52 protein-coding genes (2 of these 52 cut by a window edge) are annotated in these 55,972 nt (G+C 70.9%); 28 read left to right on the top strand and 24 right to left on the bottom strand.

What is annotated here, in order from left to right:
• A protein-coding gene (locus ABT170_RS01220) for an MFS transporter (RefSeq protein WP_329943276.1) crosses the window boundary here: on the bottom strand, nt 1-678 show its 5' portion. It extends 960 nt beyond the left edge of the window; the window shows 678 of its 1,638 coding nt (coding positions 1-678); its start codon is at nt 676-678; its stop codon lies off the left edge, out of view.
• 172 nt (nt 679-850) lie between these two features.
• Between ABT170_RS01220 and panB the strand changes: the two genes are divergently transcribed.
• The 3 genes from panB to ABT170_RS01205 all read left to right on the top strand — a co-directional run bounded on the left by panB (nt 851) and on the right by ABT170_RS01205 (nt 3,744).
• Entirely contained in the window at nt 851-1,738 is an 888-nt protein-coding gene (gene panB, locus ABT170_RS01215; protein WP_329943277.1) for a 3-methyl-2-oxobutanoate hydroxymethyltransferase, read from the top strand.
• 147 nt (nt 1,739-1,885) lie between these two features.
• Complete coding sequence (locus ABT170_RS01210) at nt 1,886-2,899, top strand: ATP-binding cassette domain-containing protein (RefSeq protein ID WP_329943278.1); 1,014 nt, start codon at nt 1,886-1,888, stop codon at nt 2,897-2,899.
• Nucleotides 2,896-3,744, top strand: coding sequence for an ABC transporter permease (locus ABT170_RS01205; protein ID WP_351863320.1), 849 nt, complete (start codon nt 2,896-2,898; stop codon nt 3,742-3,744). Before ABT170_RS01210 ends, ABT170_RS01205 begins: the two co-directional genes overlap by 4 nt.
• A gap of 72 nt (nt 3,745-3,816) precedes the next feature.
• Here the strand turns inward: ABT170_RS01205 and ABT170_RS01200 are convergent, their stop codons facing one another.
• A complete protein-coding gene (locus ABT170_RS01200) occupies nt 3,817-7,338 on the bottom strand; it encodes an AfsR/SARP family transcriptional regulator (protein WP_351863318.1) in 3,522 nt (1,173 codons plus the stop codon).
• Nucleotides 7,339-7,465: 127 nt separating this feature from the next.
• Between ABT170_RS01200 and ABT170_RS01195 the strand changes: the two genes are divergently transcribed.
• Nucleotides 7,466-8,266 carry a site-2 protease family protein gene (locus ABT170_RS01195; protein WP_329943281.1) on the top strand — a complete coding sequence of 267 codons (801 nt, stop codon included), beginning with the start codon at nt 7,466-7,468 and terminating at the stop codon, nt 8,264-8,266.
• 22 nt (nt 8,267-8,288) lie between these two features.
• Here ABT170_RS01195 and ABT170_RS01190 read toward each other — a convergent pair whose 3' ends face one another.
• Together ABT170_RS01190 and npdG are read right to left on the bottom strand one after the other, a co-directional pair.
• Nucleotides 8,289-8,471, bottom strand: coding sequence for a hypothetical protein (locus ABT170_RS01190; RefSeq protein WP_351863316.1), 183 nt, complete (start codon nt 8,469-8,471; stop codon nt 8,289-8,291).
• A 147-nt stretch (nt 8,472-8,618) separates the two neighbouring features.
• Nucleotides 8,619-9,329 (bottom strand): NADPH-dependent F420 reductase, encoded by a 711-nt coding sequence (gene npdG, locus ABT170_RS01185; protein WP_329943283.1) that lies wholly within the window; start codon nt 9,327-9,329, stop codon nt 8,619-8,621.
• A gap of 316 nt (nt 9,330-9,645) precedes the next feature.
• Here npdG and ABT170_RS01180 point away from each other — a divergent pair, with 316 nt between their 5' ends.
• Complete coding sequence (locus ABT170_RS01180; RefSeq protein ID WP_329943465.1) at nt 9,646-10,893, top strand: MFS transporter; 1,248 nt, start codon at nt 9,646-9,648, stop codon at nt 10,891-10,893.
• A 29-nt stretch (nt 10,894-10,922) separates the two neighbouring features.
• Here the strand turns inward: ABT170_RS01180 and ABT170_RS01175 are convergent, their stop codons facing one another.
• Nucleotides 10,923-11,183 (bottom strand): hypothetical protein, encoded by a 261-nt coding sequence (locus ABT170_RS01175; protein WP_329943284.1) that lies wholly within the window; start codon nt 11,181-11,183, stop codon nt 10,923-10,925.
• A gap of 58 nt (nt 11,184-11,241) precedes the next feature.
• On the opposite strand from ABT170_RS01175, the gene map reads away from it, so the two are divergent.
• Both map and ABT170_RS01165 read left to right on the top strand, forming a co-directional pair.
• Nucleotides 11,242-12,099: a type I methionyl aminopeptidase gene (map, locus tag ABT170_RS01170; protein WP_329943285.1), complete on the top strand. Its 858-nt coding sequence runs from the start codon at nt 11,242-11,244 to the stop codon at nt 12,097-12,099.
• Nucleotides 12,100-12,285: 186 nt separating this feature from the next.
• On the top strand, nt 12,286-12,951 hold the full coding sequence (locus tag ABT170_RS01165) for a biliverdin-producing heme oxygenase (RefSeq protein ID WP_329943286.1): 666 nt from the start codon (nt 12,286-12,288) through the stop codon (nt 12,949-12,951).
• 120 nt (nt 12,952-13,071) lie between these two features.
• On the opposite strand, the gene ABT170_RS01160 is transcribed toward ABT170_RS01165, so the two are convergent.
• From ABT170_RS01160 to ABT170_RS01150, 3 genes are all read right to left on the bottom strand, one after another.
• Nucleotides 13,072-13,743 carry a PhzF family phenazine biosynthesis protein gene (locus tag ABT170_RS01160; RefSeq protein ID WP_329943287.1) on the bottom strand — a complete coding sequence of 224 codons (672 nt, stop codon included), beginning with the start codon at nt 13,741-13,743 and terminating at the stop codon, nt 13,072-13,074.
• 141 nt (nt 13,744-13,884) lie between these two features.
• Entirely contained in the window at nt 13,885-15,456 is a 1,572-nt protein-coding gene (locus tag ABT170_RS01155; RefSeq protein WP_351863312.1) for an HtaA domain-containing protein, read from the bottom strand.
• 225 nt (nt 15,457-15,681) lie between these two features.
• Nucleotides 15,682-17,082 (bottom strand): HtaA domain-containing protein, encoded by a 1,401-nt coding sequence (locus ABT170_RS01150; RefSeq protein WP_351863310.1) that lies wholly within the window; start codon nt 17,080-17,082, stop codon nt 15,682-15,684.
• 143 nt (nt 17,083-17,225) lie between these two features.
• Between ABT170_RS01150 and ABT170_RS01145 the strand changes: the two genes are divergently transcribed.
• The 7 genes from ABT170_RS01145 (at nt 17,226) to ABT170_RS01115 (ending at nt 24,824) form a co-directional block, all read left to right on the top strand.
• Nucleotides 17,226-18,317, top strand: a complete 1,092-nt coding sequence (locus ABT170_RS01145; RefSeq protein ID WP_329943290.1) for a heme/hemin ABC transporter substrate-binding protein — start codon at nt 17,226-17,228, stop codon at nt 18,315-18,317.
• On the top strand, nt 18,314-19,498 hold the full coding sequence (locus ABT170_RS01140; protein ID WP_351863307.1) for a FecCD family ABC transporter permease: 1,185 nt from the start codon (nt 18,314-18,316) through the stop codon (nt 19,496-19,498). The genes ABT170_RS01145 and ABT170_RS01140 overlap by 4 nt, the downstream gene beginning before the upstream one ends.
• Nucleotides 19,495-20,334, top strand: a complete 840-nt coding sequence (locus tag ABT170_RS01135) for a heme ABC transporter ATP-binding protein (RefSeq protein WP_329943292.1) — start codon at nt 19,495-19,497, stop codon at nt 20,332-20,334. The genes ABT170_RS01140 and ABT170_RS01135 overlap by 4 nt, the downstream gene beginning before the upstream one ends.
• A 189-nt stretch (nt 20,335-20,523) precedes the next feature.
• Entirely contained in the window at nt 20,524-21,660 is a 1,137-nt protein-coding gene (gene efeO / locus ABT170_RS01130; RefSeq protein ID WP_351863305.1) for an iron uptake system protein EfeO, read from the top strand.
• Nucleotides 21,661-21,685: 25 nt separating this feature from the next.
• Nucleotides 21,686-22,951, top strand: a complete 1,266-nt coding sequence (gene efeB, locus ABT170_RS01125; RefSeq protein ID WP_329943294.1) for an iron uptake transporter deferrochelatase/peroxidase subunit — start codon at nt 21,686-21,688, stop codon at nt 22,949-22,951.
• 33 nt (nt 22,952-22,984) lie between these two features.
• Complete coding sequence (gene efeU, locus ABT170_RS01120; protein ID WP_351863302.1) at nt 22,985-23,953, top strand: iron uptake transporter permease EfeU; 969 nt, start codon at nt 22,985-22,987, stop codon at nt 23,951-23,953.
• Nucleotides 23,841-24,824 (top strand): SCO2278 family lipoprotein, encoded by a 984-nt coding sequence (locus ABT170_RS01115; protein ID WP_329943466.1) that lies wholly within the window; start codon nt 23,841-23,843, stop codon nt 24,822-24,824. The genes efeU and ABT170_RS01115 overlap by 113 nt, the downstream gene beginning before the upstream one ends.
• 126 nt (nt 24,825-24,950) lie before the next feature.
• On the opposite strand, the gene ABT170_RS01110 is transcribed toward ABT170_RS01115, so the two are convergent.
• The gene (locus ABT170_RS01110) at nt 24,951-25,697 is read right to left on the bottom strand and encodes a bifunctional DNA primase/polymerase (protein WP_329943296.1); all 747 of its coding nucleotides are present in this window, start codon (nt 25,695-25,697) and stop codon (nt 24,951-24,953) included.
• A 139-nt stretch (nt 25,698-25,836) separates the two neighbouring features.
• Nucleotides 25,837-26,541 carry a TetR/AcrR family transcriptional regulator gene (locus tag ABT170_RS01105; protein ID WP_351863300.1) on the bottom strand — a complete coding sequence of 235 codons (705 nt, stop codon included), beginning with the start codon at nt 26,539-26,541 and terminating at the stop codon, nt 25,837-25,839.
• Nucleotides 26,542-26,701: 160 nt separating this feature from the next.
• On the opposite strand from ABT170_RS01105, the gene ddaH reads away from it, so the two are divergent.
• Entirely contained in the window at nt 26,702-27,562 is an 861-nt protein-coding gene (gene ddaH / locus ABT170_RS01100; RefSeq protein ID WP_502970463.1) for a dimethylargininase, read from the top strand.
• A 175-nt stretch (nt 27,563-27,737) separates the two neighbouring features.
• Here ddaH and ABT170_RS01095 read toward each other — a convergent pair whose 3' ends face one another.
• The gene (locus ABT170_RS01095) at nt 27,738-28,727 is read right to left on the bottom strand and encodes a small ribosomal subunit Rsm22 family protein (RefSeq protein WP_329943299.1); all 990 of its coding nucleotides are present in this window, start codon (nt 28,725-28,727) and stop codon (nt 27,738-27,740) included.
• A gap of 152 nt (nt 28,728-28,879) precedes the next feature.
• Between ABT170_RS01095 and ABT170_RS01090 the strand changes: the two genes are divergently transcribed.
• Nucleotides 28,880-30,199, top strand: a complete 1,320-nt coding sequence (locus tag ABT170_RS01090) for a hypothetical protein (RefSeq protein ID WP_329943300.1) — start codon at nt 28,880-28,882, stop codon at nt 30,197-30,199.
• Nucleotides 30,200-30,334: 135 nt separating this feature from the next.
• Here ABT170_RS01090 and ABT170_RS01085 read toward each other — a convergent pair whose 3' ends face one another.
• A complete protein-coding gene (locus tag ABT170_RS01085) occupies nt 30,335-31,666 on the bottom strand; it encodes a multidrug effflux MFS transporter (RefSeq protein ID WP_351863295.1) in 1,332 nt (443 codons plus the stop codon).
• 80 nt (nt 31,667-31,746) lie between these two features.
• Between ABT170_RS01085 and ABT170_RS01080 the strand changes: the two genes are divergently transcribed.
• On the top strand, nt 31,747-32,748 hold the full coding sequence (locus ABT170_RS01080) for a Gfo/Idh/MocA family protein (RefSeq protein WP_329943302.1): 1,002 nt from the start codon (nt 31,747-31,749) through the stop codon (nt 32,746-32,748).
• A 34-nt stretch (nt 32,749-32,782) separates the two neighbouring features.
• Here the strand turns inward: ABT170_RS01080 and ABT170_RS01075 are convergent, their stop codons facing one another.
• Nucleotides 32,783-34,450, bottom strand: a complete 1,668-nt coding sequence (locus tag ABT170_RS01075) for an alkaline phosphatase D family protein (RefSeq protein WP_351863293.1) — start codon at nt 34,448-34,450, stop codon at nt 32,783-32,785.
• Between the two features lie 189 nt (nt 34,451-34,639).
• Between ABT170_RS01075 and ABT170_RS01070 the strand changes: the two genes are divergently transcribed.
• The 3 genes from ABT170_RS01070 (at nt 34,640) to ABT170_RS01060 (ending at nt 37,105) form a co-directional block, all read left to right on the top strand.
• Entirely contained in the window at nt 34,640-35,395 is a 756-nt protein-coding gene (locus tag ABT170_RS01070; protein WP_329943304.1) for an SDR family oxidoreductase, read from the top strand.
• Between the two features lie 169 nt (nt 35,396-35,564).
• Nucleotides 35,565-36,032 (top strand): lamin tail domain-containing protein, encoded by a 468-nt coding sequence (locus tag ABT170_RS01065; protein ID WP_329943305.1) that lies wholly within the window; start codon nt 35,565-35,567, stop codon nt 36,030-36,032.
• A 107-nt stretch (nt 36,033-36,139) separates the two neighbouring features.
• Entirely contained in the window at nt 36,140-37,105 is a 966-nt protein-coding gene (locus tag ABT170_RS01060) for a PhzF family phenazine biosynthesis protein (RefSeq protein ID WP_329943306.1), read from the top strand.
• Between the two features lie 3 nt (nt 37,106-37,108).
• Here the strand turns inward: ABT170_RS01060 and ABT170_RS01055 are convergent, their stop codons facing one another.
• Nucleotides 37,109-38,179 (bottom strand): hypothetical protein, encoded by a 1,071-nt coding sequence (locus ABT170_RS01055; RefSeq protein WP_351863290.1) that lies wholly within the window; start codon nt 38,177-38,179, stop codon nt 37,109-37,111.
• Between the two features lie 255 nt (nt 38,180-38,434).
• Here ABT170_RS01055 and ABT170_RS01050 point away from each other — a divergent pair, with 255 nt between their 5' ends.
• Nucleotides 38,435-39,337 carry a glycosyltransferase family 2 protein gene (locus tag ABT170_RS01050; protein WP_329943308.1) on the top strand — a complete coding sequence of 301 codons (903 nt, stop codon included), beginning with the start codon at nt 38,435-38,437 and terminating at the stop codon, nt 39,335-39,337.
• Nucleotides 39,338-39,351: 14 nt separating this feature from the next.
• Here ABT170_RS01050 and ABT170_RS01045 read toward each other — a convergent pair whose 3' ends face one another.
• Nucleotides 39,352-39,849: a GNAT family N-acetyltransferase gene (locus ABT170_RS01045; protein ID WP_351863288.1), complete on the bottom strand. Its 498-nt coding sequence runs from the start codon at nt 39,847-39,849 to the stop codon at nt 39,352-39,354.
• A gap of 60 nt (nt 39,850-39,909) precedes the next feature.
• Entirely contained in the window at nt 39,910-41,187 is a 1,278-nt protein-coding gene (locus ABT170_RS01040) for an MFS transporter (protein WP_351863286.1), read from the bottom strand.
• Nucleotides 41,188-41,310: 123 nt separating this feature from the next.
• On the opposite strand from ABT170_RS01040, the gene ABT170_RS01035 reads away from it, so the two are divergent.
• Nucleotides 41,311-42,279, top strand: a complete 969-nt coding sequence (locus ABT170_RS01035) for a LysR family transcriptional regulator (RefSeq protein ID WP_351863284.1) — start codon at nt 41,311-41,313, stop codon at nt 42,277-42,279.
• 2 nt (nt 42,280-42,281) lie between these two features.
• Here the strand turns inward: ABT170_RS01035 and ABT170_RS01030 are convergent, their stop codons facing one another.
• On the bottom strand, nt 42,282-42,635 hold the full coding sequence (locus tag ABT170_RS01030; RefSeq protein WP_329943312.1) for a hypothetical protein: 354 nt from the start codon (nt 42,633-42,635) through the stop codon (nt 42,282-42,284).
• 16 nt (nt 42,636-42,651) lie between these two features.
• Nucleotides 42,652-43,914, bottom strand: a complete 1,263-nt coding sequence (locus ABT170_RS01025; protein ID WP_502970455.1) for a helix-turn-helix domain-containing protein — start codon at nt 43,912-43,914, stop codon at nt 42,652-42,654.
• A 444-nt stretch (nt 43,915-44,358) separates the two neighbouring features.
• Between ABT170_RS01025 and tgmA the strand changes: the two genes are divergently transcribed.
• From tgmA to ABT170_RS01000, 4 genes are read left to right on the top strand one after another with little or no spacing between them, the layout of a single operon-like run.
• Entirely contained in the window at nt 44,359-44,619 is a 261-nt protein-coding gene (tgmA, locus tag ABT170_RS01015; RefSeq protein WP_329943313.1) for a putative ATP-grasp-modified RiPP, read from the top strand.
• Nucleotides 44,620-44,624: 5 nt separating this feature from the next.
• On the top strand, nt 44,625-45,584 hold the full coding sequence (tgmB, locus tag ABT170_RS01010; RefSeq protein WP_351863282.1) for an ATP-grasp ribosomal peptide maturase: 960 nt from the start codon (nt 44,625-44,627) through the stop codon (nt 45,582-45,584).
• Entirely contained in the window at nt 45,581-46,744 is a 1,164-nt protein-coding gene (gene tgmC, locus ABT170_RS01005) for an ATP-grasp peptide maturase system methyltransferase (RefSeq protein WP_351863280.1), read from the top strand. Before tgmB ends, tgmC begins: the two co-directional genes overlap by 4 nt.
• Before the next feature lie 17 nt (nt 46,745-46,761).
• Nucleotides 46,762-47,055, top strand: coding sequence for a DUF6087 family protein (locus ABT170_RS01000; RefSeq protein WP_329943316.1), 294 nt, complete (start codon nt 46,762-46,764; stop codon nt 47,053-47,055).
• Nucleotides 47,056-47,371: 316 nt separating this feature from the next.
• Here the strand turns inward: ABT170_RS01000 and ABT170_RS00995 are convergent, their stop codons facing one another.
• The 3 genes from ABT170_RS00995 to ABT170_RS00985 form a co-directional block, all read right to left on the bottom strand.
• Nucleotides 47,372-48,337 (bottom strand): tyrosine-type recombinase/integrase, encoded by a 966-nt coding sequence (locus tag ABT170_RS00995; RefSeq protein WP_351863279.1) that lies wholly within the window; start codon nt 48,335-48,337, stop codon nt 47,372-47,374.
• Between the two features lie 424 nt (nt 48,338-48,761).
• Entirely contained in the window at nt 48,762-49,040 is a 279-nt protein-coding gene (locus ABT170_RS00990; RefSeq protein ID WP_351863278.1) for a helix-turn-helix domain-containing protein, read from the bottom strand.
• 362 nt (nt 49,041-49,402) lie between these two features.
• Nucleotides 49,403-49,765, bottom strand: coding sequence for a hypothetical protein (locus ABT170_RS00985; RefSeq protein WP_351863277.1), 363 nt, complete (start codon nt 49,763-49,765; stop codon nt 49,403-49,405).
• A 489-nt stretch (nt 49,766-50,254) separates the two neighbouring features.
• Between ABT170_RS00985 and ABT170_RS00980 the strand changes: the two genes are divergently transcribed.
• Both ABT170_RS00980 and ABT170_RS00975 read left to right on the top strand, forming a co-directional pair.
• A complete protein-coding gene (locus tag ABT170_RS00980; protein WP_351863275.1) occupies nt 50,255-51,286 on the top strand; it encodes a hypothetical protein in 1,032 nt (343 codons plus the stop codon).
• A gap of 80 nt (nt 51,287-51,366) precedes the next feature.
• A complete protein-coding gene (locus ABT170_RS00975; protein WP_351863273.1) occupies nt 51,367-52,257 on the top strand; it encodes a hypothetical protein in 891 nt (296 codons plus the stop codon).
• 171 nt (nt 52,258-52,428) lie between these two features.
• Here ABT170_RS00975 and ABT170_RS00970 read toward each other — a convergent pair whose 3' ends face one another.
• From ABT170_RS00970 to ABT170_RS00960, 3 genes are all read right to left on the bottom strand, one after another.
• On the bottom strand, nt 52,429-52,785 hold the full coding sequence (locus ABT170_RS00970; protein ID WP_239698656.1) for a hypothetical protein: 357 nt from the start codon (nt 52,783-52,785) through the stop codon (nt 52,429-52,431).
• A gap of 37 nt (nt 52,786-52,822) precedes the next feature.
• Nucleotides 52,823-53,821: a hypothetical protein gene (locus ABT170_RS00965; RefSeq protein WP_351863271.1), complete on the bottom strand. Its 999-nt coding sequence runs from the start codon at nt 53,819-53,821 to the stop codon at nt 52,823-52,825.
• Nucleotides 53,822-53,979: 158 nt separating this feature from the next.
• Nucleotides 53,980-55,972 carry the 3' portion of a UvrD-helicase domain-containing protein gene (locus tag ABT170_RS00960; protein ID WP_351863269.1) on the bottom strand. Its footprint extends 320 nt past the window's final position, so 1,993 of the gene's 2,313 nt are visible here — the last part of the coding sequence; the start codon falls outside the window, past its right edge; it ends in the stop codon at nt 53,980-53,982.

Raw genomic sequence — 55,972 nt, 5'->3', positions numbered from 1 at the left:
CAGGCCGACGATGGAGAGCACGACGCCCAGCGGGTCGACCTTGCCGGGCCTGGGATCCCGGGAGTCCGGTACGAGCAGCACCATCGCGACCAGCGCGACGACCACCACGGGCACATTGACCAGGAAGATCGAGCCCCACCAGAAGTGCTCCAGCAGCAGCCCCCCGGTGATGGGGCCGATGGCGATGCCCAGGCCGACGCTGCCCGCCCAGATGCCGATGGCCTTGGGCTGCTCGTCGCGCTCGAAGACGTTCATCAGGACGGCGAGCGTGGCGGGCATCACGAACGCCGCGCCGAAGCCCATCAGGGCGCGCCAGGTGATGAGTTCGGCGGGCGAGGAGGAGAGCGCGGCCAGCCCGGAGCCGATGCCGAAGACCAGGATGCCGAAGAGGAGGACCTTCTTGCGGCCGATGCGGTCGCCGAGCAGACCGGCGGTGAAGAGCAGCCCCGCGAAGACGAGCGTGTAGGAGTTGATCGCCCACTCCAGCTCGCTCTGGGTGGCGCCGATCCCGGTCGGGGCGGGGCTCGCGATCGTCTTGACCGCGACGTTCAGGATCGAGTTGTCCAGCACCACGATGAGCAGGCTGAACATGAGAACGGTGAGGATCGCCCAGCGGCGGCGGTGGATCGCCTCGGGGACACGGGGCACGGCGGCGGGAGCGCCGGTCGGTATGGACATGCCCCCGACCCTAACCCGCTTTCGATACGACACCGTCTCGTATTGATAAGTCTTTACCCTCCTCGACGACTCGTGCGGGCCCACTTCCCGCCGGCCGCGCGGGGATGCCACCATGGAGGGGATCCGGGGACGCCGTAAGGGCGCCTCGAGATGACGAAGGAGCCGTTTCGCCATGACGCTTCAGGCTGCGCGGAATCATTCCGCCCCATCCCCCGCGGGTCCCACCGCCGACAGCGGCAAAGCGCTGTACGGAGGCACGAGCACCCGCCGCATCACCGTCCACAGCATCGCCGCCGCCACCGAGCGCGGCGAGAAGTGGCCCATGCTCACCGCCTATGACGCGATGACCGCGTCCGTCTTCGACGAGGCCGGTATCCCGGTCATGCTCGTCGGGGACTCCATGGGCAACTGCCACCTCGGCTACGAGACCACCGTGCCCGTCACGATGGACGAGATCGCCATGCTCTCCGCCGCCGTCGTCCGGGGCACCAAGCGGGCCCTGATCGTCGCCGACCTGCCCTTCGGCTCGTACCAGGAAGGCCCCGTCCAGGCCCTGCGCAACGCCACCCGGCTGATCAAGGAGTCCGGGGTCGGCGCGGTCAAGCTGGAGGGCGGCGAGCGTTCCCACGAGCAGATCCGGCTGCTGGTCGAGGCCGGCATCCCCGTCATGGCCCACATCGGTCTGACCCCGCAGTCCGTCAACGCGATGGGCTACCGGGTGCAGGGCCGCGGCGAGGAGGCCGCACAGCAACTGCTGCGCGACGCCAAGGCGGTGCAGGACGCGGGCGCGTTCGCCGTCGTGCTGGAACTCGTACCGGCCGAGCTGGCCGCCGAGGTCACCCGCACCCTGCACATCCCGACCGTCGGCATCGGGGCCGGGCCGGACACGGACGCCCAGGTGCTGGTCTACACCGACATGGTCGGCCTGACCGGCGGCAAGGTGCCGCGCTTCACCAAGCAGTACGCCGACCTGCGCAAGGTGCTCGGTGACGCGGCGAAGGAGTTCGCCGAGGAGGTCGTGGGCGGCTCGTTCCCGGCGCCCGAGCACACGTTCCACTAGGACTGCCCCTCCCGCGGACCATTTCCCGCACCACCGACAGCCCGCCGACATCCCCCATCGGCGGGCTGTCGCCCTGTCGCCCCCCGGCCGCCGGGGCTGTCGGCGGGATATCGGCGGACTGTCGGTGGCGGCTGGTCCCATGGGGACATGACGCGAATCGACAACAACCTCAGGCACGGCGGGAACGCCGTCGAGGTACGGGGGCTGGTCAAGCACTACGGATCGACCAGAGCGCTGGACGGCGTGGATCTCGATGTGGGCGAGGGCACCGTACTCGGTGTGCTCGGCCCCAACGGCGCCGGCAAGACCACTCTCGTACGCTGCCTTTCGACCCTGATCCTTCCCGACGCCGGGCACGCCGTCGTGGCGGGCTACGACGTGGTGCGGCAGCCCCGGCAGCTGCGCCGCAAGATCGGGCTGACCGGACAGTACGCCTCGGTCGACGAGAAGCTCTCCGGCTGGGAGAACCTCTACATGATCGGGCGGCTTCTCGACCTGCCGCGCAAGCGGGCCCGTGCCCGCGCCGACGAACTGCTGGAGCGGTTCTCGCTCACCGCCGCCGCCCGGCGCCCCGCGATGGAGTACTCCGGAGGCATGCGGCGCCGGCTCGACCTGGCCGCCTCCATGATCGGCAGCCCGGCCGTCCTGTATCTGGACGAGCCGACGACGGGGCTCGACCCCCGTACCCGCAACGAGGTCTGGGACGAGGTGCAGCGCATGGTCGCGGAGGGGGCGACCGTGCTGCTCACCACCCAGTACATGGAAGAGGCCGAGCAGCTCGCCGACGAACTGACGGTCATCGACCACGGAAGGATCATCGCCCGCGGCGGGGTGGACGAGCTCAAGGCGAAGGTCGGCGGTCGCACCCTCCAGATCCGGCCCTCGGACCCGGCGCAGCTGGCCGCGATGGCCCAGGCGCTGAGGGAGGCCGGACTCGACGGGATCGCGGGCGCGCAGGCCGTACCGGACGAGGGGCTGCTGCTCGTGCCGATCCTCAGCGACGAGCAGCTCACCGCCGTCATAGGGCTGCTGGGCACCCGGGGGTTCTCCCTCGCCCATGTGGCCACCGCACTGCCCAGCCTGGACGAGGTGTTCCTCGCCATCACCGGTGAGAAGTCCTCGTCGGTGACCGACACGATCCCCGAGGAGGTCGCGGCATGAGCACGGCGACTCTGACACCCACGCCCACCGGGTCCGTACCGCGGAAGGCACTCCCCGGCGAGGGCCGGATCGGCCTGCGGGCCAATCTGCGGCACATCGGGGCCCTGGTGCGGCGCAATCTCCTCCAGATCAAGAAGGACCCCGAGTCGATGTTCGACGCGGTCCTGATGCCCATCATCTTCACGCTGCTCTTCGTGTACGTCTTCGGCGGCTCGGTCGGCGGCAGCCTGGGCGGCGACCGGCAGGACTACCTGAACTACCTGATCCCCGGCCTGATGGCGATGATGGGCATGAGCATCGCCTCCGCGGTCGGCACCGGTGTCAACGACGACTTCCGCAAGGGCGTCATGGACCGGTTCCGGACGATGCCGATCGCCCGTTCCTCGGTCCTCATAGCGAAGATCGTGGTCGAGCTGGGCCGGATGATGGTCGCCACGTTCATCCTGCTGGCCATGGGCTTCGCGCTCGGCATGGAGTTGGGGACCTCGGTGCTCGGCCTGATCGGGGCGATCGCGCTGTCGGCGGTGTTCGGCGCCGCCATCATGTGGATCTTCATCCTGCTCGGACTGTCCATGAAGACGGCCCAGGCGGTTCAGGGAACGGGGATGCTCGTGCTGATGCCCCTCCAGTTCGGCTCCTCGATCTTCGCCCCGACGCAGACGATGCCCGGCTGGCTGCAGACGTTCACCGAGTACAACCCGCTGTCCAACCTGGCGGACGCCGCACGCGGCCTGATGATGGGCGGGCCGGTCGCCCACTCGGTGTGGGTGACGCTGGGCTGGGCGGCGGCGATCACACTGGTGGTGGCTCCCCTCGCGGTGTCCAAGTTCCGCAGGAAGACCTGATCCCGGGGCGGGCCCGACGTCCCGTTGGGCGAATCTGACGTTCCGGGGCGGGCCCGATCCGGACGGACGGCCTCAGCGGTACCCCTCCGCCAGGGCGGTGGCCTCCTCCAGTGTGAGGTCGCCGCCCTCGGCGTACGCCCGCTCATAGGCGGCGTCACCGAGTGCGGCGCGAGCGATCGCCTCGGCGCGGGCCAGATTCCGCCGCTCCATCGCCCTCGACACCTGGCCCTCGGGCAGCAGCGCGGCCTGCAGGCCGAGCACCCGCGCGGCGTCGCGGGCGCCCCGCTCACCGCCCGCGCCGCCGAGCGCCCAGGCGACCGCTACCAGATGAACGGACGTCATCTGCGGCGCCACCATCCGCGACAGCCGGTCCCGTGACCGCTCCAGCGCCTGTAGGGCTCGCTTCAGCGCCGTGGAGTGATCGCCCTCCAGATTGTCCAGCCAGGCCACCACTCCGAGCACGAACCCACCGAAGATCTCCACGGTTTCGGAGTTGAACTCCGCGCTCAGCAGGTCGAGTTGTTCCCTGGCCTCGCTGATCCGGCCGGTCTCCCCCAGCAACAGCCCCAGATGCATCCGGGCGGCCGGGGTCGCCTCGCTCCCCGAGTGCTGTCCCTCCTCGATGACCTCGCGCAGGATGGCCTCGGCCTCCTCGTTCCGGCCCGTCTCGGACAGGACGGCCGCGTACCGGGCCCGCAACAGCGCGACCTGGGACTGGGCGCCGAGCTGTTCGGCGTAGCCGACCGCGGAGCGGAAGTCCTCGGCGGCACGGACGAATTCACCCGCCCGCTCATGGGCCTCGCCCCGGGAGGAGAGCGCTTCGGCGGCCCCCCAGGCGTCGCCGAGCCGGACGAAGATCTCCAGGCTCTCGTCGGCGTCCTGCCGGGCCCGGTCCACCGACGCGGGATGGTTGGCCAGGAAGTTGGCCCGCGTCTGGAGCGCGGCGGCCAGCTCCCACACATAGCCGAACTCCCGGCAGGCCAGGACGGTCCCGTCCATCACCTCACGGAGCTGGTCGACCTCACCGGACAGCATGACGGCGTACACCCAGAGCGAGCCCGGTGTACGGCAGGTCTGCGGCTGACCCGTCCGGTAGGTGCTCGCGATCACCCGCAGCCGCTCCAGGTTGTCGTCGCGCATCCACAGGTCCTCCGCGTGGTCCATGCAGGCCAGCTGGATGAGGCCCACGCCCCGCCGCGCCTCCTGGAGCTGCTCGGGTTCCAGCGGCGGCGGCAGGTCGGTGGCCGACCGCAGGAGCGTGGGGACGGGCGTGCCCGGCGGGGCGAACGGGTCGGGGCCCAGTGCGGCGGTCGCGTCGGCCCAGTGGCGGGCCTCGGCGCGCAGATCGCGCATCAGCCAGTACCAGGCCAGCGAGAGGACGAGACAGAGAGCTTCGTGCTCGTCCCGGGTGGCCACGGCCCGGCGCAGCACGCTGCGCAGATTCTCGTACTCGCGCTGGAGGCGGTCGATGGCGGCGCGCTGTCCGGCACCGCGGAGTTCCGGCGCGGTGAGCCGCGCCAGTTCCCGGTAGTGCACCAGATGCCGTCGCTCGACGGCGGTCCGCTCGCCCGCCTCGTCGAGGCGCTCGGAGGCGTACTCGCCGACCGTCTCCAGGAGCCGGTAGCGCATGGCTCCGTCACCGCCGGGCGCGGCGACGACGAGCGACTTGTCGACGAGGGAGCCGAGGAGCGCGGCCACGTCCCGGGAGTCGACGGGGGGCCCATAGGCGGGTGCGCCGGCGTCGGTGGCCGCGGCGGAGTCGGCGGCTCCGGTGCCATCGGCCCCTTCGGCTCCGGCGGTGGCCGCGGTGCCTGCTGTGCCTGCTGTGCTGTGTACGGCGGGACGTGCGCAGACCTCCTCGGCCGCGTCGAGCGCGCAGCCGCCCGCGAACACCGAGAGCCGGCGCAGGACGGCACGCTCGGCGGCGTCCAGCAGGTCCCACGACCAGTCCACGACGGCGCGCAGGGTCTGCTGGCGCGGCAGCACGGTGCGGCTGCCGTTGGTCAGCAGCCGGAAACGGTCGTCCAGCCGGTCGGCGATCTGGCGCGGGGTGAGCATCCGCAGCCGGGCCGCGGCCAGTTCGATGGCGAGCGGCAGCCCGTCGAGCCGGTGGCAGATCTCGGCACAGGCCGCCGCCGTCTCCTCGTCCGCGTCGGTCCGGAAGCCGGGGCTGGCGGCACTCCCCCGGTCGGCGAGCAGGCGCAGCGCCATCGGGTCGGGCAGCGGGTCGACGGGCCGGACGAACTCGCCCGGTACGCCGAGCGGTTCGCGGCTGGTCGCCAGAACGGTGAGCTGCGGGCAGTGGGCGAGAAGGTGGTCGGCGAGTGCGGCGGCGGCCTCGACGACGTGCTCGCAGTTGTCCAGAAGCAGCAGCATGCGGCGCCGGGAACAGTGTTCGGTGAGCCGTACGAGGGGGTCCCCGGCACCGCGTTCGGCGGCTCTCAGCTCCTCCGCACCGGCACCGCGCAGCACGGTCTCGCGGGCACCGAGCGCGGTGAGCACGGCCTCCGCAACGGTGTCCGGGTCGTCCACGGGGGCCAGCTCGGCCATCCAGACGCCGTCCGGCCACGCCGTCGCGGCCGCCTCCGCCACCTCCTGGGAGAGCCGGGTCTTGCCCGCGCCGCCGGGCCCGAGGAGGGTGATCAGCCGGGTACGGGTGAGGTCCTCGCGCAGGGAGGCGATGTCGCTCTCGCGGCCGACGAAGCTGGTCAGCCGGGCCCGCAGGTTCCCGGCGGGCGCGGGAGGCCCGACAGGCGGCCGGGGCGAGACGTCGGAAAGCGGCTGGGGCGAGACGGCGGAGGGCTGCGGGGCCGGGGGCAGCGGCGGGGCCGGCCGCCGCTCGGGCGCCGGGTGTACCAGAGGGGCGCCCGCCCCGGTCCGGTGCAGCAACTCCCCGTACAGGGCGCGCAGTCCGGGCCCGGGGTCGGTGCCCAGGCGGTCGGCGAGCACCGTACGCACCTTCTCGTACGCGGCCAGCGCCTGCGCCGTACGGCCCGCGTCGCGCAGGGCGGTGATCCGCAGGGCCTGGAGCGGTTCGTCGAGCGGGTGGTCCTCGCAGAGGGCGGCCAGCTCGGGCAGCACCGCCTCCGCCCGGCCCAGCGCGAGGGCCGCGGCGAAACCGGTCCGCCGCGCGTCGAGCCTGCGGGCCTCCCACCGGGACGCGGCGGCGGCCCGGTCCGGCAGATCGGCGAGGGCGGGGCCGCGCCACAGGGCGAGGGCCTCGTCCAGCAGGGCGGCGGCCCCGGCGGCGTCCCCCCGCTCCAGGGCGCGGGTCCCCTCCCCGGCGAGCCGCTCGAATCGGTGCAGGTCCACGGCGTCCGGGGCGGCGGTGAGCCGGTAGCCGCCGTCCGCCGACCCGACGGCCGCCCGGCCTAGCGCGCGCCGCAGCCGTCCCACGAGGGCCTGCAGGGCGCCCACCGCGTCGGCGGGCGGATCGCCGTCCCACACCTCCTCGACGAGCACCCCGGCCGGGACCGCACGGCCGGGGCTCAGCGCGAGGACGGTGAGCAGGGCGCGCAGCCGCGCCCCGCCGAGGGCGACGGCCGTGCCGTCGTCGCGGAGTGCCTGGGTGGTGCCGAGGATGCAGTAGCGCACGGGCCCATTGTCCGCGACGGCCCCCGGGAATGACGCGGCACCCACCACCACGGCCCTGCCGGGCACGGGTGCGCGGCCCGAGGGGCTGTCCCACCGGCCATGACGGGGCACCCCCTAAACTCACCCCATGCCCCGCACCGGACGCCAAGGGATCAGCCCGGTCTTCCTCGGGATCGTCGCCGTCACCGCGGTTTCGGGCTGGGCGGTGTGGACGGGCTTCGCCGAGCAGACCGGTTTCGCGGTCTTCCTCTTCGTCACCGGGGCCTGGATCGTCTCGCTCTGTCTGCACGAGTACGCGCACGCCCGCACCGCGCTGCACAGCGGGGACCTCTCGGTCGAGGACAAGGGTTATCTGACCCTGAACCCGCTCAAGTACACCCATGCCCTGCTGAGCATCGTGCTGCCGGTCATCTTCGTGATCATGGGCGGGATCGGGCTGCCCGGCGGCGCGGTCCACATCGAGCGGGGGCGGATCACCGGCCGCTGGAAGCACAGCCTGATCTCCGCGGCGGGCCCGTTGACCAATGCGCTGTTCGCGGTCCTCTGTACGGCACCGTTCTGGCTGGACGCCCTGGACGGTGTCCCGCCCGCCTTCCGGTACGCGCTGGCGTTCCTCGCGATGCTCCAGGTCACCGCGGCGATCCTGAACTCGGTGCCGATTCCGGGGCTGGACGGCTACGGAGTGATCGAGCCCTGGCTCTCGTACCGGATCCGCCGCCAGGTCGAGCCGGTCGCGCCGTTCGGGCTGCTCGCCGTGTTCGGCGTCCTGTGGATCCCCGAGGTGAACATCGCGTTCTTCGACGCGATCGACGCACTGCTCCGGGGCCTGGGCGTCAGCGACTTCGAGACGTACTGCGGCCTCGACACCTACCGCTTCTGGCAGGAGTTCTGGGACGAGCAGGACCCCCGCTGCGCGGTCGCGGGGTAGCGCGGCCCGGTGGTCCGAGCGGTCAGCGGGCCGCGTTCGCCGCCATCCGGTGCTTGCGTACGTAGAACCACGTCATGTTCGACGAGAGCCCGGCCACCAGCACCCAGAGGACCCCGATCCAGACGCCGCCCCGGACGAAGGAGACCGCTGCTGCGACGACGGCGAGGACGCAGACGACGAACGCGTAGAGAGCGAGGCGGGGCATGGGGGTGGCTCCTGTCCGGGGATGGTGCGCGGTCCCGTCCAGTGTCCCTCATGCCCCGCTCCGCCCCGGATCCGGTCCGGCTCCGACGTCGGTGGCGTCCCGGCCGGACGTCCGTGGCGTCCGGCTCGGACGTCCGTGGCGTCCGGCTCAGACGTCCGTGGCGCGCAGTCCGGCGTGCGCCTTGTAGCGGCGGTTCACCGAGATCAGGTTGGCCACCAGCGACTCGACCTGGTGGGCGTTGCGCAGCCGGCCCGCGAAGATGCCGCGCATCCCGGGGACACGGCCCGCGAGCGCCTGCACGATGTCGGTGTCGGCGCGGGCCTCGCCCAGGACCAGCACATCGGTGTCGATCTCCTCGATCGCCGTGTCCTGGAGCAGGACGGCCGAGAGGTGGTGGAAGGCGGCCGTGACCCGGGAGTCCGGCAACAGGGCCGCGGCCTGCTCGGCGGCACTGCCCTCCTCCGGCTTCAGCGCGTAGGCGCCCTTCTTGTCGAAGCCGAGCGGATTGACGCAGTCGATCACGAGTTTGCCCGTGAGCTCCTCGCGCAGCGCCTCCAGGGTCTTGGCGTGGCCGTCCCACGGCACCGCGACGATCACGATGTCGCTGCGGCGCGCGCAGTCGGCGTTGTCCGCTCCCTCGATACCGAATCCCAGCTCGGCCGCGGCCTCGGCGGCCCGCCCGGCGTCCCGCGAACCGATGGTCACCCGCTGCCCGGCACGCGCGAAGCGGTAGGCGAGGCCCCGGCCCTGGGGGCCGGTCCCGCCGAGCACACCGACGGAGAGTGCGGAAACGTCGGGCAGGTCCCAGGGGTCCTTGGCGGGGGGCTTGGGAGCGCTGCCACTGTCTTGGGTAGTCATGGGGACGACCTTACTGTCGGCGGCACGCGGAATCCGGGGCCGCCGACGTACTGCCCCCGCCTCCCCCGCACGCTCCGTACGGATGGAGCGGAGCCGCCCCCGGCCCGCCGGTAAAACCGGTTGCAGAGGGCATGCAAGGCGCCGAGCATGGCACCTCGTGACCTCAGCCACTCCCCCTGCCGAACCGGACGCTCCGGATCCTCCGGCGGACCCGGCCGACGCGGCCGACCCGGCGGGCCCGGCGGACCCGGGGGCGACGGACTCCCCCGGCCCCCGTGCCCGCCCCGCCCCGCTCCCGTCCCGGCTCCTGGCCCTGCTGCCCGACCTCGCGCCCTGGCGCTCCTCCGCCGATTTCCGGCTGCTGTGGGTCCAGGGACTGATCACGTACTTCGGCAGCTTCATGGCGCTGATCGCGCTGCCGCTCCAGATCAAGGAGCTGACCGGGTCACCGCTCGCGGTCGGGGCGATGGGCGCGGTGGAGCTGGTCCCGCTGGTCGTCTTCGGTCTGTACGGCGGGGCGCTCGCCGATGCCGTGGACCGGCGGAAGGTGATCCTGCTCACCGAGGCGGGGCTCGGGGTGCTCGCCGCCGTCCTGCTGGTGAACGCCCTGCTGCCGGACCCGCTGCTCTGGCCGCTGTACGTGGTGGCCGGCGGGGTCTCCGCGCTCGCCGGGCTCCAGCGGCCCGCGCTGGACTCCCTGATGGCCCGGATCGTGCCGCACCACCAGCAGACCGCCGCCGCGGCGCTGAACTCGCTGCGGTGGCAGGTCGGCGCGATCGCCGGTCCCGCGCTGGCCGGGCTGGTGGTGGCCTACGCCGGGCACGCGACGGCGTACGCGGTCACGGTGGTCACCTTCACCGTCTCCGTCCTGCTCTGTCTGCGTCTGGCCGCCGCGCCGCCCGCCCGCGACGCCGGGAAGCCGTCGCTGCGCGGGATCGCGGAGGGCGCGCGCTACGCCTGGAGCCGTCCGGTGCTGCTGGGGACGTACGCGATCGACCTCGCGGCGATGCTCTTCGCCTTCCCGAACACGATCTTCCCGTTCCTGGCGGACGAGCTGGACGCGGAGTGGTCGCTGGGGCTGATGTACGCGGCGGGCTCGGTCGGCTCGCTGGTGCTGGGGCTGACCAGCGGCTGGACCTCACGGGTGCGCAGGCACGGGCTGTTCGTGGTGTTCGGCGCCGCGGCGTGGGGGCTGGCCATCGCGGCGGCGGGCTGGTTCAGCGATGTCTGGCTGGTGCTCGTCTGTCTGGGGGTGGCGGGCGCGGGCGACATGCTGAGCGGGCTGGGCCGCTCGACCATCTGGAACCAGACCGTTCCCGAGGAGCTGCGGGGGCGGCTCGCGGGCATCGAGGTGCTCTCGTACAGCGTCGGACCGCAGCTCGGCCAGGTCCGGGCCGGTGCCATGGCGGGGTGGACCGGGACACGGTCGGCGATCTGGACCGGCGGGGTGGCCTGCGTCGCCTCGGTCGCGCTGCTGACGGCGGCGCTGCCGAAGCTGATCCGGTACGACTCCGATACGGACGAGGACGCGCTGCGGAAGCGGGCGGCGGACGTGGCGTCCTGACGCCGCCGCCCGCCGGACGCCCGGAAGGGCTACTTCGGCGGGCCCGCGGAGCCGTCCTCCGGGCCGTCCGCGGAGTCGCCCCCGGTGCGGTCGTGCCACTTGGGGTCGGTCTCCCACTCCAGGTTCCGCTCCTGCGCGGTGTCCATCGCGCGCTGCGCCTCCCCGGGGGAGGTGTAGGGGCCGAACCGGTCCTTCGCCGGGCACTCCGGGCCTTCCTCGACCTTCTTGTGCACCAGGCAGTAGTACCACTCGCCCGGTTTGCCGACGGTGCGCTTCTTGAACAGGGCCATCAACGGCTCCTTTCCTCTGTGCCATGCTGCCCCAAGGCCGCTGGTTAGACTCGCTGGCATGTCTGGCCAGTCGCTGCTTGTACCAGGGGAGCTCACTCCCGTCCGTTCCGTACCCGGAAACATCCGGCGCCCCGAATACGTGGGAAAGCCGGCTCCGACGCCGTACACCGGCCCGGAGGTCCAGGACGCCGACACCGTGGAGCGGATGCGGATCGCGGGACGCATCGCCGCGCAGGCGATGGAGGAGGCCGCCAAGCTCATCGCCCCGGGGGTGACCACGGACGAACTCGACCGTGTCGCCCATGAGTTCATGATCGACCATGGCGCGTACCCGTCGACGCTCGGTTACCGCGGCTTCCCGAAGTCGCTCTGTTCCTCGCTGAACGAGGTCATCTGCCACGGCATCCCGGACTCCACGGTGCTGCGGGACGGAGACATCGTGAACCTCGACGTCACCGCGTACATCAACGGGGTGCACGGCGACAACAACGCCACCTACCTCTGCGGCGATGTGGACGAGGAGTCCCGGCTGCTCGTGGAGCGCACCCGGGAGTCACTGAACCGGGCGATCAAGGCGGTGCGCCCCGGCCGTCAGATCAATGTGATCGGGCGGGTCATCGAGTCGTACGCGAAGCGGTTCGGGTACGGGGTGGTGCGGGACTTCACCGGGCACGGGATCAATTCCTCGTTCCACTCCGGTCTGATCATCCCGCACTACGACAGCCCGCACGCGACCACCGTCATGCAGCCCGGCATGACGTTCACGATCGAGCCGATGCTGACGCTGGGTACCCATGAGTACGACATGTGGGACGACGGCTGGACCGTGGTGACCAAGGACCGCAAGCGGACCGCGCAGTTCGAACACACGCTGGTGGTGACGGAGACCGGAGCGGACATTCTCACCCTTCCGTAGCAAGCCGGGCCGCCCACCGGGGCGCGGTTTTTTTACCGACAGGCAGTCGGGAACCAGTTGACTTAGGTAAGCCTAAGTAGGAAGATCGGCATATCGGCACGCGCCGCCGCCCCAAATGTGGCGGTTGCTGCCGGTATTTCCGTCTTCCCTCGGACTTCCCGTCCCCTCGGTCCCCGGAGGCCCGCCTTGGACGCAACCGCCACCGCCACCCCCTTCTCGACGCTCATCCGCACCGCGTCGCACGAGCAGCACGTCGAGGCGGAGACCTCGACCTTCATGAGCGATCTGCTCGGCGGGCGGCTCGGAGTGGACGCGTACACGCGCTACACCGAGCAGCTGTGGTTCGTGTACCGCGCACTGGAGGAGGGTGCGGAGGAGCTCCGCGGCGACCCGGTCGCCGGCCCCTTCATACAGACCGAGCTGCTGCGCAGCTCCGAGCTGGAACGCGATCTGGCGCATCTCGCCGGCCCCGGCTGGCGCACCGGCCTGGAGCCGCTGCCGGCCACCGCCGCCTACGCCGAGCGGGTCACCGAGTGCGCCCGCACCTGGCCCGCCGGCTACATCGCGCACCACTACACCCGGTACCTCGGCGACCTCTCCGGCGGCCAGATCATCCGGGACACGGCGGAGAAGACCTGGGGCTTCGAGCGCAAGGGCGACGGCGTGCGCTTCTACGTCTTCGAGCAGATCTCCAACCCGGCCGCGTTCAAGCGGGGATACCGCGAGCTGCTGGACGCGGTGAACGCGGACGACCTGGAGAAGCAGCGCGTCATCGACGAGTGCAAGCGCGCCTTCGCGCTCAACACCGCGGTGTTCCGGGAGCTGGGCGAGGCCTTCCCGCTCAGCGCGTAGTACCGGCCGGAGAAATCCACGCGGTACACGGAGCGTTCACGCGGTGCACGGAGAAGTGGCGCCGTGGAGCAGTACAGCTGTGGAGCAGCAGAGCAGTACGGACAAGTGCAGAGCCGTGGTTCAGCCACGGACGGCCAGCAGGACGCGGCCCCCGATCTCCACCGTGCCGTCCGGCGCGGGTGCTGTGAGGATCTGGGAGCCGCGTCCTTGTCTGATGTTCAGGGCCCGGCCGAGCCGCGCGCTGAGCAGCAGCGCCGCCGCGCCGGTCGCCTCGTCCTCCACGATCCCGTCGCCGCGGCGCGGGAACGCCCGCGCCCGGACCCGGCCCGCCGCCTCGTCCTCCCAGGCCCACACGTAGACCCAGCCCTCGCCCGGCGGCGGCTCCGTCAGCGCCTCGACCTCGGCGGCCGAGCCGTACCGCTCCAGCGTGCGCGGCGGCGCCCACTCGGGGCGGGCGGTGATCCAGGTGAACTCGCCGTCCTGCCGGGCGAACACGTCTCCGACCGGCAGTTCCAGGATCTCCAGGTCGAGCAGCCAGGCAGTGCCGACCAGCGGGTGCCCGGCGAACGGCAGCCGCAGTCCGGGGGTGTAGATGTCGACCCGGCCGCGCTCGGGGTCGTCGACGAACACGGTCTCGCTGAAGCCCAGTCGCCGGGCCAGCTCCTGCCGGGACGCCTCGTCGGGATGACGGCCTCCGTCCCGTACGACGCCGAGCGCATTGCCGTGCCGGCCGTCCGGGCCGCAGAACACCCGTAGTACGTCGATGCCATCGGGTACGTCGAAGTCGCTCACGTGCGCATTCAAGCACCGTGCGGACGCCCGCGACGCCGCGGGGCCGTACCGGCGGCGTACGGCCGGTACGGCCCTGACGGGTCTCTGACGAGTTGTTGACGGATGGGACGGGCGGGCCCGGCGACGGGCCCGCCGGAGGGATCAGGCCGTACGGCGGCGGCGTGCCGCGACCAGCACCCCCGCACCGGCCGCCACGACGACGCCCGAGGCGGCGATCAGGGCTCCGGTCGGGATGTCGGAGCCGGTGGAGGCCAGCGCACCGGCGCCGCCCACCGTGCCACCGGTTCCGCCGCCGACCGTGCCGCCGCCCGCGGAACCGCCGGTGCCGGACGAGCCCGTGCCGCCGGCGCTGCCCGTGCCACCGCTGCCGCCCGGGAGCTGCGCGTTCTTGTCGAGGGCGACGGCGACGGTCAGGGCGTCGAGCTGCTCGCCCTTGCCGTACATACCGCCGAAGGCCTTGGTGCCGTCGGCGGAGAGCGTCGCCGGGACGCCCGCCAGGTTCACGACGCCGTCCTTGGCGGTGAGGGCACCGGCGGGAATCTTCAGGTCGGCGATCGCCAGACCGGTGTACTCGGTGACCTTCTTGGTCTCCCGGTCCTTGGTGGAGACATCGGCGATCAGCTTGCCGGAGGTGCCGTTCGCCTGGATCTCCAGGTTGGCGAGCGAGAGGTCGAGCGTGTAGGCGTCGCCCTCCTTGTGGCCCAGGAAGCGGACCTTGCCGTCGAATTCGGCGTTGAGCGTCTTCTTGTCGGCGTCGAAGCGGCCGGTGGCGTCGCCGAAGCGGTAGCCGTCACCGGAGGCGGTGGCGCCGCCGCTCGTCTCGATCCTGCCGTGCGCGATCGGGCCCGTGACATACGAGCGGAAGGACTTCTTGACGCCCCAGTCCAGCGTTCCGCCGAGCACCGCGCCCGGGTCGGCGGCGGGCTCGGTGGGCTTCTGGGTGGGCTTCCCGGTCGGCTCCCCGGTCGACGGCGCGGTGGGCTTCTCCGTCGGCTTCTCGGTCGGCTTCTCCGTGGGCTTCTCGGTCGGCTTCTCGGTGGGCTTCTCGGTGGGCTGCTCGGTCGGGGGCGCGGTGACCGCCTTCACCGTGAGCGTGGCCGGGTCGAGGGCGTCGCCCTCCTTGTACTGGCCGTTGAACGCCTCGGAGCCGGCCTTCGTCAGCGTGGCCGGGATGTCCTTGAAGACCATCGCGCCGCCCGTGCCCTGGCCCGGCCGGACGGCCGAGAGGTCCAGGGCGGCGACCGCCACGTCGTTCTTGGTGCCCTCGGGGGTCTTCACATCGGCGGTGATCGCGCCGCCCTTGCCGGCCGTGGAGAGCTTCACGTCCGAGAGCGTGATGTCCAGGACGCCCTTGTGGGCGTAGAAGTTGACCCCGCCCTCGAAGGCGGTGTCGGTGCCGTGGGTGGTCATGTCGTACGTGCCCTTGCCGTTGACAAAGGTGAACACACCATTGCCCTCGGCCTGCTTCGCACCGTCCGTGACCGTGATCCTGCCGCCCGAGAACGGGGAGGCGAGGTACTTGCGGAAGGACTCCTTGAAGCCCCAGTCCAGCGTGCCGTCCTTCAGTTCCATCGTGGGGGCGGCGGCGGCCGAGGTGCCGTCCTTGGCCGGGCCGCTGTCGGCGGCGAGCGCCGGGAGGGCGAAGGTCGCGCCCAGTGCGGCGGCCGTGGCGACGGCGGCGGCGAGGGCTATGGGGCGGCGGGTGGCTGCCATGGCAGTGGGTCTCCTAGGTCGGGAAGGGGAGATGAGGGGTGAGGAGATGAAGGGGTGAGGGGTGGAGCGGGGGTCCCGCGGGGGCCGCGAGGCCGTGCGGGCCCTACGGAGCTGCGGACTTCGCGGCTACGGGACGGGGAGAACTGTGGGGACCGGAGGGAACGGGGGAAGGTGACCGGGCAGGGCCGGCCGGGGCGGGTCGCCGGGTCGCGGGGACCGGGAGGGCTACGGCGTCCGGCCGGACCGGCGGCGGCTGACGGCGAACACCGCACCGGCCGCCGCGAGCAGCAGCACACCGCCCCCGATGGCGAGATACGTGCCGGTGCCGGTGCCCGAGTCCGAGGCGGCTGCCACCGGCTCGGCGTCGGACCCGGCCGCGGGCTCCTGGGAGGGCTTCGCCTCGCTGCCGAGGTCGGGCAGCGCGGGCAGCTGCGCCTTCTCGTCGACGGTGACGGCGAGCGACACCGGGTCCATCGCGGTGCCCGCCTTGTACATCCCGCCGAAGGCCTTGGCACCGTCCGCCGTGAGGGTCGCCGGGGCCTCGGTGAGGACGGCGAGCCCGTCCTCGGGTGCGAAGTCCTTCGCGGTGAAGGTGATGAGGGGCACGCCCTCGCGGGTGCTGCCCCCGCTCGTCACGTCCGCCGAGAGCGTGCCCTTGCCCGAGGCCACCTCGACGGCCACCCCGGCGAATGTCAGGTCGAGGTCATGGGCTCCGGTGAAGCGGACGCTGCCCGTGAAAGCGGCGTCCAGGGTCTGCTTCTTCGCGTCGTAGGTGCCCTTGCCCCGCGGGAAGCGGAACAGGGCCCCGCCGTCCTGGGCGCCGTCCGCCAGGGTCCACTTCCCCTGGCCGATGGCTCCGGTGACGTACTCACGGAAGGTGCGGCGCACTCCCCAGTCGACGGCGGCGTCCTCGAAGCCGCCCGCCTTCGCCTTCTTCCCGTCCCCGGCCTTCTCCCGGGAGGGCGAACCCGGGGACTTCTTCGCGGCGTCCGGCTTCGCGGCCGGGCCGGTCGTGTCGACGGAGAGGCTGATCGGGTCGAGCGGGGTGCCTGCCGTGTAGTAACCGGCGAACGCCTTGGCCCCCTGGGGAGTCAGGGTCGCCGGGACGTTGTTGAGGGCGATCGGGGTGCTACCGCCCTTCATGTCGATCCCGGAGAGGCCGAGCGTGGCGAGCGGCACCTGCGCGGACGAGGTCACCCTGCCGCTCCCCCGTTCCTTGCTGACCATGTCGGCGTAGACGGTGCCGCCGCCCCCGCTGATCCTGACGGTGGGCCTGCTGATGGTGAGGTCGAGCTCGAAGCCGCCGGCCTTCTTGTGGCCGGTGAAGCGCACCCCGCCCGAGAAGCCTGAGCTGAAGGCGCCGCTCGACGGGTCGTAGGACCCGGTGGCGGAGTGGAAGCGGAACTGGCTGCCGCCGACCGTCGCGGCACCGCCGGTCAGGCTCCAACTGCCGCCCGCGATCGGCCCGGTGACATAGCTCTGGAAGGAGGACTTGATGCCCCAGTCCAGTCGGCCGCCCTGCACCGTGCGGCTCGCCGCTTGCGCGGCGGTGGCCGGGAGCAGGGCTCCCAGCAGCACCGCGAGAAGCGCGACGGCAAGCGCGCGGGCAGATCTGGACGGCAGCATGAGGACCCCTCCGAGGTCTAGCGAGTCAGGTAAGGCTAACCTAAGCTATGTTCAGCCTGTCCCGGAACCCCCTGTTCCGGACAGCTCGCACACATCATGAAGAGCCATCAACCGCACACAGCGGAACGACAGGACGGTATCCAGTGCGCTTCTCGCAGGACTACGCCCCCACGGAACGGCAGGGCCCCGGCGGACCTGTTCCCGTGCGCCGGGCCGCCCCCGGCAGGATGGGCGCAGCCCTGGCCGCCGCCGTGACCCTCGCCCTGGTCCTGACCGGCTGCGGGGGTACGGCGGACCCCGCCGCCGGGTCCGGCACGACGGGCACCCCGGCCACCACCGCCGACCGGGTCGAGCCGCTGGCCGCCTCCCCCGAGCCCCAGTTGCCGGTGACGGTGCGCTCGGCGGACGGCGCCCGCGTCACCATCGGCTCCACCGACCGGATCGTTCCGCTCACCGGCTCGCTGAGCGAGATCGTCTTCACGCTCGGGTTCGGCGAGCAGGTGGTGGCGCGCGACATCACCGCGACCTTCGAGCAGGCCGAGAAGCTGCCCGTGGTGACCCGCGCCCATGACGTCTCGGCGGAGAGCGTGCTCTCGCTGAAGCCCACCGTCGTCCTCGCGGACACCACGACGGGCCCCGGCGAGGCGATCGAGCAGATCCGTGACGCCGGAATCCCGCTGCTGGTCGTCGACCCGGCCAAGGAACTCGCCGACGTCGGCCGCCGCATCGACACGGTGGCCGCGGCCCTGGGCGTACCGGACTCCGGCACCGAGCTGAAGGAACGCACCCAGTCCCGTATCGACGCCGTACAGAAGTCCGTTCCTGCCCACAAGGACGGCAGGAAGCCCCGGGTCGCCTTCCTCTATCTGCGCGGATCGGCCTCCGTCTATCTGCTCGGCGGCCGTGAGTCGGGGGCGAGTTCGCTGCTGGAGGCGGCGGGCGCCGTCGACGCCGGGAAGGCCTCCGGGCTGGAGAAGGACTTCACGGCCATCACCAGCGAGGCGCTGGCCAAGGCCGCGCCCGACGCGATCCTGGTGATGAGCAAGGGGCTGGAGTCGGTCGACGGCATCGACGGCCTGGTGAAGATCCCGGGCATCGCGGAGACCCCGGCCGGTATGGACCGCCGGGTCGTGTCGATCGACGACGGCGTCCTGCTGAACTACGGGCCCCGCACCGACCAGGTGCTCGCCGATCTCGTCGAGCAGCTCTACCCGAAGGGCGGGACGGGCAAGTGACCACCTCGTACGGGGAACGGGCCGGAGCAGCGCCGCAGCCCGCGACCGCTCCGGCTCCGGCTCCAGCTCCGGCTCCGGCTCCGGCTCCGGCTCCGGCTCCGGCTCCGGCTCCGGCTCCGGCTCCGGCTCCGGCCAAGGGCAACGCCAGGACCCGGCGCGGCAACGCGGCCACCCTCACCCTGGTCCTTTCGCTCGCCCTGCTCGTCGGCTGTCTGCTCTCCGCCGGGATCGGCGCGTACAGCATCCCGCTCGACGACGTCCTCGCCTCCGTCCAGCACCGGCTGGGACTGGGCGGCCACGCGCTGGACCGGGTCGGCGAGAGCGTCCTGTGGAACGTGCGGCTGCCCCGGGTCGTCCTCGCCCTGCTCGTCGGCGCGTCCCTCGGCTGCGCGGGCGCGCTGATGCAGGGCGTGTTCGGCAACCCGCTCGCCGAGCCCGGGGTCATCGGGATCTCGGCGGGCGCGGCGGTCGGCGCGGTCGCCTCGATCGCGCTGGGTCTCAGCTTCTTCGGCAACTGGACCATCACCGTCTGCGCGTTCGTCGCCGGACTCGCGACGGTCCTGCTGGTGTACGCGCTGTCGCGCTCCGGCGGCCGGACCGAGGTCGTGACGCTGATCCTCACCGGGATCGCGGTGAACGCCTTCGCGGGCGCGCTGATCGGACTGTTCATCTTCTTCGCGGACAACGCGCAGATCAGTCAGATCACCTTCTGGCAGCTCGGTTCACTGGCCCAGGCCACCTGGCCCAAGGTGCTCGCGGTGCTGCCCTGTGCGGTGATCGGCCTGGCCGTCGCGCCGTTCTACGCCCGCAAGCTGGATCTGCTCGCGCTCGGCGAGCGCCCCGCCAGGCACCTGGGCGTCGACGTGGAGCGGCTGAGGATCATCCTGGTCCTCGTGGTGGCGCTGCTGACCGCCGCCGCGGTCGCCGTCGCGGGGATCATCTCCTTCGTCGGCCTGCTCGTCCCGCATCTGCTGCGGATGGCGAACGGCCCCGGGCACCGCTTCCTCGTCCCGGGCAGCGCGCTGGGCGGCGCGCTGGTGCTGGTGGCGGGCGACCTCGCCGCCCGGACCGTGGCCGCCCCCGCCGAGCTGCCGCTCGGTGTGCTGACCGCGCTCTTCGGCAGCCCGTTCTTCTTCTGGCTGCTGCGCAGGACCCGTCGCAAGCAAGGTGGTTGGGCATGAGGATGCCGAGGAATCCGTTCACGGTACGCGGCCGCCGGCTGCCCGCCCCCGTCCCCGCCGGTTCGGCCGTCGCCGAGGCGGTCGGGCTGTCCGTCCGGCTGGGGCAGCGGCAGGTGCTCGACTCCATCGATCTGACCGCCCGCGCCGGTGAGGTGGTGGCGCTCGTCGGGCCGAACGGCGCGGGCAAGTCGACCCTGCTGGCGGCCCTGGCCGCCGATCTGCCCGCCGGGAGCGGTGAGGTCCGTATCGACGGCCGCCCGGCCACCGAGTGGTCGGCGCCCGAACTGGCCCTGCGCCGCTCGGTGCTGCCGCAGTCCGCCGCGCTGTCCTTCCCGTTCCCGGTCGAGGACGTCGTACGGATGGGGCGGGCGCCCTGGGTGGGCACCGGCCGGGAGGACGAGGACGACCCCGCGGTGGCCGCGGCGATGGCGGCCACCGAGGTCACGGAGTTCGCCGCCCGCCCGTTCTCCGCCCTCTCGGGCGGTGAGCGGGCCCGGGTCGCACTCGCCCGGGTGCTGGCCCAGCGCGCTCCGCTGCTGCTGCTCGACGAGCCGACCGCCGCGCTCGATCTGCGCCATCAGGAACTGGTGCTGCGGATCTGCCGCGAGCGGGCCGCCGCCGGGGACGCCGTCGTGGTGGTGCTGCACGATCTGGGGCTCGCCGCGGCGTACGCCGACCGGGCCGCGGTGCTGCACGGGGGGCGGATCGCGGTGGAGGGCCCACCGGCCGCCGTCTTCACGGGCGAACTGCTCGGCGAGGTCTACCGGCAGCCGGTGGAGGTGTTCCCGCACCCGCGTACCGGGGCGCCTCTCGTCGTACCGGAGCGGGCTTCTTGACCGCTGTTTGACCCCCGGGTGGGTCGTTCATGGGTCGGCCGTGACCAGCCCGTTCTCCCCGGTGGGGGGTGAGAGCTGAATCACCGCACGGGGGTGTGTCGGCCAGATAAGGGTCAGTTAAGTTAGGTCCGCCTCACCCGCCATTGCCCGGCCTTTCGCCCCCTTCCTTCCATCCTCTGTGGAGCCCGCATGCGAGCCGTTCGTTTCTCCGTCGTCACCGCTGCCGCCACGGTGGCGGCACTGACCGCCGTCACGGGCTGCGCCGACAAGAGCGACGGCAAGGCGGACGGCGCCGTCGTGGTCGTCGCCAAGGACGACTCCTGCGAGGTCTCGAAGACGGAGCTCCCCGCCGGTCATGTCGAACTGGCCGTGGAGAACAAGGGATCCAAGGTCACCGAGGTCTACGTACTGTTCCCGGACGACCGCATCGTGACCGAGCGGGAGAACATCGGCCCCGGCACCAAGGCGAAGATCACCGCCGAGGTGAAGGCCGGTTCGTACGAGATCGCCTGCAAGCCCGGCATGAAGGGCGACGGCATCCGGCAGAAGATCGAGGTCACCGGCGGCACGGTGGCCAAGCGCAGCCCGGAGATGGACAAGGCCGTCGCCGGGTACCGCACCTATGTACAGGCGCAGGCCGACGAGACGCTGCCCAAGGTCAAGGTCTTCACGGACGCGGTGGCCGCGGGTGACATCGAGGCCGCGAAGAAGGCGTACGCCGACTCCCGTATCGGCTGGGAGCGCACCGAGCCGGTCGCCGAGTCGTTCGGCGACATCGACCCCAAGGTCGATGTGCGCGAGGACGGCCTGGAGGACGGCCAGAAGTGGACCGGCTGGCACCGCCTGGAGAAGGCGCTGTGGCAGGACAAGAAGCTGGGCGCCGAGGAGAAGGCGCTGGCCCCCGTCCTCCACCAGGACCTGGTCGACTGGCAGAACCGCGTCGGCAAGGCCGAGATCACCCCGACCTCGATGGCCAACGGCGCCAAGGAACTCCTCGACGAGGTCGCGACCGGCAAGGTCACCGGCGAGGAGGAGCGCTACAGCCACACCGACCTCGTCGACTTCAAGGCGAACGTCGAGGGCGCGCAGACGTCCTACGAGCTGCTGAAGCCGATCGCCGTCAAGAACGACGCGGCGCTGACCGCCTCCCTGGACAAGCAGTTCGCGGCGCTGAACACGCTGCTGGACAAGTACCGCGAGAACAAGGCGTCCTACGAGTTCACCTCGTACGACAAGGTCGGCAAGGCGGACCGCAAGGAGCTCTCGGACGCGGTCAACGCGCTCGCCGAGCCGCTGTCCAGGCTGGCCGCCGCGGTGACGAAGTAACCGAGGGTTCGAGGAGGCTTCAGCCATGGCCGAGGACACCCGGGACATCCCCGAGAAGCAGGGCTCCGGCCCGTCCCGTCGGGCCCTGCTGGGATGGGGCGGGGCGGGGCTGGCGGCCGGCGCCGTCGCGGCGGGCGGCGCGGTCGCCGCGGTCCGCTCCGACGGGAGCGGTGAGCCCGCCGCGGAGAGCGGGGCAGCGGTGCCGTTCCACGGGGCGCACCAGGCCGGTATCGCCACCGCCGTACAGGACAGGCTGCACTTCGCCGCGTTCGACGTGACGACGAAGGACCCGGCCGAACTGGCCGCGCTGCTCAAGGAGTGGACCCGGGCCGCGGAGCGGATGACGGCCGGGCGGACGGTCGGCGACGGGGCGTACGGCGGGCTCGCCGAGGCCCCGCCCGACGACACGGGCGAGGCGCTGGGGCTCAAGCCGTCCCGGCTGACGCTGACCATCGGCTTCGGGCCCTCGCTGTTCGCCCGGGACCGGTTCGGCCTCGACGGCAAACGGCCCGAGGCGCTCATCGATCTGCCGAAGTTCCCGGGCGACAACCTGGACGCCGCCCGCAGCGGCGGCGACCTGTGCGTCCAGGCGTGCGCGGACGACCCGCAGGTCGCGGTGCACGCCATCCGCAACCTGGCCAGGATCGGCATGGGCCGTACCGCGATCCGCTGGTCCCAGCTGGGCTTCGGCAAGACGTCCTCGACGACGCCTGACGCGCAGACCCCGCGCAACATGATGGGGTTCAAGGACGGCACCCGGAACATCTCGGGCACCGACTCCGCCGCGCTCGACCGGCACGTATGGGTCGGCGCGAAGGACGACGCCGGGTGGATGACGGGCGGTTCGTACCTCGTCGCCCGGCGCATCCGGATGCACATCGAGACCTGGGACCGGGCCCCGCTCCAGGAGCAGGAGGACATCTTCGGCCGGGACAAGGGCGAGGGTGCCCCGGTCGGCAGGTCCAGGGAACGTGACGAGCCGTTCCTGAAGGCGATGCTGCCGAGCGCGCATGTGCGCCTGGCCCACCCGGACACGAACGACGGGGCGACGATCCTGCGCCGCGGCTACTCCTTCACCGACGGTACCGACGGTCTGGGCCGGCTGGACGCGGGGCTGTTCTTCCTCGCCTACCAGCGCGATGTCCGCACGGGCTTCCTGCCGGTGCAGCGCAGCCTCGCGGCGCACGACGCGCTCAACGAGTACATCCAGCACGTGGGTTCGGCGGTCTTCGCCGTCCCGCCGGGCGTCCGTGACAAGGACGACTGGTGGGGCCGGGCGCTCTTCGCCTGACCGGCGTGTGACTGACACAGCGGAAGGACCGGCATGTTCGGCAACTATCTGATCGGCCTGCGCGAGGGTCTCGAAGCCAGCCTCGTCGTGTGCATCCTCGTCGCCTATCTGGTGAAGACGGAGCGCAGGGACGCCCTGCGTCCGGTGTGGGGAGGCATCGCGATCGCCGTGGCGATCTCGCTGGCCTTCGGTGCCGCGCTGGAGTTCGGCTCCCAGGAGATGACGTTCGAGGCGCAGGAACTGCTCGGCGGTTCCCTGTCGATCATCGCCGTGGGTCTGGTGACCTGGATGGTGTTCTGGATGCGGCGCACCGCGCGGCATCTGAAGAAGGAGCTGCACGGCAAGCTGGACGCGGCGCTCGCCATGGGCACCGGCGCTCTGGTCGCCACCGCGTTCCTCGCCGTGGGCCGTGAGGGCCTGGAGACCGCCCTGTTCGTGTGGGCGTCGGTGCGGGCCAGCGGCGAGGGGTCCTCCGAGCCGCTGATCGGGGTTCTGCTGGGGATCGCCACGGCCGTCGTGCTGGGCTGGCTCTTCTACCGCGGGGCACTGAGGATCAACCTGGCGAAGTTCTTCACCTGGACGGGCGGCATGCTGGTCGTGGTGGCGGCGGGCGTGCTCGCGTACGGGGTGCACGACCTCCAGGAGGCCCGGTTCCTGGGCGGGCTGCGGAACAAGGCGTTCGACATCAGCGCCACGATCCCGCCGGACAGCTGGTACGGAACGCTGCTGAAGGGCGTGTTCAACTTCCAGCCCGATCCGACCGTGCTTCAGGTCACGGTGTGGGCGCTGTATCTGATCCCCACCCTCGCGCTGTTCCTCGCCCCGGTAGGGTTCGGACGGTCAGTGCGGGCGACGGATCAGAAGGCGCAGAAGGCAACGGATGAGAAGGCTGGGTCGACTGGCGACGGGGCTCGCCACAGCGACGGTGCTGAGCGTGGGCGCGAGCGGCTGCGTGACGGTGCACGGCGAGCTGGAAGTGCTGCCGGGAGCGACGAAGGCTGAGGCCGCGCAGGCGCTCAAGGACTTCACGGACGCCTACAACAAGGCGGACAAGGCATACGATCCGGCGCTGGACGCGGACCGGGTGACCGGTTCGCTCGGCGCGATAAATCAGGCGGGTCTGAAGGCGCGGCAGAAGAACAATCCGGACGGCAACGCGAATCACTCGCCGCTGGAGCTGACGGATGTCGCGTACACGATCCCGAAGAAGGCCGGCTGGCCGCGCTGGTTCCTCGCGGACACCGACTCCAACCGTGACCGGGACGGCGGGAAGCTGGACACCCGCTGGCTGGTGGTGTTCGTGAAGACGGCCCCCGACGCGCTGTGGAAGGCGTCCTATCTGGCGGTCGTCGCCCCCTCCCAGCTCCCGGAGTTCCGGCTGGACGCGGACGGCCTGGCACTGCCCGCCGACTCCGGGGACAGCGAACTGGCCGTCGCCCCGAAGGACTTGAGCACGACGTACACCGGTTATCTGCAGAACGGGAAGCCGGACGTCTTCGCCCCCGGATCGACGACCTCGGGCTGGCGGGAGTCGCGCAGGACCACCCGGCGGGCGGGGTTCTCCTACCAGTACGTCGACCGGGCCCTGGACAGCGGAACGTTCGCGCCGCTCGGCCTGTCGACGAAGGACGGCGGGGCACTGGTCTTCTTCAGCAGCAAGCACTTCGAGCGGCAGACGGCGGCGAAGGGGCTGCGGCCGGAGGTCAACTCGGACGTGGAGGCGCTGCTGACCGGTGAGGTCAGGAGCAGTCTCACCAAGGAGCGGGTCTCCAGCCAGTTGGTGTACATCCCCCGGCGCGGCGGCGGCGAGTCCGGCGGCAAGGTGCGGGTGCTGAACAGGCTGCCGGGGCTGACGTCGGCACAGGGCTCGTAGCCGGGCAGGAGCACCGGTCCCGATCGCCGGCCCGGCGGGCCGCCCGACGGTCGGGCAGCCCTGCCACGGCTCAACCGCTCACTGACTCAACGGCTCAACGGCTCAACGGCTCAACCGCTCAACGGCTCAACGGCTCAACGGCCAGGCCACCGCATCGTGGTCGAGGTCGCTCTGCTCGGCGCTGTCGGCGTAGCTCGCGCAGGCGTCGGTCAGCGTCTCCAGCAGGGTCAGCGGATCGGGCAGCTCGTTCTCCGGGCCCCGTACCCAGTGCACATCCAGCTCACCGGGGAGCCGGGCGGGCGGCAGGAGTACGTAGCTGCCCCGGCAGTGCCAGCGCAGTCCGGGGTGCTCGTCCATCGTCTCGGGATGGCAGTCCAGCTCGCAGGGCCACCACTCGTCCTCGTCCTCCGGCGTACCGCGGGTGGCGGTGAAGAAGAGCATCCGGTCCTCACCGGACTGGGCGACGGGGCCGACGTCGATGCCTGCGGCGAGGAGACGGTCCAGAGCTTGCCGGCCGGCGGTCAGCGGGACGTCCAGGACGTCGTGGATCATGCCGGTCGCGGTGATGAAGTTGGCCAGCGGCTGGCTGCGGGCCCAGCGCTCGATCTGTGCGCGGTCGGTGGTCGACTGCGTCTGCCAGGCGAAGGAGATGGGATGCCGGGCGGGGGTGGGACAGCCGATGCGATCGCACGAACATCGGTATCCGGCCGGATGGGCGGCGGGCGAGATCGGCATGCCCGCCTCGGCGACGGCGAGGAGCAGGGCCAGCCGGGCCGCTTCGTCGTCCTCGGCCTGCTGCGGTTTGGGTCGTCGCCGCAGCCACTGGGAGATCCTGCTCTCTGTGCCGCGATAGCGGCCGGAATCGGCGCCCATCTATCCCCTCACCTCAGCGTTGCTCCTCCATGCTCCCACCATCCTGCGCTTCAGGTGGCCAGAGTTCACCGGCGGGGGGCGGGACCACTGCACCGAGTGAGCACCATCACGCCCGATCTCATCACATACCGGATATCGATCACGCTTCGGTGGACAGGCCCCGCAGCGCGTGATCGACGACCGCGTCGGCGTAGGCGTGGGTGAGCGGGAGGGTCCTGAGCAGCCAGCGGTGGGTCAACGGGGCGATCAGCAGCTCCAGCGCGACCCGGGGGTCGACGTCGGCGCGCACCTGGCCCGCCGCCTGCGCGGCCCGCAGCCGTGCGACATACAACCCGAGCTGCGGTTCGAGCAGCTTCTCGACGAACGCGGCACCCAGCACCGGGTCGACGATGCTCTCGGCGGCGAGCGCCCGGGTGGGCGCCGCGGTCACCGGGTCGTTCAGCTCGTCCACGGTGGCCCGCAGGACGGCCTTGAGGTCGGCGGTCAGGTCACCGGTGTCCGGAATCCCGTACGCCGCCGCACCCGCGTCGCCCTCGCCCGCGGCCACGCCCTCCTCCGCGGCCACGCCCTCCTCCGCGGCCTCGCCCGCCCCGCCCGCCGGCCGCCCGGCCGCCTGCTCCGAGGCCCGCTCCTGGAGGTCGAGGAAGGCCTCCAGGAGCACGGCCGCCTTCGAGGGCCACCATCGGTAGATGGTCTGCTTGCCCACCCCGGCACGGGCGGCGATACCCTCGATCGTCGTCCTCGCGTAGCCGGTCTCCCCGACGAGCGCGAGAGCGGCGTCGTAGATGGCCCGGCGGGAGCGGTCGCTGCGGCGGCTGGAGTCGGGAGTCCTGTTGGGTGACATCCACCCAATCTAGCGCCCACCGAGTCGATACGTTTCGTCTTGTCGACCACGGAAACACCACACGTCGATCAGTTCGTGCACCCCGCGTGAACCACCCGATCGGATCACTGCGGATCGGGCGGTCGACAGCGCACCATGGGCTCACGCGCAGACCGTGCGTATCCCACCGTTCCGCGGCCCGGCCGCCGTTCGTGAGGAGCCCCAGTTGAACCGTGACGCCACCCCTCGTCGCTACCTGATGTGCGCGCCTTCCCATTTCAGGGTCACCTATTCCATCAACCCGTGGATGGATCCCTCGAAACCGGTCGACCTGCCGCTGGCGCAGACCCAGTGGGAGGACCTGCGCGACCGCTACCGCGCCCTCGGCCACACCGTCGAGCTGCTCACCCCGCGCCCCGACCTGCCCGACATGGTCTTCGCCGCCAACGGCGCCACCGTGATCGACGGGCGGGTGCTCGGCGCCCTCTTCGCCTACCGGGAGCGGTTCGCGGAGGCCGAGGCCCACCGCGACTGGTTCCGGGACCACGGCTTCACCGAGATCCATGAACCGGCCCACGTCAACGAGGGCGAGGGGGACTTCGCGGTCACCGACTCCTACCTCCTGGCAGGCCGCGGTTTCCGGTCCAGCCCGCTCTCGCACGACGAGGCCCAGGAGTTCTTCGGGCGGCCCGTCATCGGCCTCGATCTGGTGGACCCGCGCTACTACCACCTGGACACGGCCCTGTGTGTGCTGGACGAGGCGGGCGACGAGATCATGTACTACCCGGACGCCTTCTCCCCCGGCAGCCGGTCCGTGCTGGCCCGGCTCTTCCCCGACGCCCTGATCGCCCGCGAGGCGGACGCGGCGGCACTCGGACTGAACGCGGTCAGCGACGGGCGCCACGTACTGCTGCCGCAGGCCGCCACGGGACTGTTCGACCCGCTGCGGGACCGGGGTTTCGAACCGGTGCCGATGGACCTGGGCGAGCTGCTCAAGGGCGGCGGCAGCGTGAAGTGCTGCACACAGGAGCTGCGGCACTGAGGCCGTCCCGTCATCCCTGGCGGATCGGCGTGCGGCGCCGGACGCGGTGCTCCGCAATGCGGAGGGACGTCCCATACGGGATGTGTGCGGACGTCCCGACAGCGCCGCGAGGTGCCGTGGCCGTCGTCGCGCCCCCGTCGGGGATCACGGGACAGCCCTTGGGGCGGGCGGCGGCTCAGGGAGCCGGCGGCCAGGCGTCGCCCCAGGCGGTGTCCCTGGCCGCCCGGTACAGCTCGCCGTGCCGCTTGGTGACCGTGGAGCGGGCCAGCCCCTCGTCGCGGGTGCACAGCTCCAGCAGCACCTGCCCCTTGCGGATCTGCGGTCTGCGGGTGACCCGTGCGGCGACCGGTTCCACGGGGAAGCGGGTGGCGACGACGTAGCTGAACTTCTCGTCCTCGTGGCTCAGCGAGCCGCCCTTCACCTGCCGGTGCAGTGAGGACCGGCTGACCCGGGCCGAGAAGTGGCACCAGTCCGTGCCCGGTTCGATGGGGCAGGCGGCGCTGTGCGGGCAGGGTGCCGCGACGGTCAGCCCGGCGGCGATCAGCCGGTCGCGGGCCTCGATGATCCGGGCGTAGCCGTCGGGTGTGCCGGGTTCCACGATCACCACGGCCTGCCCGGCGGCGGCCGCCGCGTCGACGAGTCCGGTCCTGGCCCGCTCGGTGAGCTCCTTGAGTACATAGGAGACGGTCACCAGGTCCGTGGGTGCCAGCTCCGGCGCCGCGCCGATCCTGGCCTTCTCCCAGCGGGCGGCGCGCAGCGACGGAACGCCCGAGGCCTCGGCCAGTTCACGGCCGAGCGCCAGCGCGGGCTCGGCCCAGTCCAGGACGGTGGTCTCCGGCCCCTCCCAGGCCCCGGCGACCGCCCAGCTCGCCGCGCCGGTGCCGCCGCCGACGTCGGTGTGGGTGGCGGGCGACCACCGCGGCGCCGCGGCGCGGAGGGCGGCGAGAGCGGAACGTACCGCTTCGTACGTGGCGGGCATCCGGTACGCGGCGTACGCGGCGACGTCCGAACGGTCGCGCAGGACCGGGGCATCGGTGGGCGTGGTGCCGCGGTAGCTGGCGATCAGCCGGTCGACGGCCAGCGCGGCCTGCTTGGGGGGCAGCCCGTCGAGCAGCCCGGCCAGGGCCGCGCGCAGGGATTCCGCGGTGGGAAGGGTGACGTTCACCGCCGAATTGTAGGCGGTTGTGGCAGCCCGGCCGTATTCCGCTTCGCCTGCACGGAACCGGTACACAACAGCGACCCGGCCGAACTCCTCATCCTTCCGAGCCTGTTGCTACGCTGACCCGCGCGAGATCAGGATTGTCCATCGGGAGAGCCATGAGACAACGGATTGTGCGGCTGGCCCTGGTCGGTGGGGTGTTCTTTTTCGCCCTGCTGCTCCTGCTGGCGACCTGCGGCGGCGGCAAGAGCGACCAGGACACGGACAAGGGCGGTGCCAAGCCGAAGAGATCGGTCCTGCCGAGCGCGGGTCCCGTGACCCGGCTCACCGCTCCGCCCGACTACACGACCGCCCGCGGCTGGGAGATCATCGGTTCCTCGCCCGATGTGACGGTCTCCTACGCGACGGGACGGCTCGCCTACCTGGAGAGGTCCGCCGAGAACCGCTACCGGCTGCGCACCGTCGACACGGCCACCGGTGAGCTGGGGTGGAGCGGCCAGGCCTGGCGTCCGCCGGACCCCCTGCACTACCCGAATCTGCTGACCGTCACCAAGAACGACCGGCAGTTCTTCGCCACGTGGTCCTACGGGAAGGTGGGCGACGGGCTCTCGCCCTCCGAGACCTTCGTCTCCCTCGATGTGTACGACGTGACGGACGGCAGGCGGCAGCGCATCGAGGTGCCGTGGTCCGGCGCCCCGGATGTCACGGCCACCGGCCCGGACATCGTGATCAGCGACGGCAAGGCCAACAGCGCGGTGGTCGACCCGATCACCGCCACCGTGACGAAGGTCAAGGCCGACGAGCTGAAGTATCCGAAGGGCTGCAAGACCTGCAAGCAGCTCACGGAGGTGCGGGGCCAGACCGCGCAGGGGCTGCTGGTCAGCGGCGTACGGGAGTTCTGGGTACGCGACGGCTGGTTCAGCCGGAACGTCGCGCCCAAGGGCGTCGACAAGCTCAGCGGGGTTCCGACGTCCGTGACGCCGGGACAGGTGCTGGCGAAGTGGACGCTCGACAAGAAGGCGAAGCAGGCGGCCACGCACGAGCTGTGGACGGTGCACGACTCGCTGACCGGGAAGCCGCTGGTCTCGGTGGAGTGCCACAAGCCCGCCATAAAGCCCGGCCGTTATCCGCAGGCGGTCCTGTCCCCCTCGGGCAGCTATCTGATCGCCGGGAACCTCGCGTTCGACCTGGAGGCGAAGAAGGGGTTCTGCTTCGAGGACGAGGACGGTTCGAGCCATCTGACCCTCGCCACGGTGACGGACGACGGCATCGCCTACGGCGCGGCCAACGCACGCGACGCGTCCGACGCGCTGGCCGGGGGCGGTCTGCCGGTCTCCATGGACTTCGCGAGCTGGACGACCGACCAGCTGTCGCGCAACGCGCGGCTGCCCGTGGTCGAGACGACCGGGGTCGGAGTGTTCCGCTGGACCGACCGGCAGGAGCGCATCCATCTGATCGGCTACCCGCGCGGCGACTGACCCGGGCGGCCGGCGGACCCGGACAGGCACGCCGGCGGGGCTCCGAGGAGGGGCCCGGAGCGGCGGGAAGGCCGGAGCCCGGCCGGGGAACACGTTCCCCGGCCGGGCTCCGGCCTTTCGGACTCCCCGCGCCCCTCAGAGGCCGCCCGCCTCGCGTCCCTGCCGCTGCCACGGCCTGCACAGACCGAGGAAGCAGGCCACGGCCGCCAGGGCGCACACCACCTGGACGACCGCCATCGGCACGGCCGTCCTCTCGCCCGCGATGCCGACCAGCGGCGAGGCGATGGCGCCGATCAGGAACGAGGACGTGCCGAGCAGCGCGGAGGCGGAACCCGCCGCGTGCTTGGTACGCATCAGGGCCTGGGCGTTGGTGTTGGGCATGGCGAGACCCATCGCGGACATCAGCACGAAGAGCCCGGCCGCGATCGGCACGAGCCCCACCTCGCCGAAGACCCCGGTCGTCATGAGGAGCAGCGCGACGGCCGACAGCACGATGACGGAGAGGCCGAAGCCGAGGACCTTGTCCAGGCTGATCCGGCCCACCAGCACCTTGCCGTTGATCTGGCCGACGGCGATCAGGCCGATCGAGTTGAGCCCGAAGAGCAGGCTGAACGTCTGCGGGGAGGCCCCGTAGATCTCCTGCACGACGAAGGGGGACGCCGAGATGTAGGCGAAGAGAACCGCGAAGGCGAGCCCCCCGGCGACCATGTAACCCGTGAAGACCCGGTCGGCGAGCAGCCCCCGCATGGTGCGCAGGGCGTCGCCGACCCCGCCGGTGTGGCGCTGCGCGGGCGGCAGCGTCTCGTGCAGCCACTTCCAGACGACGAGGGTGAGCAGGATGCCGACGACGGTGAGGACGACGAAGATGCCGCGCCAGTCGGTGATCCGCAGGACCTGCCCGCCGATCAGCGGGGCGATGATCGGGGCGACCCCGGAGATCAGCATCAGGGTGGAGAAGAACCGGGCCATCTCCACACCGTCGTAGAGGTCACGCACCACGGCCCTGGCGATCACGATGCCGGCCGCGCCCGCCAGGCCCTGGAGGAGGCGGAAGCCGATGAGGAGTTCCGCGGTGGGGGCCAGGGCGCAGATCGCGGTGGCGAGGACGTAGACGACCATGCCGAGGAGCAGCGGCCTGCGGCGCCCCCAGCGGTCGCTCATCGGTCCGACGACGAGCTGGCCGAGCGCCATGCCGGCCAGACACGCGGTCAGCGTGAGCTGGACGGTCGCCGCGGGGGCGTGCAGGGAGTCGGTGACCTCGGGCAGGGCCGGGAGGTACATGTCCATGGACAGGGGCGGCAGCGCGGTGAGCCCGCCGAGGACCATGGTGACCAGCAGCCCGGTGCGCCGGGTGGCCGCGGTCCCCGGGGCCGGTGGGTGGGGAAGGGGTGCGCCGCCGCTCGCGGTTCCCGTTCCGGTCGTGGTTATGTGCTCTTGCTGGGCCCGGCTTCCACCGCTGTCCGGCATTCTCTTCTCCGAATCGTTGAATCCGCATCTATGCTCTCAGCTCAGCCGGAGTGGTCGATACCTTTTCTGTGGGGGCGGGCATGAGCAGGACTGTGCGCTGGGGCGTGCTGGCTACGGGCGGCATAGCCGCGAGCTTCACCGCGGACGTGCGGGCGATGCCGGACGCGGAGGTGGTGGCGGTGGCCTCCCGTACGGACGCCTCGGCGAAGGCGTTCGCCGATCGCTTCGGGATCGGGCGGGCGTACGGGAGCTGGGCGGAGCTGGTCGCCGACGACACCGTGGACATCGTGTACGTGGCCACCCCGCACTCGGCGCACCGGGAGGCGGCCGGGCTCGCCCTGGAGGCCGGGAAGCATGTGCTGTGCGAGAAGGCGTTCACGCTCGACGCCCGTCAGGCCGAGGAACTGGTCGCGCTGGCCCGGGAGCGCGGGCTGTTCCTGATGGAGGCCATGTGGACGTACTGCAACCCGGTCATCCGGCGGATGACCGAGCTGGTGCGGGACGGTGCCATCGGCGAGATCCGCACCGTGCAGGCCGACTTCGGGTTCGCGGGCGACTTCGGCCCGGGGCACCGGCTGCGCGATCCGGCGCTGGGCGGCGGTGCGCTGCTGGACCTGGGGGTCTATCCGGTGTCGTTCGCGCATCTGCTGCTGGGCGAGCCGGACCGGGTGCGGGCCGACGCGCTGCTGTCGCCCGAGGGTGTCGACCTGAACACCGGGATGCTGCTGGGCTGGGACTCGGGGGCCACCGCCCTGCTCTCCTGCTCGATCGTCGGGCATCATCCGACGGCGGCCACCGTGATCGGCACGGCCGGGCGGATCGACTTCCCGCACAGCTTCTTCTACCCGGAGCGCTTCGTGCTGCACCGGGCGGGCGCGGAACCGGAGGAGATCACCACGGGGCCGGGGCCGCAGGGCCTGACCGGGCTCCAGTACGAGGCGGCCGAGGTGATGCGCGCGGTGCGGGCGGGCGAGAGCGAGTCCCCGCTGGTGCCGCTGGACGGTTCGCTCGCGGTGATGCGGACGCTCGACGCGGTACGTGACCGCATCGGCGTCCGCTACGCGGTGGACGGGCGGGACTGACCCGTCCCCGTGCCGGGCCCCTCGGGAGCCCGCGTTACGCGGGGGTGAGCCCCGGGTTCCCGGCCTCGGTGACGAAGGAGGCGGCCGTGGTGAGGGGCGCGCCGGGGGTGGTGACGGCCGACACCGTACGGAAGTCGGCGCGCGCCTCCTTCGTACCGAGGGTGATCCGGGCGTAGCCGCGGCGCCCGTTGTAGAACTTCATGTGCGGGTTGGCCTGCGTCTGGTTGTTCCAGTTGGCGGGCTTGTCCGCGCCGTCCTTGCCGCTGGTGATGGACGTGGCGACGATCTCCGTGCCGATGGTGCGGGAGGCCGGGTCGTCGAAGTCCTGCTTGAGGTCGAAGCCGTAGCCGACGTGCACATCGCCGGTCAGCACCATCAGGTTGTCGACCCCGGCGGCCTCCGCGCCGTTCAGCAGCCGCTGCCGGGAGGCCGGGTAGCCGTCCCAGGAGTCCATGGACAGCTTGAAGGCGTCGGTGGGCACATCGCGCCGCTGTGCGAAGGTGACCTGCTGGGGCACGACGTTCCAGGTGGCGCGCGAGGCGTGCCAGCCGTCGATCAGCCAGCGCTCCTGGGTGGCGCCCGTCATGGTGCGCGAGGGGTCCTCGGACTCCGGTCCGGGCACCTTCCAGCCATCCCCGTACGCCTGGTTGCTGCGGTACTGGCGGGTGTCGAGGATGTCGAACTGGGCGAGCCTGCCGAACCGCAGGCGGCGGTAGAGCCGCATGTCGGGTCCGGTGGGCCGCTGCGGGGTGCGCAGCGGCTGGTTCTCCCAGTACGCGCGGTACGCGGCGGCCCGGCGCAGCAGGAACTCCTCCGGGGGGACGTCGTTCTCGGGGGTCCCGCCCGCGTAGTTGTTCTCGGTCTCGTGGTCGTCCCAGGTGACGACGAAGGGGTGTGCGGCGTGGGCGGCCCGCAGGTCGGGGTCGGACTTGTAGAGGGCGTACCGCAGCCGGTAGTCCTCCAGCGTGATCGTCTCGCGGTTGTAGTGCGCGGGGAGCCTGCGGTCGGTGTAGTTGCGGGCGCCGCCGGTCGCGTTCACCGCGTACTCGTAGAGGTAGTCGCCGAGGTGGAAGACCACGTCGACGTCCTCCTCGGCGAGGTGCTTGTAGGCGGTGAAGTAGCCGTCGTGGTAGGCCTGGCAGGAGACCGCGGCCAGGGTCAGCGAGCTGGTGCGGGCGCCGGGCGCGGGGGCGGTGCGGGTGCGGCCGACCGGGCTGACCCAGCTGCCGGCGCGGAAGCGGTAGTAGAGGGTGCGGTCGGGGTCCAGGCCCTTGATGTCCGCGCGGACGCTGTGGGCGAACTCCGGGTGGGCGGTGACCGATCCGCGCCGCACGACGCGGCGGAAGCGCTCGTCGCGGGCCAGCTCCCAGCGGACCTGGACGCGGGCTGCGGGCAGCCCGCCGCCGGCCTCGTAGGGGCGCGGTGCCAGTCTCGTCCAGAGCAGTACGGAGTCGGGCAGCGGGTCGCCGGAGCCGACGCCCAGCGTGAACGGGTCCTCGGTGATCTTCCGGGCGTCGAGCTCCGCGGCGCTCGCGGCGCCCGCGGTCGGCAGGTTCACCGCGAAGGCGAGCGCGGCGGCGGCGCCGGTCGCGGTGAGGAAGCGACGGCGGCCCACCCCGTCCCCGAGGCTCCGGGCCGCGGTGCGGAGTTCCGCCGAATGGTCCTGTCGGCCGGACGCGGTGCTGAACGGTGCGAGTGTCATGTGCCCCTCCCCTGACGGCTGTTGTCAAGGTCATTGGAGTGCCGGGCGACGTCCTGCTGTTGTCGGGTGCACAACATCCTCATGGCGACTCGATGAGCACCTCGTGCCACCTGTGGCCAGGGCCTTTCGTTCGGGCGGCCCGGCACGAGCCCTACGGCTCCCCCGCCGCCTCCCGTACGCTGCCGGGCCATGAACACTGAGCAGAGGGTTGCCGTCGTCACAGGTGCGGGTTCGGGAATCGGACGGGCCGTCGCGCTCGCCCTCGCGGGCGCGGGCTGGTCGGTCGCGCTGGCGGGAAGGCGGGCGGAGGCCCTGGCGCGGACGGCGGAGGCCGCCGCCTCGCCGGACGTGCTGAGCGTACGCACGGATGTGACCGACCCGGACGACGTCGGCGCGCTGTTCACCTCCGTTCGGGAGCAATTCGGCCGTCTGGACCTGCTCTTCAACAACGCGGGCATCTTCGGCCCCGCGTCGGTCCCGGTCGAGAACCTCGCGTACGAGGACTGGCGCGCGGTGGTGGACGTGAATCTGACGGGGGCGTTCCTGTGCGCGCAGGCGGCGTACCGGCAGATGAGGGAGCAGGACCCGCAGGGCGGCCGGATCATCAACAACGGCTCGGTCTCCGCACACGCGCCGCGTCCGCACTCGATCGCGTACACCGCGACCAAGCACGCGATGACGGGCCTGACGAAGTCGCTGTCGCTGGACGGGCGTCCGTACCGGATCGCCTGCGGGCAGATCGACATCGGCAACGCGGCGACGGAGATGACCGGGCGGATGACGACCGGCACCCTCCAGGCCAACGGCGAACTGGCGGTGGAGCCGGTGATGGCGGCGGCGGACGTGGCCCGGACCGTACTGCACATGGCGGAGCTGCCGCTGGAGGCGAACGTGCAGTTCGCCACGGTGCTGGCGACGACGATGCCGTACGTCGGGCGGGGTTGACGCCCGCCGTCGCGGGCGGGGCCGACGCCCACCGTTGACCGTTCCTGCCGGAACTCGCCGTAATATGAAAGGTTTTGCGGATTCAGCCACCCGGCCCCCGTGCGGGGGTGTGATGGCCGTATGCTCCAACCCTTACGCCTTCACCGGAACTACACAGAAGGACCACAGCATGCGCATACGCACCGCTGCGCCGATCGCCCTGGCCGCCGCCACCGCGCTGGCCGGCTCGCTCCTCGCCACGGCACCGGCCTCGGCGGCCGCCCATCAGGGCGGGCTGCACCTCGGCAAGATCCAGTACGACAGCCCCGGCAAGGACAACCGGTCGAACAAGTCCCTCAACGCCGAGTGGGTGGACATCCACAACAACGGCAAGAAGAAGCTTCAGCTCAAGGGCTACAAGCTGAAGGACAACACCGGTTACACCTACACCTTCGGCAGCTACACCGTCGGCGCGGGCAAGACCGTCAAGGTCCGCACCGGCAAGGGCAAGAACGCCTCGGGCAGCGTGTACTGGAACCGCGGCTCGTACGTCTGGAACAACACCGGTGACAAGGCCCGGCTGATCAAGCCGAACGGCAAGCTCCAGGACTCCTGCTCCTGGAAGAAGGCGGGCAAGGGCGTCATCAACTGCCACTGACCGTCCTCGGCCGGCCCTCGCTCCGGCCGCCGCGGTCCGTGGAGACCGCGGCGGCCCCGCGGCCCGGGACGGGAATGCCTCACCGTACGGCGCGGTTGAGCTGCCACATGAGCGACAGCCGTGAGCGGAACGAGAACCGGAGCCACCGCCAGGGCCGGGACCAGGGCCCGAGCCGGGACCGGGCGCAGGACCCGGTGCAGGACCCGGATGGCCGGAGCCCGGCTTCCGCCGCCCTCCCCGATGTCCTGCGCTACACCGCCTTCTCCGGCGACCCGGACGGCGGCAATCCGGCAGGCGTCGTCCTGGACGCCTCCGGCCTGGACGGAGCGGCGATGCTGGCCGCCGCCGCGGAGCTGGGATACAGCGAGTCGGCGTTCCTGACCGAGCGGACCGGCGACGCGGCCTACACGGTCCGCTACTTCAGCCCGAAGGCCGAAGTGCCCTTCTGCGGCCACGCCACGGTCGCGGCAGCCATCGCCCTCGCCGACCGCGACGGCCCCGGCGACCTGGTGTTCACCACCGCCGCCGGACCGGTTCCGGTCACCGTCGTCCGGGAGGGCGACGAGCTGCGGGCCACCCTGACCAGCGTCGAGCCGCACATCACGGACATCGGCCCGGCCGACCTGGCGGAGGCGCTGGCCGCGCTGGACTGGCCCGCCGCCGACCTCGACCCCGCCCTGCCGCCCCGGATCGCCTACGCGGGCGCCCGGCACCTGGTGGTGGCCGCCGCGAGCCGCGAACGGCTGGCGGACCTCCACTACGACTTCGCCCGGCTCGAAGCGCTGATGCACCGGCTCGATCTGACGACGCTCCAGCTGGTGTGGCGCGAGTCCGGGAGCGTCTTCCACGTCCGCGACCCGTTCCCCGTCGGCGGAGTCGTCGAGGACCCGGCGACCGGCGCGGCGGCGGCGGCCTTCGGCGCGTACGTACGCGACCGGGGCCTCGTCCCGGACGACGCCGTCCTGACCCTGCACCAGGGCACGGACATGGGCCGGCCCGGCACGCTCACCGTCGAGCTGCGTGAGGGCGACGCCCGGATCAGGGTCACCGGGACGGGCACCCGGATCGGCTGAGCCTCAGCCGACGGCGGCCCCAGCCCCAGCCCCTGCCCCGGTCTCTTCCTCAGCCCCCGCCTCCGCCTCTGCCTCGGAGACGTACGTGAACCACCGCGCCGTCTCCTCCGGGGCGAGGGCGCGCTCCAGTACGGCATCGCCACGCATGCCGGGGAAGAACCGCCCGGCGGGCCAGGAGCGCTCGTAGGACGGGCTGTCGAGCACCAGCAGCCGGACGCCGTCGACGACCGGGATGTCGGCCGGGGTCCCCTCGTTCCAGAGCCTGCTGCCGTCCGGTGCCATCAGGTCGAACGAGCCCACGGTGTCGGCCTGGCCCGGGGTGTCGCGGCAGACGGCGACCTCCTGCGCCGACGGCGCGCGACCGGGAACGTGCCCGCCGCCGATCAGCGCGTCGGCGAGCAGGGTGTGCAGCTGGAAGTTGTCGCCGATGCCGGAGATCCGCAGGGCGTAGCCGGTGCCGGATTCCCGGTGGAGGACGATCAGCGGCTCGTCGTCCTTGACCAGCAGCGCGTACGAGAGGGATGTGAACCGCCGGCCGGACGCCCGCTCCACCGCGTCGAGCAGCCGCAGCAGTTCGTCCCGTTCGACCGGCCCCCGCCGCACGGCGGAGTGGTTCAGCATCGCCGCGGCGGCCATCTCCCACTGCGGCAGGGTCCACCAGCCGACGGCCGCCTCGAAGCCCGCCCGCTCGACGATCTCCTCGCCGGGCTCGCCGCCGTCCGGGACGGGGAAGTCGCCGCCGCCGGTCGCGGCCCACGCCTCGGCGAACCGTCCGGCCTCCGTCAGCGCCGTACGCAGCCCGGCGAGGACTCCCGGCGCGCAGCGCACGGCGTCCGCGCCGCGCTCGACACAGGCCCCCGCGAGCACCGCGACGACGGCCCGCGGGCCGGGCGGCACCTCGGCCAGCACGGCGGCGAGCCGCGGCCCGCCGTCCAGGAGCTCGGCCTCCCGTGCCTGGCCGAAGGTTTCCTGGAGGCGGACGAAGGCCTTGCCGGACCGCTTGGCGTCCTGGGCCGCGAGCGCGGCCTCGAAGTCCGCGACGGCGCTCTCGAACCGGGCTTTCCCGAATATCATTCCGGCACTTTATCGACATGCTGTCGCGGGGCCGCCGCCCGGTCGGTCCGTACCGGACTCACCGTACGAACACCCCCGCCCGCGCGGCGGGCGGTCCGCCTGAACACGGGCCGGCCCACAGGTGACGCGGCACCGTCCACGGACCGAACAGCGAGGCGTTACGATCGCGGACATCGCCGCCCGAAGGCTGCCGAGCCCCGGCCGGGCCGCAACCGGGCCGCGGTCGAGCCGCAGCCGAGCCCAGGAGTACCGATCTTGTCCGCACCACGCATCGGCGTATCCATCGTGACCATGGGGGACCGTCCGCAGGCGGTCGAGGCGCTGCTGGCCTCGGTGGCCATGCAGGACGTCCGCCCGACCCGGCTCGTGATCATCGGCAACGGTACGGAGCTCCCGGACTTCAGCTCCTTCCCCGGTCTGTCCGACCTGTCGGGCGGGGTGACCACGATCGAGCTGGACGAGAATCTCGGCTGCCCCGGCGGTCGCAACGTCGGCCTGCGCAGGCTCGCCGAACTGGGCGACGTGGATGTCGTCATCGAGCTGGACGACGACGGGCTGCTGGTCGACAAGGGGGTGTTCCGCAAGGTCCAGGAGCTGTTCGCGGCGGATCCCCGCCTGGGTATCGTCGGCTTCCGCATCGCCGACGAGCACGGCGAGACCCAGCGCCGCCACATCCCGCGGCTGCGTGCCGCCGACCCGATGCGGCGCGGCCCGGTCACCGCTTTCCTCGGCGGCGGCCACGCCTTCTCCATGGAGATGCTGGCCCGGACCGGTCACTGGCCGGCGGAGTTCTTCTTCACCCATGAGGAGACGGACCTGTCCTGGCGGGCGCTCGACGCGGGCTGGAAGATCCTTTACGAGCCCGACCTGCTGCTCCAGCACCCCAAGACCTCTCCGGCCCGGCACGCGGTCTACTACCGGATGACCGCCCGCAACCGCGTCTGGCTCGCCCGCCGCAACCTCCCGCTCCCCCTGGTCCCCGCCTACCTGGGCACCTGGACCCTGCTGACCGTGGCCCGCACCCGCTCGGTGAAGGGCCTGCGGGCGTGGGCGGGCGGCTTCGCCGAAGGCGTACGCACCCCGTGCGGCGACCGCCGCCCGATGCGCTGGTCCACGGTGTGGCGGATGACACGGCTGGGCAGGCCGCCGGTCATCTGAACGTACGGGGCCCCTCAGGCCGCCCACCGGTAGAGCACGTCCGGCTCGTTCTCCTCGTTGCGCCCGCCGTCGTCGAACCCGGCCGCGGTGAACCCGTGCCGCTCGTAGAAGGCGCGGGCGCCGGTGTTGCGCTGGAACACGTACAGGCTGAGCCGCTCCGGCGCGGCTTGCCTGACCTGCGCCAGCAACCGGCTGCCGATGCCCCGGCGCAGTGCGTCGGGCCGCAGATAGAGGTGGTCCAGCTCCTCCCCCGCGAGCGCGGCGAACCCGAGCAGTTCCACGGAACCGGAGGCGCCGCCCCCGCTCTCGGCGACCCAGACCGTACTGTCCGGCAGCACGGCATGGGTGATCCAGGCGAGCGTGTCCTCGTCGCTGTGGATACGGGGCAGATACGGCATGGCCGCGGCGCGCGAGGCGAGGAAGACGCGGGTGATGTTCTCCGCGTCCTCGGCGGTTGCCCGGCGTACCCGTATCCCGCTGTGGTCCCGCTGCCCCGACTCGTACCGTGCCATCCGCCCAACCCCGTCTCTCCGCCGGACGTCCCGCCCACCCGTGCGGGTGCGGGACGGTGATCAGCGGTCAGGAGAACACGGAAAGGGCTTCCGCGGCAGCGAATTACCTGCTCGCGGGCCGGTGTCCGCGGGGGCGGAGAAGTGCCTCCGCGCGGGCAGCAGGAGCGGAGTGGCCAGCAGGAGGATGCCGGACACGGTGATCGCGGCGAGCGGGCCGGTCAGCGTGGCGAGCAGTCCCCAGACCACGATCAGGGCGGCGTGCAGGAGTTTGGTGACGGCACTCCAGGTACTGAGGATGCGGGCGGTGTGCTCCGCGGGGGTCCGTCGGAGGCGTTCCGTCGCGTGGATCGGGTTGAAGACGCCCATGCAGGTGATCAGCAGGCCCTCGACGACGATCACGGTGAGGAGTCCGGGGACGCCGGGCCCGACGAGCGCGAGGCCGAGCGGGAAGAGCGACCGCAGCCGGCCGGAGACGGTCATGACCCGGTACCGGCCGTGGCGGGCCACGAGGCGCGCGGAGAGCCGGGCTCCCACGAAGCCGCCGAGCGCCGGGATGCCGAAGGCCAGGCCGTACTGCCAGGCCGGGAAGTGGTACTGGCCCAGCAGGAGCACGGACAGGAGCGGGACGGTGGCCATGATCAGGCCGCCGACCAGGACCGAGTTGAGGAACAGGCGTCTCAGCACCGGGTCACGGAGAATGAACCGCAGGCCGGCGAGAAGACCGGCTCCGCGCGGCCCGGGGGTCCGGTCCCGGGGTGCCGCGATGTCGCCCCCGCGGATGCGGAGCACTCCGAACGCGGACAGCAGATAGCTGAGGGCGTCGGCCGTGACGGTCACGACCGGGCCGAGCAGCCCGATGAGCGCACCGCCGAGGGGCGGGCCCACCGCGGTCGCCGCCCAGCTCGTCCCCTCGAATCTCCCGTTGGCCACAAGAAGGTGATCGCCCCGGACGAGATGCTTCAGATACGCGCCGGACGCGGCCGTGAACGCGATGCCCGCGGTCCCGGAGACGACCGAGACGACCAGCAGCTGGCCGTACGAGAGCAGGCCCAGGACGGACGCGACGGGGACACTCGCCAGCGCGGCGAACCGGATCAGGTCCATCGCGATCATCACCGGACGCTTGGCCCGGTGATCGACCCACGGCCCGAGCGTGAACGCGACGACGGCCGCGACGGCGAGTCCGGCCGCCTCCAGCAGCGACACGGCGAATGCCGATGAGTGGAGCACCCGCACCGCGATCAGCGGGAACGCGCCGAAGGCGATCCACGAACCGTACGTACTGACGGCGTAGGCCGACCACAGCAGGCCGAAATCGCGCCCCAGCTGCACACGCATGCGACTCCCTCAGGACAACCACGAATTGGGCCTGGGCATCACACAGGCAGCAATGGCGGCGGATCAAACAACCAGCACCCGGGCGAGCCACAACCATCGGTTGGGCATGTCTACGCTGGACCGATGGATACCGAGGTGGTCCGATCGTTCGTCCGCGCGGCCGAGCTCGGACAGCTGCAACAGGCCGCCGACGAGCTCGGCGTCACGCAACAGGCCGTGTCGAAGCGGATCGCGGCCCTTGAGCGCGAGCTCGGCGTCCGGCTGTTCACCCGCACCGCCCGGGGCGTCGAGCTGACACTCGACGGCCAGGCCTTCCTCCCGCACGCCCGGAACGTCATCACGGACGTCGACCGCGCCGTCACCGCGATCAGGCCGGGCTCGCGGGCCCTTCGGATCGACGTGCTGGGCCTGCGGTCCGCGCAGGCCGTGCTCCTGCACGACTACTGGCGGTCGCACCCCGAGACCGCCCTCGACGTGGTGACCCTCAGGGTCGACGACCCGCGCGTGGCGGTCGCCGCCGTCCGGGCGGGCGAGCTCGACGCCTCGTTCCGCTCGGTCACCGACCGGGCCGACCTGCCGCAGGACGTCCGGATGATCCCCGCGTTCGACTCCCCGCTGGAACTCCTCGTGGGCCCGCGGCACCCGCTCGCCTCCGCCCGCACACTGACCCCGGCCCAACTGCGCCGGCACCGGATCTGGGTACCGGGCATCGCGCCGCGAAGCGAATGGGCGGAGTTCTACGATCAGCTCGCCACCGGCTTCGACCTCCGCATCGACGCCGCCGGCCCGAACTTCGGCAACGAGGTACTCCTCGACATCCTCGCGGACTCGGCGGACGTGGCAACCCTCGTGGGCTCGCGCGACCGCTACCTCTGGCCGCCCAACCACGACCTGCGCCGCATCCCCGTCGTCGATCCGGCGCTCGCGTACCCGATCTCGCTCATCCTCCCCCGAGCGAACCCGCACCCCGGACTCCGGGCGATCATCAGCCACTTCGAAAGCCTGGCCCCGCTCCCCGGACCGGTCTGGCGCCCGTCCTGGGCGACACGTCCCCGCCCGGATCGGTCCGGACGGGGACGTCGTCGCTCCTGAGATCAGACGGTCCCTTCGATGCGTTCGAAGATGTCCGCGTCCGTCTCCCGCTGCCAGAGCGGCAGGTCGGACCAGTCGGCAACATATCCGGGCTTCGGGTCCTCGAAGTGCCTGAACATCTGGGCGGTCCAGCAGATGGCGACGAAGCGGCCCTTCTGCTCCCGGGTGAGCCGGGCCGCATGCCCGCCGCTGACTTCGATGAAGTGGCGCACCTGCCCGTACACGGCGGCGGCGGCTTCGCGCTCCCACTCGGGTGTCTCGCCCCACGGAGTGACGTAGCCGGGCTTCGGTTCACCGGGGTAGTGCTTGTTCACGCCGTCGATCCACGCCTCACGGAAGATCCGGCCGTCATCCATGCCTGTGTCCCTCTCATCATGCGGTGCGTGGAAGCGCCGCGATTCGGTGATCAAGAGTCGAGATTCGGCCATCGGCCATGAGCGGGGCAAGACGTCCCCGAAGCCCGTACAGCTTCTTGCCGATGAATCCCGAGTTCGACCGGTCGGCCAGTGCGAGTGCTTGCTCCGCGTAGTACACGACCTGGTCGATGTCCCGCCTGTGCGCCCCGAGCACGGCAAGGTCGCTCAGAACAGCGGCGCGGCGGCGGAGGGACAGGGGCTGGGGCTGCGCAAGGGCTGCGGTGAGCGCTTCCTCGGCGAGATCGGGGCGGCCCAGTTGGAGGTAACAAGCTCCTCTCTCCTCTGCCAGGCGGGAACCGTCGAAGCGGAGCCAGCCGCCGTTGTGGGAGTGAGCGGCGTCGAGGGCGTGCACCTTCTCAGCTTCGTCCAGAGCCCGGTTGCACGCGTCGAGATCGCCCGCGGCCGCGTACGCCTGCGCCTGGACGGCCGCGACCCAATGACGGGTGGAGAGAGTGCCCTCGCCCCTCCGGGCGATGCGGAAAGCTGCCGCGAGCAGGGGTTGGGCAGCGTGCGCACGGCGCGCGTACAGCTCGACGTACGCGTGGCGGGCCATGGCACAGGCCCATAGGTCGTGGTCGCCACCGGCGTGGGCCGCGCCGGCGGCCAGTGTGTAGCACTGCGCGGCGTCGGTGTACCGGTTGGCATCGAAGAACAGCTCACCGACGAGCTGGTAGAGGTCGGCCGTCATCCGGCACAATCGGGACCTATCCACAGCGGTACGGGTCTCGGTCAGCCCCTTCGCCATCACATCGAGCTGCGCGCGCACCGCAGGGAAGACGACCTGCTTGGAGTCCGAGAGCGCGTAGACCCGCCAGAGGCCGCGGTGCAGGGCGTCTCCCGTCTCCAGGAGCGTCGACGCCGCCCGCCCTCGGGCGGCCTCACCGGAATCGGGAAGAGCGACCAGCGCACCCGTAACGGCGAGCAGACCCAGGACTTCGCGGCGCTTCATGTCGTCATCATCACCATGGAGGAGGGGTGGAGCAGCGGAGTGCCCGGCCGTCCCGGCCGGCTGTTCGTTGAGAAGAAGGGCTTCCAGCTCGGGGAGGGTCACTCCCAACAGCCCTGCAATCCTCGGCCGTTGATAGGGGCGCGGGGTGGCGCGACCACTTTCCCAACGCACCACGGTGGACGGGGCCACCGAGAGCGCTTCCGCGAAATCCTCCTGGGAGTAACCCCGGGCCGCGCGCTGTTCCGCAAAGTGCTTACGCCTCGACGTCATCGGTCTCCCCTCACGAGAACCCTTTCACGCACTCGTGCCCGCCACGCGCCAACGCCTGGAGAACGCCCGAGTATTGCGCGGGGTTCGCCCTGGGAGAAGGTAACGGATCGTCGTTCACTGGTCACACGCCGCTCGGAGGCCGAAGGACCCTCCCGGTGGCTCCCCACGGAGAGGAGCGACCACGTGACAGCCTCCGGACTGCCCCGCAGGAACCCTGGCACCAGTGGCCGTACGCACACGCCGCCGGAGCCCGGTGGGGTGCGCCGAGCCGGGCTCTGCGGGTGCCGGCGGCCGGGCACATCCGGCCCTCGTCCGGAGTCGAGTGGACGACCGCGGCCGACATCATCCGGGCCGCTCGCCCCTGAGCCGCTGCCCACAGATCGCCGTCCGCGCCCCCTGACGCGGGCGGTTTCCCGCACCACACCCTTCAGTCCAAGGAGTCTCATGACCACCTCTGTCGCACTCCCCTCCCCCACGCGGCCGTGGGGTGCGGGCCGACTCGCGCCCTACCCGACGGTCATCCGCCGCCCCCATGCCACGGTCGCCATCGATCCCACGACGCAGCTCGGGGTGTTCCGCGACCGCGTCGGGCAGGTGGTCGAGATGGGCAAGCACGGCACCAGCGCCGGTACCGAGACCTCCACGACGACGAACTCGGACTCCCGGAACGACCAGGGTCACGATCAGGACAGCAATCAGGACTGATGGCCATGACCGAGGAGAGGCCGGTTCTGGTGGCCACCGAGGCGGACGACATCACTGCCGACATGGTGATCACCGAACTCAACCGGCGCAATGTGCCGGTGGTCCGGTTCAACCCCGCCGACATCGGCGAGAACCTCACGGTCTCGGCTCGGTTCGGCACCTGCCCGGCCCCGGTGGTCGGGCAGGTGCGCACCCCGTCGAGGACCGCTGATGTGACCCAGGTCCGGTCGGTGTACTGGCGCCGCCCGGAATGGCCCACGTTTCCCCACCTGTCCGCTGAAGACTCCCGGTTCGCGGCGGCGCAGGTCCGCTACGGACTCGGTGGCACCCTCTACGCCCTGGGCGTCCCGCTCTGGGTCAACCACCCCCTGCGCGTTGCCGCAGCCGACTACAAACCCGCGCAGCTCGTTCTCGCCCAGCAACTCGGCTTCGCCGTCCCGCCCACTCTTGTCACCAACGACCCGGACGAGGCCCGCGAGTTCGTCCACGCTCAGGGGCAGGCGATCTTCAAGACGCTGCGATGGACCCCCTGCACACGTGACGGGGTGCCGGTGACGGGTTGGGCTGCCCCCGTCGCCCCCGACGAGATCGACGACAGCGTTCGGGTCGCGCCCCACCTGTTCCAGGCCCGCCTGGCAAAGGCCTGCGACGTTCGCGTACTGCTCGTAGGCCGGCATACGTTCGCCGTACGCATCGACTCCGACCTCCTGGACTGGCGCAAGGACTACAGCGCCCTGACCTACACCGTGGAACACCTTCCCGACCGGGTGGCCAAAGGACTGCATGCCTACCTGGACCGACTGGATCTGGCATCGGGAAGCTTCGACCTCGCGGTCGACCGCGCGGGGGACTACTGGTGGCTGGAACTGAATCCCAACGGACAGTGGGGGTGGCTGGAGACCGAGACCGGCCTCCCGATGTCCACCGCCTTCGCCGACCTGCTCGCACAAGGAGACCACCGATGACCGACCCGGCTTCCGAGCGGCGCCGCATGGCGACCGTGCTCGTGAACGAAGGCGTCCTGAAGTCCCCCTGGCTGCGCTCGGCCGTCGAAGCCGTCCCCCGCGAGCGGTTCCTCCACCCGGGAGTCTTCCTGGACGAGGGACGGACCTGGCGGCCCGTCACCGCAGCCGGCACAGACCCGGACGAGTGGCTGAAGATCGCATACAGCCTCGACACCCTCACCACCCAGCTCGACGGCCACCTCACCGCCGACCAGGCCGACGAACCCGTCGTGGGCGTGCCCACGTCCTCCTCGACCGACCCGGTCACCGTCGTCGACATGATCGAGACCCTGGACCTCGCGAGGGGCCACCGAGTCCTGGAGATCGGCACGGGCACCGGCTACTCCACTGCCCTGATGTGCCACTGCCTCGGAGAGGACAACGTCACCACGGTCGAAGTGGACGCACAGGTGGCCGCACGCGCCGATGCCGCTCTCGAAGCCGCCGGTTTCTCGACGTGGACAGCGACGGGCGACGGCCTCCTCGGCCACCCGTACCGGGCACCGTACGACCGCATCATCGCCACCTGCGCGGTCCGCCGCATTCCGTACGCCTGGATCAGGCAGACGAAGCCGGGAGGCATCGTCCTCGGCACGGTCGGGTCCTGGCCGTGGGGAACCGGCCTCGCGAAACTGGTCGTCGGCGACGACGGCACCGCCGATGGCACGATCGTCGGGCGCTCCTCCTTCATGCAGGCGCGGGCCGAGGCGATGGCCCCCGTGGCGGGTGACCTCTCCGCCCGGACCGCGTACGCGGACAGCGAGCGGCGCACTCCGGTGTCTCCTCTCGTCCTGGAGGAGTGGATGCCCGCCTTTCTGGCGCAGTTGGCGGTGCCCGGCGCTCGGTTCGTCCGCGCGACCGGCGGCGACGGCTCGCCCTTGCGGTACCTGTTCGATCCGGAGAAGGAGTCGTTCGCCGAGTTCCTCGCCGACGGCGAGAACTGGACCGTCCGCCAAGGGGGTCCGATGGCCCTGTGGGACGACGTGGAACGTTCTCTCGTCGCCTGGCAGGACGCCGGGGCGCCGGAGATCGATTGCGTACGGCTCCGCGTGACGCCCGCGTCCCACCAGTACTGGATCGGGCAGGCCCCTTCCCTGCGCTGGGAGCACCGGATCGCCTGACCCACTACCCTCCCGGCATGGACGACGAACCGCTCTCGCATTGGGCCGAGCGCCGGGACGCGAGGATCGGGCAGCTTCGCGCTGTACCCCTCGTGACCGGCGACGGTCCCAGGGCATCGCATCTGAACCCCGATGCGCCCCGCGCGATCCAGCGGTGGAACGGCCATCTGTGGGAGCCGCACGGCTTCGCGGCGAACCTCGCGGAAGCACGGCGCATCCTGTTTCCCCACGCCGAGGCTGCCGCCGCTCCCGGGGCGGCACCGAAGCTCGGACCCGGGACCGGCAGACACCGGAAGCCGCCGGCGCCCTGATGGCTCTGCTCCGATCGTCCCGTCCGACGCGCCCGACGAGCGGAATCCAGCCGGTCCCGGGGCCGCGACGGGAGACACCCCGGCGCAGACACTGCCTTCATGGCGGCGAGGTTCGGTTTCGACCGGTATGGAACGAGGTGAGACGACGCCCGTGATTCCACGAGGAAAGGCCCCTGACCCGCGTATTCGCTGATCAGGAGCCCTGGGGGCAGACGAGTCGGGCTGTACGCCGGGTTCTGTTCCACTCAGGGAGCGATCACGCTCTGACCTGCATGTTTGCGGGGATCCGGCGGCTGGTTTCGTCCTCTGGGACTTCTCAGGGACTTTCGGCCGAGTCCGTGAACCATGCCTCGATGGCGGACAGTCCTCGCGCGCCGGCCTGCGGCATGAAGTGGGTGTACGTCCGGAGCGTGAACGCCGGGTCGGAGTGCCCCAGCCACTTCGCGAGCGAGACGATCGACTCACCGGCTTCGAGCATCACCGAGGCGTACGTGTGACGCAAGACGTGGAAGCCGTGCTCACGACTCGGCTCCCACACGCGCGACGGCTTCTCGCCCGGCTGCCGCTCGGGCAGCGGCGGGATGACTCCCACTTCGGCGAGCGCGGGCTTCCACGCCTTGGTGTTCCAGGTGGTGCGGTTGATCGCGCCGCGCCGCCCGGTGTAGACGAGCAGCGGGACGGTCACCTTGCGCCTGTCCTCGCGGGCGAGGTCGGGCTCCTCGGGATCCAGCCACGGCAGGGTCACTTCGATGGGTTCGAAATGGTCCTGATGTGTGAGGATCCGCTTCGCGATCGCCTGGGGCAGAGGCGCGTCGCGTTCCTTGCCGCCTTTGGGTGGACCGAAATACAGCTGCGATTTGTACATGAGGATCTGCCGCTCCACGTGTACGAAGCCGTCGCGGACATCGTCTGGACTGAAGCCGAAGACCTCACCCTGCCGGAGTCCGCACCCGACCCCGAGGTCGACCGTGATCCGGTACCGGGCGGCCAGCGCCTCCCGTACGGCGGCGACACGGTCCTGCTCCCAGGCGCGAGCCTTGCGCTCCGGCTTCTTCGGTGGCTTGATCGAGCTGTTGCCCTTGCACGGATTGCGGTACAACCGCTTGTCCTCGACCGCGGCCTGCATGATCGCCTTGAGGTACACCCACGCCACATAGGCTGTGCTCGACGCCACGGCCCTCTGTACGTCGGCCGACCACTTGCGCAGCTCCGCGACGCCGATGTCCCTGAGCGCCAGGTCTCCGAGCTGCGGGAGCACCTGTCCCCAGATCCGGTGCCTCATGCTTTCCAGCGTCTGAGCCGGATGAACCTGGGACGGCCACCAGTGCTTCTCGACGTACTCGCGAAGGCTGATCGCACCGTCTCGCGCGTCGACGAAATCCCCTCGACGTGCGTCGGTCTGTGCCTCAGCAAGCCATGCCTTGGCATCCGCGACAGTGTCGAAAGACCGGTCGCGGACCCCTGGTATCCCTTTGACGCGGTAGCGCGTGCACTTGCCCCATAGGGCGGTGCGCTCGCGCTTGCCCGTCTCCTTGTTCGGCCGCTTCTTGAGCCACCGGTCTTCGATGTAACCCGCCATACTCGTCTTACCCTCGGCCTCGCCTTGCGTCTCTCGGCGCGATCTGTGTCGCGATCAGACACACAGACGATCTCCGTGTGCATGAAATTCCGAGAACTGCTGAACTCCTCAGTCCCGTCTTCCCAGGTCAGGCAACCCGGCGACGCTCACGCTGCCGCGGAGCCTTGTTCAGCGGGTTCAGGGCCGGGTTCGACCGCGAGTCCGCCTGCTGCTGTTCGCTGAGCCACGCATCGAGCAGGTCCCGGCGGTACATGACCCTTCCTCCGGGCCCCATCCGGAAGCTGGGCGGCCCTTGCCGGCGGTGGCGCCAGACGTAGAGGGTGTTCACCGATATGCCCATGTACTTTGCGGCGTTCTGAACATTCAGGAAGGCAGCCTCGGCGGCAGGCTCTGACTGGTTGCGCATCGTGCATCTCCGGGGTGAGCGCTGCCGAAGCAGCTGACGTTCCGTCCTCCCGCCAGCCGCGTGGCGAAGCCGCACGGCCGTCTACAGGCGAGCGGGATCAGAATCCGGAGAATCACTGTTTTGGTGTGGCTGTCTTGTCGTGATAGGAGCGGGACGGTCGTCTGCCGATGTTTAGGGACTCCCGGGCCTGCGCCAACGGAAGCATGCTGGATCGCCGATGCCGCCCTCGGCGAACGCGCGCACCGGAAGAGCAAGCGGCTCACCACCAAGCAGAACGCCGCACTCAGCAGTGTCGACAGCCTCCGCGCCAGTGACGTACAGACACTCCAGGGCATCGTCTGCGAGCCCCCGGACGATCCGGTTCAGGCCATGGGCAGTTGGCCGAGCGGCCGGCCTTCGTCCGCCTTGGTGGCGAGCAGGGCGGCCACATCGGCGTCGCTCGTGAAGGACGACCCCGTCCACCAGGTCGGGACCGGCGCGGGCTCGAGACGGATGTCCGTTCCGAACGTCCGGGCTGCGTCTAGGAGGGTCTGCAGTTTGGCCAGAGTCGTGAGGTCGAGCGCGCCGATCTGGGTACTCCAGGTCTGGGTGACGGAGTCGTACGAGGACACCGTGCGTAGGGCAGCGCCCTGCTCGTTCCAGCGAGTGTCGTCGGCACGCGCCGACCAGATCGTGACCTTGAGAAGCCAGCGTTCGTTCAGTCGCGGGGTCGGTAAGGAGGTCATGGTCTGACAGTACGGGGCGCGTCTGACAACGATCGGCGCGTCCGTCCCTCGGCTGCACACCACCGTCGAGCAGGCCGTGCCCTGCCGGCCAAGGCAGCCAGTGAACGCCACGATGGCGAACGAGTGTTGAGCTCACACTCTGCCCGTACGACTGGCATGGCCCGATCAGAGTTCCAGACAGAGGCTCCGCGTGCACGTTCCTCGCCGTCGGCTGTGCAGGGGGCGGAGGATCTTCCGCGGACCGCGAGGACCTCGCCGTACGCACGATCTACGTGGCCCTGGAGACCCTCCCGCAGGTTCTCAAGAGCGGCCGGTACGCGCCCGCCGCCAACCGTGGAAAGAACGGCCGCCACGCGAAGATCACCTCGTTCTTCTACCAGCGGTGCGGGCTGGTCTTCCCTCGCGTCTTCTACACATGGCGAGATGAGCGGAAGGACCGTTTCGAGCGCGAGGCCCCCAGTTGTCAGAGGCGGCGTGTAGCGTCCGGCCGTGACGTACGGACTGACGCGCCTGCTGCGTACCGAGGACGACTGGTCGGACTTGCTGTGCCTCCTCGCCGAGCTGGATCCTGAGCCGCTCCGATCTGCCTTGCTCCTGGCACCGGGCAGGATCACCGTCTGGCGGGAGGCCTCGGTGAAGGCAGGCAGAGGGGTCCCCGCCGGCCGGGCCGACTTCATCGTCCTACTCGACGACATCGAGCGCACGGTGATGGAGGTGAAGCTCGGTGCTGGTGCTCACGGCGATCAGTTCGCGGCGTACGACGCCTGGGCGGACGCGAAGGGCATACCGGTATCAGCCCGCTACCTGGTGGGTCCGAACGCTGATCCCATCCCCAACGAGCCGAGCCATTGGTCGCGTCAGCTCACCGTCGCCGGCCTCCTCGCCAGCTGGAACCGCTCGCCGGATGACCTCGCCCGACTCCTATCTGTCCGAGCGCTCCAGCAGTTCACACAACTGGAGGCCGAGGCTACAGGTCCGGCGAGTCAGGCTTCCATCGCGCTGAGCGACGCACTACGTCTGCGGCGACTGGCGAGCATGACGCAGGCTACCGCCCCACCCGACACGATCTTCGTGCCGAAGCAACGCTCTGAGGCCGGAGCCGCGAACATCTGCGCCTGGCGAAAGACGGCGGACGGCTACGTTGTCGCCGAGATCCAGCGCCTGAACCCGAGGAGTCCGAGAGGCGGCACGGGTACTCCCTTCGAGATCCGCATCATGGTCGGGATCCCAGGGGCGACGCCCGAGGCCGACGGCGAACTCGCGGACCAACATCGAAGCTGGCTCGCCCGCCGTAGCTTCGTGCAGTACGCGGGCTCGACCGTCCAGGCGATGGTGGTGGCACCGGAAGACGACGGATTCAAGACGGAGAAGTCGAGAGGGAAAGGCCACCCGCGGTACTACGGATACAAAGGCGGAGGGCAGGGAAGCTCGGCGGTGCTCCAGAGCACGGTCGACTTGAACGACATGGTGACCGCGTTCTCCGCCGCGCTGCAGTACCTCACCACGTACCCAGAGCAGTAGACCAGGCCAGAGCGCGATTCCCGGCAGCGAGCCCCCTCGCCGTCGATCAAGATATGTCAGCCAACAAATAGAGGACGGCTGTGCCCGTTTCGATCCCCGCCAATGTCGCGGCTGCTGACATGCGTCGGCTGGGCAACGCCGAGCCCCTAGAGCCCTACCCAGGCCGTGCCCGCGAACCTTGGATGTGCCGTCACATCCCGTGCCAGCAGGTCATTTATCCGAACCGCAACAACGTGATGAACGGCCAGGGGACCTGCATCTGGTGCGCGCCCAACGCCCCGAAGAACCCAGAAGAGGCCAAGGCGGCGATGCTGAAGCACGGCTTCGTCGTGCTGGTGGACTTCCTCGGGACTGGCAAGCCGTGGCTCTCGCAGTGTGTAGCGGCCGGGCACATCGTGGCACCCCGATACGACAACGTGACCGGCCGCAACGGCGGCTGCCGGTTCTGCAAGCGCTATGGTCCCGGCGACCCGCACGAGGCGGTCGCCGATATGCGGGCCGCCGGCTTCCGCCCCCTGGAGCCGTTCAAGAACATCGCCTCGCCCTGGCCCTCGCTATGCGAGCGGTGCACGAAAACCTCCACGCCCCGGTTGAACAACGTCCGGACCAGGGGCGAGTGTTGCCAGCACTGTGCTCACTACGGACTGGACCCGGGCGCCCCGGCCCGCCTGTACGTCCTCTCCCACGCGGAGTACGGCGCCGTGAAGATCGGGATCACTGGGCTACGGACCCGCGAGGACCGTGTTGCCCGATTCCGGGGCCACGGCTGGGTACCGTTCACCCAGATCGACTTTGCGACAGGCGCGGATGCCTATCGGGTTGAGCAGAGCGTGATCCGCCAACTCAGGATCGAAGGGCACGGGGGGTTCCTCGGCGACGTGCAGATGCCGATCGGCGGCTACAAGGAGACGTTCGACGCGACGTCCGTGTCTGCTGAGCGGCTGCTCGCGCTGGCGGAGGCAGAGCGGTAGCGGCGCGACGTTAGGCCGCGCCGACCGCGGAGCCCCGGCCGATGCGAGCCAGCGCTTCACCGCTTCGAGATGTTCGAGCATCAACCAGATGCACAGGTCGGACCTTCAGTTGCCACCCAGTTCTCGCTTGGCAGGACGCCGATCGACTCGCGGAACGCGCGGGTTCAGACCCTAAATTTCGATCACTGCTCTCGGGTCTGCCCAGATTGATCGAAGTTCGGCGATGTCGTTCAGCGGAGAGTGCTTCGTGACCTCGACGATCCCGGCGACGCAAGCCTGCACGGTCTCCGGGTCGCGGTCCTCGATCGCTCTGTCGAGTCGAGCGAGGAAGCCTCGGTGCAGGTCGCGACGCTCGCCGAAAACGCGGTCTAGGTAGTCCCGCAGGCCTTGGCTCGCAGCGTTGATCCTGGCGACCTCCTTGTCCCGGTCCGCGGCAATCCGGGCGCGCTCCGTCAGGTTGGCGTCGAGGCCTTTGGCGACGTCGATGATCGCCATAAGGTACTGGGCGGCATCCGCGGTGGTGGCCACACGGCCGACCGTTTCGACGACGGTACTCACACGGGCGTCAGGCATTCGTGGACTCCGGGTTGTAGTCGCGGTACTTGACCACGAGGAATTCGCCGCTCGGGTCGAGCGTCAGATCTGGGTTCATCACAGGTGCTTCGGCGAGTTCGACGACGCCCTTCACCAGCTGAAGCGCCGTATGGAGCCGGCGTGCATGGTCATCGCTGTCGAGGTCGAACCCGCCCGGCGCGCGCTCAGTCTCTTCCAGGTGGTCGAGCGCGTCACCGGCCCGCCGAACCATTCCAGCCAACACGACAAGCAACTCGCCGATTCGGCTGTCAACGCCCTGAAAGAGCACCGAGTTCCGGTGGTAGGTGGTGACTGCCTTCTTGACGTCTGCGTCGAACTGCGCGACGACCTTGTCCTCGTCGGACTTTCGCTTGATCAGCAACCCGACGGTCAACGCGACCGCCGGTACCGCCGTGATGATGCTGAGCCGACGAACGCCTGCTGCGACACCCCCGCCTCCCGCAGCCTTCGTGCCGCCTCCGATGACCGCCAGGGTGGCATTTCTCTTTGCCGCGCCGTTCAGCGTGTTGATCGCAGTGCCGGTAGACGCGGTGGCGACCTTTGCGACGGTGGCATAGGCGGCACCGCTCAGTCCGACTCCGGCGCCCGCCGACGCGATGCCCCTCATCGCGGTCGCGGTCCCGCTGGGGCCGGAGACCTCGGGCGACGTATCGATTTCGCAATTCGCTGGCGCCTCTCCGCCCTCGATGACTTGGCGTCCACGCATCCGTAGCTGTCGCGCGTTGCGTTCAGCAAAGGCCCGCATCCGAGGCGTCACGGTATCGAGAGCGGACTGTTGCTGACCTCCCAGGCCTCTCAACCGCGCGATGGTGGAGTCGGCGATGCCTCGGTGCTTCGCGTGCTCAGCATCGTGGTGAGCCTGAAGGTCTGCGATCTTCTTCTTTGCCCGATCCGCGATGACCTTGTTTCCAATCACGCCGACGGCAGACGTGCCAGCGGCGACGGCCGCGGGGATCACCGGGAACTGCATTGTCGCCTCCGAGTGATGTACGCCGCGACGGGCTCCAAGTCTTTCACGTGCCGCGCTGCCGTCTGAGTTGCCGTCAAAGGAGCAAGCAGCTAACGCCATGGGGCACCACAGCGGTGCTGCCCCATGGCAATGCTCGCAGCCGCACAGATCAACCGGGCCTACAACGGCAGGAACGGGCTCGGCCTGCCGTGCCAGGAGATGCGCAACGTGTCGCGGGCTCGAGTGGTGGCGACGAAGAGTTGGTTGCGGCTCTTCTTGAGTTCGCGTTCGTACCGCTTGGGGTCAGTCGTCGCGTACTTCTCAACGACAGCGGTGCGCGGGAGGATGCCGTCGCTCGCGCCGATGACCGCCAGCTTCTGGTACTCAAGTCCCTTAAAACGGTGCATCGTTCCGATGTGGACTTCGCCGCCACCTTGCGGGCCTTCCTTGGTGAGGGTCGCTGTGGTGATGCCGTGCTTCGTCTCCAGGTCGGCCGCGACGCGGCCCGCCATGTCGCCGTCGGCGACGCAGACGGCCATGGTGCCGCTGGGGTCGCGTACGGTGCCGTCTTCGGTGGGCTGCGTGATGTCCGCGCGCCACTGTTTGAGGGCTTCGGCGAGCTGCGTGATCTCGTCGGTCCAGTCGGCGCAGGCGACGTACTCGGGGGCGGGGCCGTGTAGCAGGGAGTGGTAACCGTCGAGGGTGTCGGTGCCGTCGTCGAGGTCGTCGTAGGTGCCCCCGCGGACGACCTTGGCGGCCTGGTCGAGGATCTCCTGGGTGGTGCGGTAGCTCATTGTCAGTTTCGAGGAGCGGCCACCGCGGATGTTGATGCCGACGGTGGAAAGGGTAACCTGCCGGTCGTAGATCCGCTGGTGCGTGTCGCTGGCGATGAACAGGTCGTCGGGGCCGGAGGCGACCATGGCTCGCAGCATCTTCCAGTGGGCCGGGCTGAGGTCCTGGGCCTCGTCGACGACGATGTGACGGTAGCGGTGACGCAGGTAGCGCATCGCGGAGCTGTTGTCGTCGAGGTGGGCCAGATCGCCGCCGCCGATGTCGGCCTTGCGCTCGGCCCGCGTCTGGATCTTGCGGGCGCGTTCCATCTCGTACCGCGCCGCGCGCTCGGCGGCCTGGGCCCAGGTCTCCCGGCCCATGCCGTTGAGGCGTAGGGCGAACTGGTCGAGCAGTTTCCAGACGACGGCGCGTTCGGGGCGGTTGAGGGCGCGGCCCATACCGGCGCGACGGGCCTTGAAGTAGTCCTGACGGGTACCGAGGGACTGGCCGAGGACGATCTGCTCCCATTCGTCGAAGAGGAACTCGGCGTCCCAACGTTGCTCGTCGTGTTCGAAGAGAACCTCGCTCAGCACGTCCAGCGCCCGGTCGTCGGTGATCAAGCTGCGCTGTGCGCCGGGCGCGGTGTTCTCGTTGAGGACGCTCTGGGCGAGCTGGTCGATGTGCTTGATGTCCACGCGACCGAGCAGCGCCGGGTCCATGAGCGAGGTGAGCCGGGAACGCAGGTCGGCGGTGAGGTTCTTGGTGTACGTGGTCAGCAGGATCAGCTTGCCGTGGCCGGGCGGCAGGGCCGCGGCGAGGCGGGCGACCCGGTGCAGGGCGACGATGGTCTTGCCGGTGCCGGGGCCGCCGCTGACCCGGCCGGGGCCGCTGTAGTTCCGTTCGACGATCTTGCGCTGCGTGGGGTGGAGGTAGACCTTCCAGGCTCGGAAGTCGCCCTCGGCCAGGACGTTGCGGATGTCGTCGTCGACCGTGGTGACCGCGGTCCGGGTGAGGGCCGCTGCCATGTCGTTCTCGAAGCCCGGTTCGAGCTCGGTGGAGGCAGGCTGGGTGATCTCACGCTCGACCTCGTCGACGGACATGCCGGAGCCAAGGCCGGTGAGGACCTCGGCGGTCAGGCGCGGGGCGCCGGCGATGAGCTGGTCGAATTCCTCGTCGGTCGTGACGGCGAGGGCCGGGCCGATGAGGGCATCGGCGACACCAAGCCGGCGCAGGTCCTCGGGGGTGCAGCCGACGAGGAGCGGTTCGGCGGGGACGGCCGGTTGTGGCGTCACGACGGGGGCGGGCGTGGGCTCGGCCGGTGCGGTGTGCTCGTCCTGGGCCGGCGTGAGTTGAAGTCCCGCGCGCTGAAGGACGCTCTGACCGACGACGCCGAGGTCGACG

The organism is Streptomyces sp. NPDC001787, assembly GCF_040297465.1.
Classification (GTDB): Bacteria; Actinomycetota; Actinomycetes; order Streptomycetales; family Streptomycetaceae; genus Streptomyces.
Note: the sequence above shows the minus strand (reverse complement) of the source record. Positions and strands in the feature narration are given on the sequence as shown.

Bases quoted from the DNA above. Each gene is read 5' to 3' on its own strand.
- ABT170_RS01000 (WP_329943316.1), top strand. From the start codon at position 46,762: ATGGACGACGAACCGCTCTCGCATTGGGCCGAGCGCCGGGACGCGAGG.
- ABT170_RS01035 (WP_351863284.1), top strand. From the start codon at position 41,311: ATGGATACCGAGGTGGTCCGATCGTTCGTCCGCGCGGCCGAGCTCGGA.
- ABT170_RS01110 (WP_329943296.1), bottom strand. From the start codon at position 25,697: ATGGGCGCCGATTCCGGCCGCTATCGCGGCACAGAGAGCAGGATCTCC.
- efeO (WP_351863305.1), top strand. From the start codon at position 20,524: ATGCGAGCCGTTCGTTTCTCCGTCGTCACCGCTGCCGCCACGGTGGCG.
- ABT170_RS01085 (WP_351863295.1), bottom strand. From the start codon at position 31,666: ATGCCGGACAGCGGTGGAAGCCGGGCCCAGCAAGAGCACATAACCACG.
- ABT170_RS01195 (WP_329943281.1), top strand. From the start codon at position 7,466: ATGCCCCGCACCGGACGCCAAGGGATCAGCCCGGTCTTCCTCGGGATC.
- npdG (WP_329943283.1), bottom strand. From the start codon at position 9,329: ATGACTACCCAAGACAGTGGCAGCGCTCCCAAGCCCCCCGCCAAGGAC.
- ABT170_RS01205 (WP_351863320.1), top strand. From the start codon at position 2,896: ATGAGCACGGCGACTCTGACACCCACGCCCACCGGGTCCGTACCGCGG.
- map (WP_329943285.1), top strand. From the start codon at position 11,242: ATGTCTGGCCAGTCGCTGCTTGTACCAGGGGAGCTCACTCCCGTCCGT.
- ABT170_RS01075 (WP_351863293.1), bottom strand. From the start codon at position 34,450: ATGACACTCGCACCGTTCAGCACCGCGTCCGGCCGACAGGACCATTCG.
- ABT170_RS00995 (WP_351863279.1), bottom strand. From the start codon at position 48,337: ATGAGGCACCGGATCTGGGGACAGGTGCTCCCGCAGCTCGGAGACCTG.
- ABT170_RS01155 (WP_351863312.1), bottom strand. From the start codon at position 15,456: ATGGCAGCCACCCGCCGCCCCATAGCCCTCGCCGCCGCCGTCGCCACG.
- ABT170_RS01045 (WP_351863288.1), bottom strand. From the start codon at position 39,849: ATGGCACGGTACGAGTCGGGGCAGCGGGACCACAGCGGGATACGGGTA.
- ABT170_RS01080 (WP_329943302.1), top strand. From the start codon at position 31,747: ATGAGCAGGACTGTGCGCTGGGGCGTGCTGGCTACGGGCGGCATAGCC.
- tgmA (WP_329943313.1), top strand. From the start codon at position 44,359: ATGACCACCTCTGTCGCACTCCCCTCCCCCACGCGGCCGTGGGGTGCG.
- ABT170_RS01090 (WP_329943300.1), top strand. From the start codon at position 28,880: ATGAGACAACGGATTGTGCGGCTGGCCCTGGTCGGTGGGGTGTTCTTT.
- tgmB (WP_351863282.1), top strand. From the start codon at position 44,625: ATGACCGAGGAGAGGCCGGTTCTGGTGGCCACCGAGGCGGACGACATC.
- ABT170_RS01070 (WP_329943304.1), top strand. From the start codon at position 34,640: ATGAACACTGAGCAGAGGGTTGCCGTCGTCACAGGTGCGGGTTCGGGA.
- ABT170_RS01175 (WP_329943284.1), bottom strand. From the start codon at position 11,183: ATGGCCCTGTTCAAGAAGCGCACCGTCGGCAAACCGGGCGAGTGGTAC.
- tgmC (WP_351863280.1), top strand. From the start codon at position 45,581: ATGACCGACCCGGCTTCCGAGCGGCGCCGCATGGCGACCGTGCTCGTG.
- panB (WP_329943277.1), top strand. From the start codon at position 851: ATGACGCTTCAGGCTGCGCGGAATCATTCCGCCCCATCCCCCGCGGGT.
- ABT170_RS01055 (WP_351863290.1), bottom strand. From the start codon at position 38,179: ATGATATTCGGGAAAGCCCGGTTCGAGAGCGCCGTCGCGGACTTCGAG.
- ABT170_RS00985 (WP_351863277.1), bottom strand. From the start codon at position 49,765: ATGACCTCCTTACCGACCCCGCGACTGAACGAACGCTGGCTTCTCAAG.
- ABT170_RS01030 (WP_329943312.1), bottom strand. From the start codon at position 42,635: ATGGATGACGGCCGGATCTTCCGTGAGGCGTGGATCGACGGCGTGAAC.
- ABT170_RS01190 (WP_351863316.1), bottom strand. From the start codon at position 8,471: ATGCCCCGCCTCGCTCTCTACGCGTTCGTCGTCTGCGTCCTCGCCGTC.
- ABT170_RS01025 (WP_502970455.1), bottom strand. From the start codon at position 43,914: ATGACGTCGAGGCGTAAGCACTTTGCGGAACAGCGCGCGGCCCGGGGT.
- efeB (WP_329943294.1), top strand. From the start codon at position 21,686: ATGGCCGAGGACACCCGGGACATCCCCGAGAAGCAGGGCTCCGGCCCG.
- ABT170_RS01135 (WP_329943292.1), top strand. From the start codon at position 19,495: ATGAGGATGCCGAGGAATCCGTTCACGGTACGCGGCCGCCGGCTGCCC.
- ABT170_RS01210 (WP_329943278.1), top strand. From the start codon at position 1,886: ATGACGCGAATCGACAACAACCTCAGGCACGGCGGGAACGCCGTCGAG.
- ABT170_RS01065 (WP_329943305.1), top strand. From the start codon at position 35,565: ATGCGCATACGCACCGCTGCGCCGATCGCCCTGGCCGCCGCCACCGCG.
- ABT170_RS00965 (WP_351863271.1), bottom strand. From the start codon at position 53,821: ATGCAGTTCCCGGTGATCCCCGCGGCCGTCGCCGCTGGCACGTCTGCC.
- ABT170_RS00990 (WP_351863278.1), bottom strand. From the start codon at position 49,040: ATGCGCAACCAGTCAGAGCCTGCCGCCGAGGCTGCCTTCCTGAATGTT.
- ABT170_RS01040 (WP_351863286.1), bottom strand. From the start codon at position 41,187: ATGCGTGTGCAGCTGGGGCGCGATTTCGGCCTGCTGTGGTCGGCCTAC.
- ABT170_RS01060 (WP_329943306.1), top strand. From the start codon at position 36,140: ATGAGCGACAGCCGTGAGCGGAACGAGAACCGGAGCCACCGCCAGGGC.
- efeU (WP_351863302.1), top strand. From the start codon at position 22,985: ATGTTCGGCAACTATCTGATCGGCCTGCGCGAGGGTCTCGAAGCCAGC.
- ABT170_RS01150 (WP_351863310.1), bottom strand. From the start codon at position 17,082: ATGCTGCCGTCCAGATCTGCCCGCGCGCTTGCCGTCGCGCTTCTCGCG.
- ABT170_RS01105 (WP_351863300.1), bottom strand. From the start codon at position 26,541: ATGTCACCCAACAGGACTCCCGACTCCAGCCGCCGCAGCGACCGCTCC.